This window comes from Acinetobacter sp. LUNF3, assembly GCF_022699605.1.
Classification (GTDB): domain Bacteria; phylum Pseudomonadota; class Gammaproteobacteria; order Pseudomonadales; family Moraxellaceae; genus Acinetobacter; species Acinetobacter johnsonii.
Map to the genome: position 1 here is coordinate 3,169,702 of NZ_CP093968.1, position 57,671 is coordinate 3,227,372.

The 57,671-nt window shown below is 42.9% G+C and carries 59 protein-coding genes and 2 pseudogenes (2 of these 61 only partly in view); 30 read left to right on the forward strand and 31 right to left on the reverse strand.

What is annotated here, in order from left to right:
- Window positions 1–143, forward strand: partial view of a methylated-DNA--[protein]-cysteine S-methyltransferase gene (locus tag MN200_RS15480; protein WP_159152745.1) — the final stretch only. The gene continues 706 nt to the left of window position 1, outside the view; 143 of the gene's 849 nt are visible here — the last part of the coding sequence; its start codon lies off the left edge, out of view; its stop codon occupies window positions 141–143.
- 49 nt (window positions 144–192) lie between these two features.
- Here the strand turns inward: MN200_RS15480 and pyrE are convergent, their stop codons facing one another.
- Window positions 193–843 carry an orotate phosphoribosyltransferase gene (gene pyrE, locus MN200_RS15485; RefSeq protein WP_004691742.1) on the reverse strand — a complete coding sequence of 217 codons (651 nt, stop codon included), beginning with the start codon at window positions 841–843 and terminating at the stop codon, window positions 193–195.
- Window positions 844–882: 39 nt separating this feature from the next.
- Between pyrE and MN200_RS15490 the strand changes: the two genes are divergently transcribed.
- Both MN200_RS15490 and MN200_RS15495 read left to right on the forward strand, forming a co-directional pair.
- Window positions 883–1,701, forward strand: coding sequence for an exodeoxyribonuclease III (locus MN200_RS15490; protein WP_062031929.1), 819 nt, complete (start codon window positions 883–885; stop codon window positions 1,699–1,701).
- Window positions 1,702–2,152: 451 nt separating this feature from the next.
- On the forward strand, window positions 2,153–2,503 hold the full coding sequence (locus tag MN200_RS15495) for a Spx/MgsR family RNA polymerase-binding regulatory protein (RefSeq protein ID WP_058870519.1): 351 nt from the start codon (window positions 2,153–2,155) through the stop codon (window positions 2,501–2,503).
- Between the two features lie 49 nt (window positions 2,504–2,552).
- Here MN200_RS15495 and MN200_RS15500 read toward each other — a convergent pair whose 3' ends face one another.
- Complete coding sequence (locus tag MN200_RS15500; protein ID WP_005401494.1) at window positions 2,553–2,990, reverse strand: DUF2147 domain-containing protein; 438 nt, start codon at window positions 2,988–2,990, stop codon at window positions 2,553–2,555.
- Between the two features lie 155 nt (window positions 2,991–3,145).
- Between MN200_RS15500 and MN200_RS15505 the strand changes: the two genes are divergently transcribed.
- Window positions 3,146–4,057, forward strand: a complete 912-nt coding sequence (locus MN200_RS15505) for an alpha/beta hydrolase (protein ID WP_058870520.1) — start codon at window positions 3,146–3,148, stop codon at window positions 4,055–4,057.
- A gap of 72 nt (window positions 4,058–4,129) precedes the next feature.
- Here MN200_RS15505 and MN200_RS15510 read toward each other — a convergent pair whose 3' ends face one another.
- Window positions 4,130–4,696 (reverse strand): NAD(P)H-dependent oxidoreductase, encoded by a 567-nt coding sequence (locus MN200_RS15510; protein WP_058870521.1) that lies wholly within the window; start codon window positions 4,694–4,696, stop codon window positions 4,130–4,132.
- A 246-nt stretch (window positions 4,697–4,942) separates the two neighbouring features.
- On the opposite strand from MN200_RS15510, the pseudogene MN200_RS15515 reads away from it, so the two are divergent.
- Window positions 4,943–6,175, forward strand: a pseudogene (locus MN200_RS15515) (GGDEF domain-containing protein).
- Here the strand turns inward: MN200_RS15515 and MN200_RS15520 are convergent.
- From MN200_RS15520 to MN200_RS15540, 5 genes are all read right to left on the reverse strand, one after another.
- On the reverse strand, window positions 6,172–6,810 hold the full coding sequence (locus MN200_RS15520) for a glutathione S-transferase family protein (RefSeq protein WP_058870522.1): 639 nt from the start codon (window positions 6,808–6,810) through the stop codon (window positions 6,172–6,174). The pseudogene MN200_RS15515 and the gene MN200_RS15520 overlap by 4 nt on opposite strands.
- 17 nt (window positions 6,811–6,827) lie before the next feature.
- Window positions 6,828–8,654 carry a protein-disulfide reductase DsbD gene (gene dsbD / locus MN200_RS15525; protein WP_058870523.1) on the reverse strand — a complete coding sequence of 609 codons (1,827 nt, stop codon included), beginning with the start codon at window positions 8,652–8,654 and terminating at the stop codon, window positions 6,828–6,830.
- Window positions 8,655–8,673: 19 nt separating this feature from the next.
- Window positions 8,674–9,444 (reverse strand): transporter, encoded by a 771-nt coding sequence (locus MN200_RS15530; RefSeq protein WP_058870524.1) that lies wholly within the window; start codon window positions 9,442–9,444, stop codon window positions 8,674–8,676.
- A gap of 14 nt (window positions 9,445–9,458) precedes the next feature.
- Window positions 9,459–10,001 (reverse strand): hypothetical protein, encoded by a 543-nt coding sequence (locus MN200_RS15535; protein WP_004978318.1) that lies wholly within the window; start codon window positions 9,999–10,001, stop codon window positions 9,459–9,461.
- 139 nt (window positions 10,002–10,140) lie between these two features.
- Window positions 10,141–10,515, reverse strand: coding sequence for an HPF/RaiA family ribosome-associated protein (locus tag MN200_RS15540; protein WP_004691760.1), 375 nt, complete (start codon window positions 10,513–10,515; stop codon window positions 10,141–10,143).
- A 329-nt stretch (window positions 10,516–10,844) separates the two neighbouring features.
- On the opposite strand from MN200_RS15540, the pseudogene MN200_RS15545 reads away from it, so the two are divergent.
- The 3 genes and pseudogenes from MN200_RS15545 to MN200_RS15555 all read left to right on the forward strand — a co-directional run.
- A pseudogene (locus MN200_RS15545) lies at window positions 10,845–11,051 on the forward strand (purine permease); the annotation flags it as partial.
- Window positions 11,052–11,204: 153 nt separating this feature from the next.
- Window positions 11,205–11,954 carry an outer membrane protein OmpK gene (locus tag MN200_RS15550; protein ID WP_058870525.1) on the forward strand — a complete coding sequence of 250 codons (750 nt, stop codon included), beginning with the start codon at window positions 11,205–11,207 and terminating at the stop codon, window positions 11,952–11,954.
- 49 nt (window positions 11,955–12,003) lie between these two features.
- Entirely contained in the window at window positions 12,004–12,558 is a 555-nt protein-coding gene (locus MN200_RS15555; RefSeq protein ID WP_058870526.1) for a GNAT family N-acetyltransferase, read from the forward strand.
- On the opposite strand, the gene MN200_RS15560 is transcribed toward MN200_RS15555, so the two are convergent.
- Window positions 12,547–13,053, reverse strand: a complete 507-nt coding sequence (locus MN200_RS15560; protein ID WP_058870527.1) for a DUF1877 family protein — start codon at window positions 13,051–13,053, stop codon at window positions 12,547–12,549. The two genes, MN200_RS15555 and MN200_RS15560, sit on opposite strands and share 12 nt — an antisense overlap.
- A gap of 354 nt (window positions 13,054–13,407) precedes the next feature.
- Here MN200_RS15560 and MN200_RS15565 point away from each other — a divergent pair, with 354 nt between their 5' ends.
- Window positions 13,408–14,115 carry a phospholipase D family protein gene (locus MN200_RS15565; RefSeq protein ID WP_058870529.1) on the forward strand — a complete coding sequence of 236 codons (708 nt, stop codon included), beginning with the start codon at window positions 13,408–13,410 and terminating at the stop codon, window positions 14,113–14,115.
- 81 nt (window positions 14,116–14,196) lie between these two features.
- Here the strand turns inward: MN200_RS15565 and urtE are convergent, their stop codons facing one another.
- The 8 genes from urtE to MN200_RS15605 form a co-directional block, all read right to left on the reverse strand.
- Window positions 14,197–14,895 (reverse strand): urea ABC transporter ATP-binding subunit UrtE, encoded by a 699-nt coding sequence (urtE, locus tag MN200_RS15570; RefSeq protein WP_058870530.1) that lies wholly within the window; start codon window positions 14,893–14,895, stop codon window positions 14,197–14,199.
- A 10-nt stretch (window positions 14,896–14,905) separates the two neighbouring features.
- Complete coding sequence (gene urtD, locus MN200_RS15575) at window positions 14,906–15,724, reverse strand: urea ABC transporter ATP-binding protein UrtD (RefSeq protein WP_058870531.1); 819 nt, start codon at window positions 15,722–15,724, stop codon at window positions 14,906–14,908.
- Window positions 15,721–16,794, reverse strand: coding sequence for an urea ABC transporter permease subunit UrtC (urtC, locus tag MN200_RS15580; protein WP_005401483.1), 1,074 nt, complete (start codon window positions 16,792–16,794; stop codon window positions 15,721–15,723). Before urtC ends, urtD begins: the two co-directional genes overlap by 4 nt.
- A gap of 4 nt (window positions 16,795–16,798) precedes the next feature.
- Window positions 16,799–18,430 (reverse strand): urea ABC transporter permease subunit UrtB, encoded by a 1,632-nt coding sequence (urtB, locus tag MN200_RS15585; protein WP_058870532.1) that lies wholly within the window; start codon window positions 18,428–18,430, stop codon window positions 16,799–16,801.
- A gap of 97 nt (window positions 18,431–18,527) precedes the next feature.
- Entirely contained in the window at window positions 18,528–19,811 is a 1,284-nt protein-coding gene (urtA, locus tag MN200_RS15590; RefSeq protein WP_058870533.1) for an urea ABC transporter substrate-binding protein, read from the reverse strand.
- Window positions 19,812–20,209: 398 nt separating this feature from the next.
- Complete coding sequence (locus MN200_RS15595) at window positions 20,210–20,611, reverse strand: hypothetical protein (RefSeq protein ID WP_058870534.1); 402 nt, start codon at window positions 20,609–20,611, stop codon at window positions 20,210–20,212.
- A gap of 76 nt (window positions 20,612–20,687) precedes the next feature.
- Window positions 20,688–22,568: a DNA topoisomerase IV subunit B gene (gene parE, locus MN200_RS15600; protein WP_058870535.1), complete on the reverse strand. Its 1,881-nt coding sequence runs from the start codon at window positions 22,566–22,568 to the stop codon at window positions 20,688–20,690.
- Between the two features lie 14 nt (window positions 22,569–22,582).
- Window positions 22,583–23,158: a YqiA/YcfP family alpha/beta fold hydrolase gene (locus MN200_RS15605; protein ID WP_058870594.1), complete on the reverse strand. Its 576-nt coding sequence runs from the start codon at window positions 23,156–23,158 to the stop codon at window positions 22,583–22,585.
- Between the two features lie 240 nt (window positions 23,159–23,398).
- Between MN200_RS15605 and MN200_RS15610 the strand changes: the two genes are divergently transcribed.
- Window positions 23,399–24,730, forward strand: coding sequence for a hypothetical protein (locus MN200_RS15610; protein WP_058870536.1), 1,332 nt, complete (start codon window positions 23,399–23,401; stop codon window positions 24,728–24,730).
- 55 nt (window positions 24,731–24,785) lie between these two features.
- On the opposite strand, the gene MN200_RS15615 is transcribed toward MN200_RS15610, so the two are convergent.
- Complete coding sequence (locus MN200_RS15615; protein WP_058870537.1) at window positions 24,786–25,301, reverse strand: disulfide bond formation protein B; 516 nt, start codon at window positions 25,299–25,301, stop codon at window positions 24,786–24,788.
- Window positions 25,302–25,320: 19 nt separating this feature from the next.
- Window positions 25,321–26,898 (reverse strand): glutamate--cysteine ligase, encoded by a 1,578-nt coding sequence (gene gshA / locus MN200_RS15620; RefSeq protein ID WP_058870538.1) that lies wholly within the window; start codon window positions 26,896–26,898, stop codon window positions 25,321–25,323.
- 225 nt (window positions 26,899–27,123) lie between these two features.
- Between gshA and MN200_RS15625 the strand changes: the two genes are divergently transcribed.
- From MN200_RS15625 to MN200_RS15645, 5 genes are all read left to right on the forward strand, one after another.
- On the forward strand, window positions 27,124–27,663 hold the full coding sequence (locus MN200_RS15625; RefSeq protein ID WP_058870539.1) for a DUF924 family protein: 540 nt from the start codon (window positions 27,124–27,126) through the stop codon (window positions 27,661–27,663).
- 38 nt (window positions 27,664–27,701) lie between these two features.
- Window positions 27,702–28,271 (forward strand): hypothetical protein, encoded by a 570-nt coding sequence (locus MN200_RS15630; protein WP_058870540.1) that lies wholly within the window; start codon window positions 27,702–27,704, stop codon window positions 28,269–28,271.
- Window positions 28,272–28,287: 16 nt separating this feature from the next.
- Complete coding sequence (locus MN200_RS15635; protein ID WP_058870541.1) at window positions 28,288–29,595, forward strand: DUF445 domain-containing protein; 1,308 nt, start codon at window positions 28,288–28,290, stop codon at window positions 29,593–29,595.
- A 112-nt stretch (window positions 29,596–29,707) separates the two neighbouring features.
- Complete coding sequence (locus tag MN200_RS15640; protein WP_058870542.1) at window positions 29,708–30,865, forward strand: methionine aminotransferase; 1,158 nt, start codon at window positions 29,708–29,710, stop codon at window positions 30,863–30,865.
- Between the two features lie 124 nt (window positions 30,866–30,989).
- A complete protein-coding gene (locus MN200_RS15645; RefSeq protein ID WP_058870543.1) occupies window positions 30,990–32,357 on the forward strand; it encodes an MATE family efflux transporter in 1,368 nt (455 codons plus the stop codon).
- 98 nt (window positions 32,358–32,455) lie between these two features.
- Here MN200_RS15645 and MN200_RS15650 read toward each other — a convergent pair whose 3' ends face one another.
- Window positions 32,456–33,295 carry an SDR family NAD(P)-dependent oxidoreductase gene (locus MN200_RS15650; RefSeq protein ID WP_058870544.1) on the reverse strand — a complete coding sequence of 280 codons (840 nt, stop codon included), beginning with the start codon at window positions 33,293–33,295 and terminating at the stop codon, window positions 32,456–32,458.
- 203 nt (window positions 33,296–33,498) lie between these two features.
- On the opposite strand from MN200_RS15650, the gene MN200_RS15655 reads away from it, so the two are divergent.
- From MN200_RS15655 to phoR, 3 genes are all read left to right on the forward strand, one after another.
- On the forward strand, window positions 33,499–34,197 hold the full coding sequence (locus MN200_RS15655) for a TetR family transcriptional regulator (protein WP_114392638.1): 699 nt from the start codon (window positions 33,499–33,501) through the stop codon (window positions 34,195–34,197).
- Between the two features lie 214 nt (window positions 34,198–34,411).
- Entirely contained in the window at window positions 34,412–35,122 is a 711-nt protein-coding gene (gene phoB, locus MN200_RS15660; protein ID WP_004691794.1) for a phosphate regulon transcriptional regulator PhoB, read from the forward strand.
- Between the two features lie 9 nt (window positions 35,123–35,131).
- On the forward strand, window positions 35,132–36,490 hold the full coding sequence (phoR, locus tag MN200_RS15665; RefSeq protein WP_004691795.1) for a phosphate regulon sensor histidine kinase PhoR: 1,359 nt from the start codon (window positions 35,132–35,134) through the stop codon (window positions 36,488–36,490).
- A gap of 98 nt (window positions 36,491–36,588) precedes the next feature.
- Here the strand turns inward: phoR and asd are convergent, their stop codons facing one another.
- The 3 genes from asd to pncB all read right to left on the reverse strand — a co-directional run bounded on the left by asd (window position 36,589) and on the right by pncB (window position 39,660).
- The gene (gene asd / locus MN200_RS15670; protein ID WP_058870546.1) at window positions 36,589–37,440 is read right to left on the reverse strand and encodes an archaetidylserine decarboxylase; all 852 of its coding nucleotides are present in this window, start codon (window positions 37,438–37,440) and stop codon (window positions 36,589–36,591) included.
- A complete protein-coding gene (locus MN200_RS15675; RefSeq protein WP_004691799.1) occupies window positions 37,437–38,285 on the reverse strand; it encodes a sulfurtransferase in 849 nt (282 codons plus the stop codon). The genes asd and MN200_RS15675 overlap by 4 nt, the downstream gene beginning before the upstream one ends.
- A 163-nt stretch (window positions 38,286–38,448) precedes the next feature.
- The gene (gene pncB / locus MN200_RS15680; RefSeq protein WP_058870547.1) at window positions 38,449–39,660 is read right to left on the reverse strand and encodes a nicotinate phosphoribosyltransferase; all 1,212 of its coding nucleotides are present in this window, start codon (window positions 39,658–39,660) and stop codon (window positions 38,449–38,451) included.
- Between the two features lie 301 nt (window positions 39,661–39,961).
- On the opposite strand from pncB, the gene dtd reads away from it, so the two are divergent.
- The gene (gene dtd / locus MN200_RS15685; RefSeq protein ID WP_058870548.1) at window positions 39,962–40,402 is read left to right on the forward strand and encodes a D-aminoacyl-tRNA deacylase; all 441 of its coding nucleotides are present in this window, start codon (window positions 39,962–39,964) and stop codon (window positions 40,400–40,402) included.
- A gap of 105 nt (window positions 40,403–40,507) precedes the next feature.
- Here dtd and MN200_RS15690 read toward each other — a convergent pair whose 3' ends face one another.
- From MN200_RS15690 to serB, 3 genes are all read right to left on the reverse strand, one after another.
- Window positions 40,508–40,987 carry an SCP2 sterol-binding domain-containing protein gene (locus MN200_RS15690; protein ID WP_058870549.1) on the reverse strand — a complete coding sequence of 160 codons (480 nt, stop codon included), beginning with the start codon at window positions 40,985–40,987 and terminating at the stop codon, window positions 40,508–40,510.
- 150 nt (window positions 40,988–41,137) lie between these two features.
- Entirely contained in the window at window positions 41,138–41,473 is a 336-nt protein-coding gene (aciT, locus tag MN200_RS15695) for a ciprofloxacin tolerance protein AciT (RefSeq protein ID WP_004691806.1), read from the reverse strand.
- Window positions 41,474–41,883: 410 nt separating this feature from the next.
- Window positions 41,884–43,104 (reverse strand): phosphoserine phosphatase SerB, encoded by a 1,221-nt coding sequence (gene serB, locus MN200_RS15700; protein WP_058870550.1) that lies wholly within the window; start codon window positions 43,102–43,104, stop codon window positions 41,884–41,886.
- 77 nt (window positions 43,105–43,181) lie between these two features.
- On the opposite strand from serB, the gene MN200_RS15705 reads away from it, so the two are divergent.
- The gene (locus tag MN200_RS15705; RefSeq protein WP_058870551.1) at window positions 43,182–44,435 is read left to right on the forward strand and encodes a hypothetical protein; all 1,254 of its coding nucleotides are present in this window, start codon (window positions 43,182–43,184) and stop codon (window positions 44,433–44,435) included.
- Window positions 44,436–44,489: 54 nt separating this feature from the next.
- On the opposite strand, the gene ppk1 is transcribed toward MN200_RS15705, so the two are convergent.
- The 3 genes from ppk1 to pncA all read right to left on the reverse strand — a co-directional run bounded on the left by ppk1 (window position 44,490) and on the right by pncA (window position 48,383).
- Entirely contained in the window at window positions 44,490–46,553 is a 2,064-nt protein-coding gene (ppk1, locus tag MN200_RS15710; RefSeq protein ID WP_242759821.1) for a polyphosphate kinase 1, read from the reverse strand.
- A gap of 145 nt (window positions 46,554–46,698) precedes the next feature.
- On the reverse strand, window positions 46,699–47,673 hold the full coding sequence (locus tag MN200_RS15715; protein WP_242759822.1) for a bile acid:sodium symporter family protein: 975 nt from the start codon (window positions 47,671–47,673) through the stop codon (window positions 46,699–46,701).
- Window positions 47,674–47,735: 62 nt separating this feature from the next.
- Complete coding sequence (gene pncA / locus MN200_RS15720; protein WP_242759823.1) at window positions 47,736–48,383, reverse strand: bifunctional nicotinamidase/pyrazinamidase; 648 nt, start codon at window positions 48,381–48,383, stop codon at window positions 47,736–47,738.
- Between the two features lie 599 nt (window positions 48,384–48,982).
- Between pncA and dapA the strand changes: the two genes are divergently transcribed.
- The 7 genes from dapA to MN200_RS15755 all read left to right on the forward strand — a co-directional run bounded on the left by dapA (window position 48,983) and on the right by MN200_RS15755 (window position 54,748).
- Window positions 48,983–49,882: a 4-hydroxy-tetrahydrodipicolinate synthase gene (gene dapA / locus MN200_RS15725; protein WP_242759824.1), complete on the forward strand. Its 900-nt coding sequence runs from the start codon at window positions 48,983–48,985 to the stop codon at window positions 49,880–49,882.
- 13 nt (window positions 49,883–49,895) lie between these two features.
- A complete protein-coding gene (locus MN200_RS15730; protein WP_005401459.1) occupies window positions 49,896–50,504 on the forward strand; it encodes a hypothetical protein in 609 nt (202 codons plus the stop codon).
- Between the two features lie 36 nt (window positions 50,505–50,540).
- The gene (purC, locus tag MN200_RS15735) at window positions 50,541–51,260 is read left to right on the forward strand and encodes a phosphoribosylaminoimidazolesuccinocarboxamide synthase (protein WP_004691818.1); all 720 of its coding nucleotides are present in this window, start codon (window positions 50,541–50,543) and stop codon (window positions 51,258–51,260) included.
- Window positions 51,261–51,693: 433 nt separating this feature from the next.
- The gene (locus tag MN200_RS15740) at window positions 51,694–52,479 is read left to right on the forward strand and encodes an ABC transporter substrate-binding protein (RefSeq protein ID WP_242759825.1); all 786 of its coding nucleotides are present in this window, start codon (window positions 51,694–51,696) and stop codon (window positions 52,477–52,479) included.
- A gap of 84 nt (window positions 52,480–52,563) precedes the next feature.
- Window positions 52,564–53,253, forward strand: a complete 690-nt coding sequence (hisQ, locus tag MN200_RS15745; protein WP_242759827.1) for a histidine ABC transporter permease HisQ — start codon at window positions 52,564–52,566, stop codon at window positions 53,251–53,253.
- On the forward strand, window positions 53,250–53,963 hold the full coding sequence (locus MN200_RS15750) for an ABC transporter permease (RefSeq protein WP_159151826.1): 714 nt from the start codon (window positions 53,250–53,252) through the stop codon (window positions 53,961–53,963). The genes hisQ and MN200_RS15750 overlap by 4 nt, the downstream gene beginning before the upstream one ends.
- 8 nt (window positions 53,964–53,971) lie before the next feature.
- Complete coding sequence (locus MN200_RS15755; protein WP_063454366.1) at window positions 53,972–54,748, forward strand: ATP-binding cassette domain-containing protein; 777 nt, start codon at window positions 53,972–53,974, stop codon at window positions 54,746–54,748.
- Between the two features lie 159 nt (window positions 54,749–54,907).
- Here MN200_RS15755 and MN200_RS15760 read toward each other — a convergent pair whose 3' ends face one another.
- Window positions 54,908–55,375 carry an Lrp/AsnC family transcriptional regulator gene (locus tag MN200_RS15760; protein WP_228254617.1) on the reverse strand — a complete coding sequence of 156 codons (468 nt, stop codon included), beginning with the start codon at window positions 55,373–55,375 and terminating at the stop codon, window positions 54,908–54,910.
- A gap of 86 nt (window positions 55,376–55,461) precedes the next feature.
- Between MN200_RS15760 and MN200_RS15765 the strand changes: the two genes are divergently transcribed.
- Genes MN200_RS15765 through MN200_RS15775 form a run of 3 tightly spaced genes read left to right on the forward strand, consistent with a single transcriptional unit; the run spans window position 55,462 to window position 56,990 of the window.
- Window positions 55,462–56,082, forward strand: coding sequence for a LysE family translocator (locus MN200_RS15765; protein ID WP_242759829.1), 621 nt, complete (start codon window positions 55,462–55,464; stop codon window positions 56,080–56,082).
- 60 nt (window positions 56,083–56,142) lie between these two features.
- Complete coding sequence (locus tag MN200_RS15770; RefSeq protein WP_000122230.1) at window positions 56,143–56,448, forward strand: IS630 transposase-related protein; 306 nt, start codon at window positions 56,143–56,145, stop codon at window positions 56,446–56,448.
- A gap of 47 nt (window positions 56,449–56,495) precedes the next feature.
- A complete protein-coding gene (locus MN200_RS15775; protein WP_005402037.1) occupies window positions 56,496–56,990 on the forward strand; it encodes an IS630 family transposase in 495 nt (164 codons plus the stop codon).
- A gap of 77 nt (window positions 56,991–57,067) precedes the next feature.
- Here the strand turns inward: MN200_RS15775 and MN200_RS15780 are convergent, their stop codons facing one another.
- On the reverse strand, window positions 57,068–57,671 hold the 3' end of the coding sequence (locus MN200_RS15780; protein ID WP_242760556.1) for a replication-associated recombination protein A. It continues 674 nt past the right edge of the window; 604 of the gene's 1,278 nt are visible here — the last part of the coding sequence; its start codon lies beyond the right edge, outside the window; the stop codon is at window positions 57,068–57,070.

The following is a 57,671-nucleotide window of genomic DNA, read 5'->3' on the forward strand; positions in this document are numbered from 1 at the left end:
GCAGCAATCCCGTTGCCTTTTTAATTCCCTGCCATCGGGTCATTCAGTCTTCAGGGCAACGTGGCGGCTATATGTGGGGGCCGACACGTAAAACTGCGATGATTGGCTGGGAAGGGGCGCATAGCCAAACGCCAACCGAGTGAGAGAGCGAATAAAAAAGGAAGCCAAAGCTTCCTTTTTTTGTTTCAATGTTTAGACGCCATATTTCACGCGATAGGCTTCCATTTTTGCTAAAGCTTCTGTTTCACCTTTAGCCTCTAAATAATTCATCAAATCTTTCATGGTCACCAGTGCATGCACAGGAATTTCCAATTCTTTTTGGACTTCTTGAATCGCAGACAGTTCACCTTGACCTTTTTCTTGACGGTCTAATGCAACCAACACACCTGCAATCTGCGCACCTGCATTTTTCAAAATGGTGACCACTTCACGGATCGCTGTACCCGCAGTAATCACGTCATCAATAATCCAGACTTTTTTGCCTGCAACGGACGCACCAACCAAGACCCCGCCTTCACCATGATCTTTGGCTTCTTTACGGTTGAAACCCCAAGGCACACTCACCCCATGATTTTGTGACAAGGCCACCGCTGTTGCAGCAACAAAAGGAATCCCTTTGTACGCAGGACCAAAGACCACCTCAACATTGTTGCATTCTGTCAGTTTGGCTGCATAGCCAGATGCCAGTAATGACAAGGCTTCACCGTCATTGAGTAGACCTGCATTAAAAAAATAAGGACTCACACGACCCGATTTTAAAGTAAACTCACCAAATTTAAGCACGCCACGTGATAATGCGAGTTCGATAAAAGCTTGAGGGTTAAATGTCGCTTGCGTTGTCATGCGGTGCTCCGTATTTTCAAATTGAGGTAAGACTTGCGCATGATACCAAAGAGTAGCTATCCAAGTGATCAAAAAATTTTACGTGTGGTTTCAATTAACGTAAATGGTCTACGTTCTGCAGAAAAAAAAGGGATTTTTGATTGGATTGCCACATCAGATGCTGATGTGATTTGCATGCAAGAATCTCGCATCACCCACGAACAATGGACCGATAAATTTAAACCTGAAGGCTGGCATACTCACCTGTTCCCTGCTGAACGTCCAGGGTATGCTGGCACTGCTATTTATAGCCGTTTACCATTTGTTTCAGTTACTGATGGACTTGGTTTTGAATTAGCCGATTCTCAAGGCCGCTTTATTTCGGCTGAGTTTGACTTAGGCTTAGACCAAAACGTGCATATTTGTTCACTCTATTTACCATCGGGTTCTTCTGGTGAAGAGGCACAAGTACGTAAAGACCACTTCTTAGAAGAATACAAACAAATTTTGAAACAATGGCGCGATGAAAATAAATCCGTGATTGTCTGTGGTGACTACAACATCGTGCATAAACGCATCGACATTAAAAACTGGTCAGGCAATCAAAAAGCCTCAGGCTGCTTACCGCACGAACGCGCTTGGCTCGATCATATTTATGATGAACTTGGCTATGTCGATACTTTCCGTGAAGTACGTCCAGAAGCTGAGCTTTATTCGTGGTGGTCAAACCGTGGACAAGCCCGTGCGAAGAACGTGGGCTGGCGCATTGACTATCAAGCGTGCTCACCTGACTGGAAAGCCCGTACAGTCAATGCTTGGGTCTATAAAGAAACATGGTTTAGCGACCATGCACCTGTCATTATTGACTACAAAATCTAGATAAATGTAAATATTTAGCTCATATCCAGTGAACAACTGTTTACTGGATATGAGTTTTTAACCTACATTATCTGCCGTTTTTTGAGTCTTTTTCTGATCAATCAATCAGTGCATTATGTTTCCACGGCAAAGGGACGATGTCAGGATGACAGCACAAGGACAGGACGCCGTAGGATGAAATTAAAACGAACTATGGATATAGTTGGTTTTCAAGGATGTGACAATGGACGTTGTAATGAGACCCGCATGATCAGGATGATTAAATGCGGGTTTTCTCTTTTTTAGTCTCTACTTTTTAATATTTTTTATTTTTTTATTCTATTTTTCTTTGATTTAATTCTAAAACGCTTTTATGACAAGACGATGACGCTATTGGCTTAAATCGCGACACTAGAGCTGCTCTGCTTTTTCCGTTACTCTAAACCCAGCTTAAAATTCAGAAGGGTTTTCCATGTTAAACGTGTATGGCATTAAAAATTGTAATTCAATGAAAAAAGCATTCGACCTACTGAATGAGTTAGGTTTAGCGTACGAGTTTCATGATTATAAAAAACAAGGCATTGATGCTACGACTGTCAAAACATGGCTCGATCAGATTGGGGCAGATGTGGTCCTGAATAAGAAAGGTACCACTTGGCGTAAGCTGACTGAAGCAGAACAAGACACTGCTTTAGCTTCAGAGCAAGGACTGATTGATGCCCTCACAACCCATCACAGCCTCATCAAGCGCCCCGTGATTGCAACCCCGAAGGGTTTTATTGTGGGTTTCAATGAAGATGCAATTCGTGCCCTAAAGGCATAACAAAACAAAAAAAGCCGAGCAATTGCTCGGCTTTTTTTGTTGGATGGGATTAGTTCGCGCGAATCCAAGTTTGGTTACGGCCAAGTGCAGCCACGCCAATATAACCACGAAGCTCTAGTTTTTTACCACCAGCAGCAATGTTGCCTTTTAATTTATAGGTTTTACCGGTTTGTGGATCTAAAATTGATCCACCGTCATAGCTTGTACCACCCACATTTTTCAGACCATGTACAATCGTTAAACCTTTCAACGATTTGTTTTTGTATGGGCCTTCACACTTGGTACAGGCATTTTCTTCACCTGGTGTCAAAATACCTTGAATACTCGCAGTTAAAGTTCCATTTTTTTGCTCAGTAAATTTAACCAATGCTTTCGCTTGTTTAGTTTTGTCATCAATCGTTTTCCAAACAGTGCCATTCAGCGGATCTGCTGCATGAGCTAGAGCGGTTAATCCTAGTACGCTTAACGCAAGTGCAATTTTTTTCATTTTTGTCATTTCCCTAGTCTAGTATAGACGACTATCATTATTAAAAAGTCACAACAATTTTTCAATTTTTCAATGTGACCAATTAGTGTAACCTTGTAAATTATGTTGGTAAATACACAAACTCAAGGTAAAACAAATAACAAAATGGAATAACTATGAAGATTGCCGATCCATGGAAACAAATCATTACAGAGCAGTTTTTAAAAACCACGATTCGAACCCCAAGTCGCTTTAGTCTCCCACCCAGTAGTCAGCGTTTTCTTCTTGAACAAATGTGTCGTGCCTTTCCGCTCAATAAGTCGATCCAGATTCGTCCTCTACGTCTTGCAGGCCTGCGTGCGGAAGAGTTAAAACCTGAAACTGAAGCCACTCAGCTCATTTTGCATATTCATGGTGGAGCTTTCTTTTTAGGTTCAATGAATACCCACCGTGCGTTTGTCTCAGACCTTGCAGCCAGTACACAAATGCAAGTCATTCACCTTGACTATCCTTTGTCACCCGAACACCCCTATCCTGAAGCCATTGATGCGCTGTTTGATGTTTATCTGCTGTTATTGGAGCAAGGGATACAAGCCAAAGATATTATTTTATCAGGGGATTCATGTGGTGCAAATTTAGCGCTAGCCTTGGCGCTGCGCATTCGTGATGAGCAACGCCCTCAAGTCAGTGGGCTGATTCTGCTTTCGCCATTTTTGGATTTAAGCTTAACCAGTGAATCTATTCGCTATAACAGCAAGCTCGATGCACTTTTATCCATCGAAGCCCTTGAAACAGGCATCGACTATTATGTTCCAGAGCAAATCGACCCCGCCGACCCACTCGTTTCACCCTTATTTGATGATTTAGCAGACCTCCCGCCTACCCTTGTACAAGTCGGTTCGAAAGAAATTCTCTTGGACGATGCCCAGCGGTTTAGAGATAAAGCGACCAAGGCAGGTGTAGATGTGACATTTAAACTATACACAGGCATGTGGCATAACTTTCAAATGTTTAATGCATGGTTTCCAGAAGCTAAAATGGCGTTGCATGACATAGCAACGTTTGCTCAAGCGCTCGACCAAGACTAGACACATTCCACATAAAAAAAGGTCAGCTGAACGCTGACCAAATGAGGAATCATGGAACTACAGTTATTGTTATTAGATTGCTTGTACCTGCGCTAAAGCTGCTTCAATGGCTTTGTCTTTCAGCTCTGGACCCATATTCACGCCTTCAGCACGAATGATTTCAACATCGGTCACACCAGTAAAATTAAAGACAGTTTTTAAGAAGCTTTCTTGGAAGTCAACAGGACTATTTTCACCATAGACACCACCGCGACTACTGGCAATATAGGCTTTCTTGTCACCAGCCAAACCGACAGGGCCATTTTCAGTATATTTGAAAGTACGACCTGCAACACTAATGCGGTCAATCCATGCTTTTAAAGTCGACGTAATCCCGAAGTTATACATCGCTGCACCAATCACAACAACGTCCGCATCTAAGTACTGTTGAATAATACGTTCGCCCAGAGCCGATTGTTCTGCATTTTGACCCATTAAAATTTCTGCGTCTAAATGTGGAATCGGTTGCGTTGCCAAATCCAAATATTCAACCTCAACTTGCGCATGCTTTTCGCTAAGTTGCGAAACAATGGCTTGGCTCAACTGACGAGACACAGAAGCATCCGCCATAATACTTGAATCAATATGTAAAACTTTCATGGGATGTTCCAACATAATCTTTATTGAATAGTTGCATTTTAAAATAAGATTATCCTTAGAATAATAGGCCTATTCAAAACACTATGTTCTAAAAATAGAATGGTCTTTCCCTTCTGAGCTACATACTCAGTTCGTCACCTTTGATACCGTCTTTTTATAAGATTGTGATATGTTAAAAGTAATGTATAAGAAATCAATCACATTATTTAAAAAATAAAGCGGATATATCAAGGATGAAACGATTGAATGAGTTCATGGTTCTCAATATCTAAACAGCTAAGCAACAGCAAACTTTCTCATTATCTACTTGAAGAGGAAGTCATCATGAATTGGAGTACCTTGAAAAAGTGCATTCTGATGTTGGTTTTGGCTTGCATTATTCATGTTGCTTGGCTCGGTTGGGATAGCTTTATCCTACTGAACCCGCAATATTGGCAGGTGGTCAATCTCGATATTGTACGCATCCAATTTGTACTGAACTCTATCTTTTTACTGACCTTGTCAGGACTGATTTATCCCTGCTATGCCCTACATGATCGCGTCTGGGTGCAGCGTTTTTTACCCTATGTCGCAATCGGCATTTTTGTCATTTCTCTTTGCCAAGACAGTTATTTCGTTGGCGTATTAAGCCCAATGACTATGATTGCCTACATTTGTTTGCTGACCGTGGGCTTAGTCCTGTTTAAACGCAAAATCATTTATATCATGCTGATTCCAGCAACCAGCTTTTTGGTCTTCTCAGGCTATCTCAGTTTTATAGATGTCATGCCCTACTCTCCACTTTTCACCATTAACGGCAAGCTGTTTTATAATGGGTTTTGGTTATTTTCAATGCTGTATTTCATTACCCCTATTCTTGTCACTTGTCTGATTTTATTTGAAATCTTACTCAGCCAATGGCGGCATCGTGAGCGACTGATTCAACATTTAAGTTAGACCGACCAACTCACCAACGCCTTGAACCGCCGCAGTATTAACCAAAGCTTAAATGAGTTGCATCATGATAAAGATTGCCCCTATGCCATCGTGCTTTTAGACCTCGACCACTTTAAAAATATCAATGATCAATTTGGACATCATATGGGAGATACGGTTCTGATTGCCGTAAGTCAAAAATTGGGCCTTCATTTGCGTGAAAGTGATGTAGTCGGCCGTTTTGGGGGTGAAGAATTTATACTCATTTTAAAGCAGTCTTCTGCCCTTAAAGCTCGTCAAATTGCGGAACGTTGCCGTGCAGCCATTGAAGATTTAGTGATTCAAAATGAAGATGGACGTGCAATTCGCATTACTGCCAGTTTCGGCATTGCCCTAGCGACGGATAAATTGAAACCGCAACAGCTTTTGGATCAAGCAGACAAAGCACTCTATGCCGCTAAAGCCAGTGGACGCAATCAAATCAAATGCTATCTGGAAATCAATTCCTGTGAGCTCAAATATAGCGCCGCATGTGCAGACACACAGCACATCTCATCCAACTAAACTGCTTCTGCCCGTGCCGCGTCAACCCATTTTATGACCGCAGGATGCTGCATAATGTGTTGCATATACTGCTGGCTACGTTCAGATACAGGCAGTGCATAACTCTTAAAGCGCATCACTACAGGGGCATAGAAGGCATCGGCTATAGAAAAATCACCAAATAGAAAGGGATGTTCATCTGCACGATGTGCCCAAATTTGTTCAATTCGTTCGACATCTGCTCTTAATTCAGCATGCTGCGCCCACAGAGCTTGCCCCTCAGCTATGCTGTACTGCGCTTGAATATTCATCGGGCACAATTGGCGTAGTGCCATAAAACTACTGTGCATTTCACAACTGATACTACGTGCTTGTGCTCTCAAATGAGCCAGTTTAGGCCACAGCGCTAAATCTGGATTTTGCTCGGCCAAATATTCACAGATGGCTAAAGAGTCCCAAATTTTAAATTCACCCACGTCCAATACGGGCACTTTAGGATTGGCATGAATGTGGGACAGTTGCTCTTTAAAACTGGGGTTTGTCGCATCAAAGCGAACCAGTGCCTCTTCAAAATCGATGTTAAATGCGGTCAAGACCAACCACGCTCGCATTGACCAACTGGAGTAATTTTTATTGGCAATATATAAACGTTGCATCACCCTTCTCCCTCAGGTTAAAAACGTTGTAATTGAGCTAAAAGTTCAGCCTCAGTAAATGCACCGGTTAAACGTAAACCACGAATTTCTTGTTGTGAGGCATCTAAGAATAAATAGGTCGGTGGTCCTAAAATATCCCACTGGTTTAAAAGCACTTGATGGGTTGCATCGTAATGACTCAAATCCAATTTAATCAAATAATATGGCGCAAGCGCTTGCTGTACCGTTGCAGACTTTAATATACGGTGTTCAATCGGCTGACAAGCAACACACCAATCCGCATAGACATCGATAATGATCTTTTGACCTTTTGGTGCTTGTGCCAAGAGCTGCTTAAACTCCGCTGCCGTCGCTGCCACATGCCAACGCGCAGATGAAGCCACTGGTGCTTCAAAGAAACGCTGACTCTGCTGATATTGGCTATAAGCAATGTACGTCCCGCCAATAACTAAAGCCACGATATACAGCATACGCAACTGAGTTTTATACCACATCAAACGATACAACACATAGATGATAAAGCTTAACCCTAGCAGCAGACTCAGGGCTTGCATCCATGTTTCAGAAAGCAAAGGACGTACAAAATACAACGCCAAAGCCAACATGATGAAAGCAAAGAATACCCGAACCTGATTCATCCACAGCCCAGCACGAGGCAATACCTTAGCGCCCAGTACGCTTGCCAGTAACAGCGGTGTACCCATACCAAAGCCTAAGGTGAACAGCAAAATGGCCCCTTGCCACTGGCTTTGTGTCTGTGAAATAAACAGTAAAGCGCCTGCCAAAGGCGCAGTCATACACGGTCCAACCAACAGCGCAGAGATCATGCCCATAATCGCAGCACTGATCAGGCTTCCACCCTTTTGCATAGACTGGATATGATCAAGTTTATTCACTACGGCTTGCGGCAGTTTAAGTTCAAACAAACCAAATAGATTGAGCGCGAATAAAACAAAAAGAATGCTAAAAGCAATCAGGGTGGATGGCTGTTGTAACCAACGCTGGAAGTTCAAACCTGCTGATGAGGCCACCAAGCCCAAAATGGCATAGACCATGGCCATACTGCACACAAAGACCAAGGCAATCATCCATGCTTTCAGGCCTTTGCTATCGCGAATAATTAAAGAGGTTAAAATCGGCAACATCGGTAAAGAACACGGCGTAAACGCGAGTAATATCCCAAGGCCAAAGAACAGTAATAAACCATAAGCCAATGAGCTTTTGGCTAACTCTTCAGACCAAATTTGGTCTTGCGCAGCAATCGCATCGGAAGCTGTTGCGGCGGGTTCAGCAGTGACTGTGGGGTTGATCGGCTCAAATTGCGGATTCGATTGCGCGGCTAAATCTAACAGTCGTTTTGATCCACCTGCTTGGTCTTGTAGGCTGACTAAGCCATTAACATCCGTTTTAAACTCAATGCTTTGCGGCGGATAGCAAATGCGATCTTTGGCACAGCCTTGCCAAGTCACCTTATAGGTTTGTGAAGCCTGCGTGTCTAAGTCAAATTGCACTTGTTGATAATAAACTTGGGTGTGTCCATAGTTTTCATCATACAGATCATGCGCAGGAGGTAGCTCAAGCTTGAGCGGCTGACCTGCCTGTTGTACTTCAAATTTGTGCTGATACAGATAATACTGTTCAGGAATATTCCAGTGCAGTTGAGCCGTATGTTCAGTCGTAGATTCCACTGTAAATGGAAAAGCATCTTCAGCTGAAAGAAGTGGAGTTTCCGCATGAACGTTTAGGATACTGGCCCAGATACACAGATTGATGATCAATACTGACAGTGCCAGATACCACGTTTTGCCGCTCATCCCCTTTTTCAGATGAAGATGCTTTTTCATAATATGTTCTTTTTTCTAATTAAAATAAGTATGAAACGCCAAGTCCTGAATAATAACTTTTATCTGAACCATTTAAGTCAACACCAATACTTGCGTCTAACTGCATCCGATTATTCACCGCATACATGACACCTGTACCGAGCGCATATTCATTGTCTTGACTTTCTGCTTTACGATAAACCAATTCAGAAAAACCGCTGAGTTTATCGGTAAATTGATATTCTAAAGTCGGAATTGCAGAAATGGCCCAATCACTATTTTGCACTTCATAACGCATAGTGATGGATGTCGACACGAGGTCGCTATAATCGTATGCCACCACAGATGACAGACTATAAATATCATCTTCATTGGTGAAACCATCATTACCTGTGGCAATAATCGCTTCAGCCAGTACCGCCATAGTCAAGCGTTCATCATCCAAAGGAATCGCCGCTTTCACACCCACACTGACATCACCCAAACCATCTGTTTCAGACTTATTGCCTGCCACTTTCATTTGTTGCCAAGAGGGCCCAGCCCAACCCAATTGCAATTCGATGTTTTCAGCTAAACCTGTGCGCAATAACATATCTGCATTTAAGCTGGTGGTTTTGACTTTTTCACCATCAGCCGTGGTCGATTCAGCATAGTGCGCATTGGCCAAGCCCTGCTCCCAAGCCAACCGCCCCACAGGCGTAATCCCTGTCCCTATGCCCGAACCTGGGCGGTCAAAGGAAAAATCTGCAGCCATCACATTCATACTGAACCCAGCGGCTACACATAAACCTAAATGTTTTAATTGCATCATGATGATCTCGCTGTTTAAGCTAATTCTTTTGTCATTTTTGCACCATGCTGACGAAGCAACTCTAAAGTTTGCTTTTCTTCAGCCAATGCTTCGGCCCAATTAATTTCGTCAAACTCACAATCAAAGAATAAATCGCTAATTGAAGATAAAATAGTTAAGCCATCTTCATCTTTGGTGTTTGGATCAACTTTTTCATCCAATAAACGTTTGACCGCGGGCGCACATGCAGCACTTGCAGCATCCCAAAGTGGGCCATAAATTTCTTCTGTATCCCACAAATGCAAGTTTGCTTTGCCATGAATCAGTTGTTCTAAAATGTCTAAATGTACCGCTAGAGTCTGTTGTTTTTCTTGTTCTGACAGTGGTGCACCTGCTTCATACGCTTCGCAAATCGCTTCCCACCATTTGAATAAGCCATCTGACCAAACAGAAATCACAGGTCCTTTTTCAGGGTCGATAAAATTGAGACTTAACCCATCGGTCAATAGACGTTGAACTTGTTGAAGATCTAATTCTTCAAGTGCTTGCACGAAAGCTTGTTGTTGCGCGGTTAACATGGAGATGACGCTCTTCAATTCAGTTTATTCTATTATGCCGAATAAACGGGACATTTGTTATCCGTAATGTTGGATAAAAGTGAGTGCCCAGCATTAAAAAAGCCCCTGATTGAGGGGCTTTTTTTAAATTCGGTGAGGTTTAATCTTCCTCATCATCAACTAGGCCATCATCCTGATCTGCATATACAGGTTGGCCAGCACGTGGTTTATCATTTTTTTCAAAGGTATGTTCTAAACTACGTTTAAGGCGATCGATCGCACCATGAATCGCAGTATCGACATTATGACCTTTATGATTTACAACCACGGGTTTTAAACCTGCTGGACGCGCTTCAATCATACATTGAATGTCGTCATCTCCGCCTTTATGGCTATTGGCATCACTTAGATGCACTGAAAAGTGGGTAATGCGCTCACTGTGACGTTGAAATTCTTGATTCAGCTCTTCGCGTATATAACTAATTAAACGGTCACTATTTTGAATGTTTTTATCTGTACGGATTTCTATGTTCATAAAATAACATCCTCTCTCTTTCTTTATTCGACTCTTTTTTGTACGAAGATTTTTATCTCTTGGCACACTTGTAACTTACTGTTTTAACAGTATTCGACCATCTTCAATTGCTTTGGAATGTAACCTCCATCGATTGAATGATGAACACTTTTGAGTCTGCAGATCTGTGTCCTTCTCCTTTGAATATCGGGCCTAACTGAAAATTATGCAAGTGATATTTTTAAAAAAATATGAAAAGGATACTTATTGTGACAAGCCCTTACTTGCATGGCTAAAAACAGATGGATTCGATTCCATCTTCTCGCTATTCACATAACTTCATTGGCTAGAATGAACAAAAAAACCTGATGATTATGACAACTTCAATTACGGCAGGAATGACCGCAAACATCGATCATTCATTCTTTGCAAACATCCCCAAATAAGTGCAAACCCTGTTCCATTCTAGGATTTTCCCGAGCTGTATCATGTCGATATTGCTAAATTTATTATTCAATCACCTAACATTTTTTCCAAGAAGGTCCATATCAAATTAAGTGTCATGCCTGAAAGGCAACATTAAACCATTTGGTAAAAAAAGTATAAAAAATGGCTCATTTTGATATCTATTTTCCATGACGTTCGTCAAATTTGGCTTTATTTTTGCTTAATAATCGGTATCCTGTATCCGATTTTTTGGGGAAATATTCATGAAACTGACTCAAATTGCTGCTTTCGTAGCATTATCTTCTGCTGCGGCAATTTCTCAAGCTGCGCCGATTTGGCAAGACTTTAGCATCACTGGTTTATATGGTGAAAACTATGCTCATCCTGTAAATATGGATGACAACAACCAGCAAACGACTGCAACTGTAGAATATACTGCTAAGTTAAAATATGGTGATTTTTTCGGCTTTGCTGACCGTGCTCACAATGACTTTGAAAACAGCACATATTTCGAGCTTTCTCCTCGTTTAAGCTTAAGCGAAGTGACAGGGACTAAATTAGAAGCTGGTCCGATCAAAGATATTTTAATTGCAGGAACATGGGAAGCGAACAGCTCTAACTACCCAGGTGCAGACTTCAATAACTACCTCTATGGTATTGGTTTTGATCTTGCTATTCCTTATTTCCAATATGCTCAGCTTAACTTCTACAAAGCAGACAATGAAAAAGGGACTACTGATGACTACCAAATGACTGCTGCCTACGGTATCCCAGTTAAACTTGGCTCAGAAGATTTTCTTATTGACGGCTTCCTTGACTGGTCAACAGGTGAAAATGCAACTCATGCAAGTGAGTTAAACTGGACAACTCAATGGAAATGGAATGTAGGTAAACACATTTCTCCAGATACACGTCTTTATGTGGGTGTTGAGCACTCAGTTTGGAACAACAAATACGCCATCAAAGGTTTAGACCAAAATGACGTAAGTGCATTAATCAAATACCACTTCTAATTCACTTTTGTGAATATCCAAAAGCAAGACTTCTGTCTTGCTTTTTTTTATGCAAAAGCAGCATGATAACCCTCCCAACGCATACAACCTTGCCTTCATGTCTTTTCTCATTCGTTCAGCCACTGAACATGATCTACCCGAGATCCAAAATATTTATAATGCAGAAGTTTTACATGGCATGGCCACTTGGAATGAACATGCCTATGATTTAGCGCATTTCCAAAAACAACTACTACACTTTCAACAAAACCAATTTCCATTTTGCGTGGTGGAAGACCAAGAAACGCAGGCCATTGCAGGCTTTGCAGACTATGCCACCTTCCGTAATTTTTCAGGCTATCGTTATACCGTTGAGCACTCGATTTATATTTCACCCAACTATGCACGTCAGGGCTTAGGTCAACAGCTTTTAGCCTATTTGATTGAACAAGCAAAAATGCAGCACATGCATGTCATGGTTGCAGGAATTGACCACGCCAATCTGGCTTCAATTGCTTTACATGAAAAGTTTGGCTTTGTACAAACTGGCTATATGCCCCAAGTCGGACAGAAGTTTGGGCAATGGCGTGATCTGGTGTTGATGCAACTACTGTTAAATCAGTGAGGCCGGGACTAAATTGTCACTGGTTACGCTAATTACGGCATAGGTATGCTTGGCCGCATGTTCATAAAAGTTTCTCAGCTGAGCAAAGACTAAACTCAACTCGGCAAATTGCAATTCAATCGATTCAGTCTGGATGCCATGTTCCTGTTCTAAGCGTTTCAAACACGTGGTTTGCATATGTTTTTTAAAGTCATCGATATCCAGTTTTTCTAAAGCCTCTTGAACTTCAACCACACGCACCGCGGTGTTATAACGTACCTCTGTAAGTTGTTTTTGGCGCTCTGCCAAGTGATGCTCGGCTTGTACACTCAAAGCTAGTAATGAAGTGCCAGACTTAAAACTGCCTTGCAATAAGGTCTGTAAGATTTTCCAGTTTTTACCTAAAAGCAGATGTGACTCGATGTGCTCCGAATTCAGCACATCGTCGACAGAAATAGATTCTAAAATCAACGTTTCCAAAGCATTGGGCGGAATACTTAATAATAATGTGTCCATATGGCTGCTCTTATTGTTGTTGCTTTGCATTAGCTTAACGCGTCTAAAAGCACACTGCTCAAACAATTTGTATGAGTAATTTTTCATACAAAGTTAAAGACGACCAACCTTTACTTCCAACCCAAAGGCCGGCCAACACAGACTATAATTTACCCCTCCTAGCAAATGTATATATTGAGACTCAAACAATCGAATCCCTCAAGGGAGTTTTCGGTTTTGATTGGAGAGGACAGAACATCATTGTGATATTTTTCAGCTTGATGAAAAAATTCAAATTACACGTCTAGATCATCCCTAACCAAGTATTTATGCGTTAATATCTCATTTAATTATTCAAAATAATCAGAGGGATAAATGGCAAAATTTTTAAATACAAGTGGTACTAATTTTTTTCTTGAAGAACTCATCAAAAATGCAAAAGAACGCCTTATTTTAATTAGTCCTTATCTCCGTTTAAATGACCGAATTAAGGAATTACTCGAAGATAAAGATCGTCTCAAAATTGACATTCGTATTGTCTATGGAAAAAGTGATTTACACCCAGACGAAATTAAATGGATGCAAAAATTGGATTATGTTCGCGTTAGCTTTTGCAAAAACTTACATGCAAAATGCTATATCAATGAAAGTGAATGTATTATTTCAAGTCTAAACCTTTATGAGTTCAGCCAAGTCAATAACAATGAAATGGGGATCTTAGTCCGTAAGTATGAAGATAATGAAGTCTTCAAAGATGCTTATGAGGAAGCTCAAAGGATTATCCGTATTAGTGATGAAGTACGTATTACTCTAGATGAAGTAAAAGCTGAAGCTTCTCCAGTTTCAGAGATGAAAGAAAGCGAAGAAGAAATAATTTTTACCAAACTAACGACTGCAAAACTCGCAGCAAAAGTTGGAATTAAAACCCCAGACTTATTAGAAAAATTAGTCAATAAAGGCTATTTAAACCTTACAGAAAATGGAAAACATTTTCTTACCGATTCAGGAAAAGCTATTGGTGGTGAGTTCCGAACTGGTCAGTATGGTATTTATTTTTTATGGGATGAAAATACTGAGATTTAAAAACAATAAATCCCTCCAAACCTCCCTTTTAAAAGGGAGGCTTCCCCCTCTCCCTTTGGAAGAGGGGGAGAATAAAAAAGCTTAAATCGCTACCAATTCTCGAATACCTTTTGCAGGCATTTCACAGCCTGCCCCTTGCGCAATCACTTGTCCACGGGCCATGACGGTATATGCATCGGCCAGCTCCTCGGCAAAATCATAAAACTGCTCGACCAAAACCACCGCCATGTCGCCGCCATCCGCCAGTTTACGAATCACTCGACCAATGTCTTTGATAATAGAAGGTTGAATGCCTTCTGTAGGCTCATCCAAAATCAATACCCGAGGCTCTGATGCTAAAGCACGCGCAATCGCCAGTTGCTGCTGCTGCCCACCCGATAAATCCCCACCTCGGCGGTGCTTCATTTCATCTAAAATTGGGAAAATTTCATACAAATGCTCAGGTACTTTTCGGGTTTTCGCCCCCTTAAACTTGGCCATGCCAATCAGGATATTTTCTTCGACAGTTAAGGTTGAAAAAATATCACGCCCTTGCGGCACATAAGCCAAACCTACATGCACGCGTTGCTCGGGACTCATTTTCGAAATGTCCTTGCCATCAAGTAAAATCTGTCCGGACTTGATCGGTAAAATCCCCATTAAACATTTCAGTAAAGTGGTTTTCCCTACGCCATTCCGCCCCAGCACCACGGAGCACTCTCCCACAGGGGCCTGAAATGAAACATCTCTTAAAATATGACTGCCACCGTAAAATTGATTGACGTCTTTGACTTCTAACATGGTCGGCTCCTTAACGTCCTAAATATTTCTCAATCACATCCTCATTGGCCTGTACCTCAGCCAATGTACCTTCGGCTAAGATCGCCCCTTGAGCCAGTACCGTCACTTTTTCACTGATGGTGTCGATAAAGCTCATATCATGTTCAACCACCACCAAGGTGTGATTTTTCTTTAACTCTAAACATAGCTCAGCTGTTCGTTCCGTTTCGGCATCGGTCATACCGGCCACGGGTTCATCGAGTAGGATCAGCTTAGGACGTTGCATAAGCAACATGCCGATTTCCAACCATTGTTTTTGTCCATGTGACAACAGTCCCGCTGGTTTATGTACCCATTCTTCTAGGCGAATTTGCGCTAAGGACTCGTCCAAAGCCAACTGCGCATCTGGATCAAGTTTGCTAAAAAAGCTTTTCTTCACCCGCTTATCTTTGGGTGCAGCTAGTAGTAGGTTTTCCATCACTGTAAAGTTTTCAAATACCGTTGGTTTTTGAAATTTACGGCCAATGCCTGCTTCCGCAATTTGCTCGGTACTCATCTTGGCCAAATCATAGTTTTGCCCAAAAAAAGCAGAGCCTTCTGTCGGTCGGGTTTTTCCCGTAATCACATCCATTAGTGTGGTTTTACCTGCCCCATTGGGCCCAATGATGCAGCGTAGCTCCCCTTCTTGGATGTATAGCGATAAATCATTTAAGGCACGAAAAGCATCAAACCAAACACTAACTTTTTCCAAGTACAGTGCAATCCCATGACTGAAGTCAGCGCCTTGTTCTTTGGGACGTCCATAGCCGTCTGAAGCATGGCCACCATGAGGTTGGATCATTTCACTCATTCGCTACGCTCCTTTTTAAAACGGTCAAATAGACCAATGACACCTTTGGGTAAGAAAATGGTGACCACAATAAATAAAGCACCCAAGATCAATAACCATGCTTCTGGATAAGCCACGGTGAAATAGGTTTTTACGCCATTAATTAACCCTGCACCCAAAATTGGGCCAATCAAAGTCCCACGCCCACCCGCAGCCACCCATACCGCCATTTCAATCGAATTGACGGGGTTCATTTCACTCGGGTTAATAATGCCAGCCTGAGGCACATACAAGGCTCCTGCAATCCCTGCAATCACTGCGGACAGCACCCATGCAGAAAGCTTGTACCACAACGTGCGGTAACCCAAGTACTGCAAGCGGTTTTCACTATCCCGAATTGCCCCCAGCACACGACCGTAGGGTTTATTCATTAAATGACGCAGACCCACAAAGCACAGCATCAACACCAAAGCCGTTAAGGAACATAAGGTGGCACGCATGGGTGCAGAAGTGATGTCCATGCCTAAAATGGTCTTAAAGCCAGTAAACCCATTGTTTCCGCCAAAGCCTGTTTCATTGCGGAAAAACAATAGTGCCGCAGCAAATGTCATGGCCTGCGTAATAATCGAAAAATACACGCCTTTAATTTTGGAGCGAAAGGCAAAGAAACCAAAGATGAAGGCCACCACACCGGGCACCAACACCACCAAGGCCAAAGCCCATAAGAAATGATTGCTACCCACCCAATACCACGGCAGTTCAGTCCAGCTTAAAAACCGCATAAAGTCAGGCAGGCTGTCACCCGCTGTCTGACGCATCAGATACATACCAAACGCGTAGCCACCAAGGGCAAAGTACAAGCCATGGCCTAGGCTTAAAATGCCTGCATAACCCCAAACCAAGTCCAACGCCAAAGCCACCAAAGCCAAGCACATGATTTTGCCAATCAAGGTGACCCAATACGCAGAGAGATGAAAGGCTGAATCGACTGGTAGTAAATGTAACCAAGGCAGGATCAACATCACCGCAAAGCAGACCGCAATAGCGAGCGCACTATAAGGTTTATCGGAAAATAAAGAAGTGATTTTCATGCGCTTACTCCACAAAACGGCCTTTGATGGCAAACAAACCTTGTGGACGTTTTTGAATAAACAAAATCACAAGAACCAGTAGAATAATTTTTGCAAGAACAGCCCCCATCCCAATTTCAAGGACCGTACCGCTGATCCCTAAACCAAGTGCCGCCAGCACAGCTCCCCAAACTTGTCCAACACCACCCACAACAACAACCAAGAAAGCATCGATAATGTAGTTCTGACCCAAATCAGGCCCAACATTGCCCACCTGTGCTAAGGCACAGCCTGCTAGACCAGCCAGCCCAGAACCCAGCCCAAAGGCCAACATATCGATACGGCTAGAGCGAATACCGACAGCACGTGCCATTTGACGGTTTTGTGTTACGGCACGTACAAACAGACCAAAGCGGGTTTTATTGAGTAGGTAAACCAACAGCAGTAGCACCGCAACCGTAAACACAATAATGGCAATCCGGTTATACGGCAGCATCAAACTTGGACTCAGCGCTATCCCCCCCGATAACCAAGAAATATTCGAGACTTCAACATTTTGTGCGCCAAAAATCATCCGCACCAATTGCATCAAAATCAGACTGACCCCAAAAGTGGCCAACAAGGTTTCAAGCTGACGACCGTACAGTGGACGAATCACCGTCCGTTCAATCAACATGCCAATTAAGGCGCTCACCAAAAAGGCTGCAGGAATAGCTGCAATTAAATACCAATCGACATAACTACCTAAATAAGTCTTAAACAGGCTTTGCACCACATAGGTGGTATAGGCCCCAATCATAATCAACTCACCATGCGCCATATTAATCACACCAAGCAGGCCATAAGTGATGGCTAAACCGAGCGCTGCTAGCAGTAAAATACTGGCTGTACTGAAACCAGAAAATACATGCCCTGCCCATTCACTGACCTGAATCCGTGTTTTAATCTGACTTTTGGCATCCACCAACACGGCTTTAAGTTCTGGGTTCAAATTTGATTGAGTTAAAGCTTGCTCAACCAGTGCCAGCACCTCGGGACGATTGGAATCGGTAAGGACTTTAGCAGCCTGAATTTGGACTAAAACATCTGGACTTTCAAAGTCGAGGCGTGCTTTAAGCTGTGCCAAGCGCTGTTTAACTTTATTATTTTGTTCATGCAGATAGAGCTGATTAATCTGCGCAACATTCAGTTCAGACAGATTATTTTCTAAAATATCAATGGCTGCTAAACGTTGGGCAGATTCTTCAGATTTTAATTTGGCCTGTGCCTGCCCAAAGTTTAAGGCTTTACGTAAAGTGTTGACCAAAGTGACCTGAGACAAATCCCCCGGCCAAGTTTCAATCACTTGCTCATCGGGATAACGCAATAATTTTTCATTATTTTTTAAGATATACGTCGTGCCTGCACTATCCCGATACAGCTCATCACTGTCGATCAGTGCCACCAATCGATCAAATTCTTCAATCGTCCCCGGCCATTGGTTGAGCATGGCACGGCGCTCAGCAAACTCAGCTTTGACAAAACGTTGAATCGTATCATTTGATGCTGATACGCTTTGGGTCTGAGCAGAAAGTTGCGCCTCTTCAGCCCAAATACTGCTACTCACGAGCTGTGCCATTGCGCACAGCAGTGCAGCACAAAAAAATTTAAGATTCATAATATGACTTCCTTAAGCTTGCTTAAAACATCCCCCCATCGGGATGTGCTTACTGAAAAGCCCACAGCAATCGCAGCAGGCTCAACGCTTAAGACAATTATTTAGGAATGTACGGACTCCAAGGTTCCGCCTTAATCACATTTGGTGTTTTATAGACCACGTCAAACTGACCATCACCTCGAATTTCACCAATCATCACTGGTTTTTGTAGATGATGATTTTCAGCATCCATTTTTAAGGTATAGCCTGATGGTGCTTTGAACTCTTGACCAGCCATCGCAACGCGAACTTTATCAACATCAGTACTGCCTGCCTTTTCAACCGCTTGCTTCCACATATTAATGCCCACATAGGTGGCTTCCATCGGGTCATTGGTCACGATTTTGTCAGCATTCGGCAGTTTATATTCCACTGCATACTGCTTCATTTTATTGACAAATTCAGTATTGGTCGGGTTTTTCACCGACATGAAATAGTTCCAAGCAGCCAAATGTCCAACCAATGGTTTGGTATCAATACCACGGAGTTCTTCTTCACCCACAGAGAAAGCCATGACTGGAATATCCGAAGCTTTAATGCCTTGGTTGCCTAGCTCACGATAGAACGGTACGTTAGAATCACCATTGATGGTTGAAATGACCGCGGTTTTCTTACCTGCAGCAAATTTCTTCACATTACCAACAATGGTTTGATAGTTACTATGACCAAAGGGCGTGTACTCTTCCATGATGTCAGCATCGGCCACACCTTTGGACTTCAAAAACGCACGTAAGATTTTATTGGTGGTACGTGGGTAGACATAATCCGTACCGAGTAGAACAAAGCGCTCTGCTTTACCGCCCTCTTCGCTCATCAAATATTCCACCGCAGGAATCGCCTGTTGGTTCGGTGCGGCGCCTGTATAGAAAATATTTTTCGACTGCTCCTGCCCTTCATACTGCACGGGATAGAACAATAAACCATTCAACTCTTCTACCACAGGTAACACTGACTTACGCGATACCGATGTCCATGCGCCAAAAATTACTGCCACTTTATCTTGGGTAATGAGTTGTCGTGCTTTTTCAGCAAATAAAGGCCAATCAGATGCTGGGTCCACTACTACAGGTTCTAATTTTTTACCCAGCACCCCACCATTGGCATTAATTTCATTGATGGTCATCAAGGCCGTATCTTTGAGTGAGGTTTCAGAAATTGCCATGGTGCCTGAGAGCGAGTGCAAAATTCCGACTTTGATAGTGTCACCACTGCTCACTGCCGCTGCTGGCTCAGACGTTGCTGTTTCCGCTTTCTCCGCAGGTTTTGAACAACCTGTCAAAGTAATAGTCCCCATCATTGCAGTTGCAAGGAATGTTTTCGTGAGTAATTTTTGTTGGAACATCTTGATTTTCTCCAAACTTGAAACTTAGGGTGCATTTTGCAATGCATGATTGTTATTCGCGCTATGAGTGCCAATTCAATTTCTATGCCAAGCAGGGTTTTATGATGTAAAAATCATTGTAAAAATTTTAATTATTTTAATATTTATCAATTACTTATTAATTTTTAAATGCACTGCATTTTAGGTGGATTTGCGCCCAAATGGCTACTTTTCTGCATACAAACTTGTATACATCATGTGTTCCAAATCAATTCATTTCGCCTAATTCAATCGATTGATCTGAAAAATTGTGCACAGATTAAGCGCAATTTTATTGCCCATCTGCGCAGCAAAAAGCCCGCAATGTACGGGCTTTTTATTTTTAGATTAAAAGTGTTCAAATAACACAATTTATTCATTTAATGCAGAATCATATGCCTAGGTTGATTTAGTGATGTGTAATCTTCAAACCAATAATGTGGATCATTACCTTTCGTATATTTAACATTTTGTTCTTTATAATTTCCTTTAAACTTTTCAGCAAGGGTAACGTGTATTGAGCCTTGTTCAGGATAATCACAATGTGCATCACTGATTCGATTACCTAGTGCTAACTCATTGTCTAAAATTTTTTTCATCTGAGAATTTAATAAATTGGCATAATACAAAATTCTTTTTTTCCATTCGACACGCCCTGCTAAGCTTAAGGCATGTAGTGTTTCATCATCCACATCAGCTTCACGCATTTCCTGTAATTCTTCTTCATTCATGCCCATATCATTTCGTATATTTTCCGCTAAATGTTTTTCTTGATATTCCATTTTTATTCTCTTAAAGCCAATTTAGTTTTTAGTCATCATAATAGATAAGCCCACTTTACGCAGGCTTATCAATATATTAAACCACCAACTCGGCCAAGTTACCTTTCTGCTCTAACCATTCTTTACGGTCACTCGAACGTTTTTTTGCCAGCAATTTATCCAATAAACCTGCAGTAAAATGACTGTCATCCAAATCTAACTGCACCAAACGGCGTGTGTTTGGATCCAGCGTGGTTTCACGCAGTTGGCTGGCATTCATTTCACCCAAACCTTTAAATCGAGTAATTTGCGGGTTCTTGGTTTTGCATTTTTTCAACATGCTTTCAAGCTCGTCATCGTCCAAGGCATAGTGCACATCTTTTGCATCATCAATTCGATACAGCGGTGGCATCGCCACATACAGATGTCCTTCTTCAACCAAAATCGGAAAATGTTTCACAAACAAAGCACACAGCAACGTCGCAATGTGTAGACCATCTGAGTCAGCATCAGCCAAAATACAGATCTTGCCATAACGTAATTCGGATAAGTCATCCGACCCCGGATCGACCCCGATCGCAATGGCAATGTTATGCACTTCTTGCGAAGCCAAGACTTCATCAGAAGAGACTTCCCACGTATTTAAGATTTTTCCACGAATAGGCATGATCGCTTGGAAGTTTTTATCCCGCGCCTGCTTGGCTGAACCACCCGCAGAATCACCTTCCACAATGAACAGTTCAGACTCTTCTAGGGTATGTCCAACACAGTCTGACAATTTTCCGGGTAAAGTCGGCCCTGCCACAATTTTCTTACGTTCAACTTTTTTCGCAGCTTTCAGACGACGACCTGCTTTCGAGATCGCCATTTCCGCCAACTGCATGGCAATATCGGAGTTTTGGTTCAACCACAGCGCAAAAGCATCTTTGGCAATGTTTTGGACAATACTCGATGCTTCACGACTGGATAAACGCTCTTTGGTTTGGCCTGAAAACTGTGGCTCTTGGAACTTCAACGATAAAATATAGTTCACACCATCCCAAACGTCTTCAGCCGACAGCTTCATATTGCGTGGCAGCAAGTTACGCAGTTCACAAAACTCACGCATCGCATCGGTTACACCTGAGCGTAGGCCATTCACATGAGTCCCGCCCTGCGCCGTTGGAATCAAGTTCACATAGCTTTCTTGGACCAACTCTCCGCCATCGACATTCCAACAAATGGCAAATTCGGCACTGGCACGCTCGGCATCTCCTGTTGCCACAAAGGCTGGATGAGGCAGAATCTCACGATCCTCAATTTCATCCATCAAATAATCGACGAGGCCATTTTCAAATTGCCAAACGATTTTTTCGTCATTGATTTGGTCAACATAATTGATTTGCAAACCTGCCGCCAAAACGGCTTTGGCTTTTAAGTTGTGCTTCAGCGCTTTCAAGGCAAATTTCGGTGAATCAAAATATTTAGCTTCAGGCCAAAAGTGAACGGTGGTTCCTGTCGCACGCTTCGGAGCTTTGCCTTCTAACACCGTCAAGGGCGCAGTCGGTTCGCCCTGCTCAAAGGCCATTTGATAGAGGTTGCCTTGACGTTGAACCTCTACTTCGACTCGGCTAGATAAGGCATTTACCACGGAAATGCCTACGCCATGCAAACCACCTGAGAACTGGTAGTTGTCGGTACTGAATTTACCACCTGCATGCAGTTTGGTCAGGATGATCTCGATCCCGCTTTGACCATATTCAGGATGAATATCGACAGGCATACCACGACCATTGTCTTCGACTGAAAGCGAACCATCTTTATAAACGGTGACGGTAATTTTGTTGGCATGACCAGCCAGTGCCTCATCGACTGCATTATCAATAACCTCTTGCGCCAAATGGTTTGGGCGTGTGGTATCGGTATACATGCCGGGACGACGACGTACCGGATCTAAACCAGATAATACTTCAAGCGATTGAGCCGTATATTGAGACACGTTGTACTGTTTCCTTATTTTAAGCAGTCCGATAAAAACTGTAATGCCATCGGTATTTTGTCTGCGAAATCTTCCATCGCATGATTGCCTTGCGTTTCCGAGATCACGAGCGCTGCGCCATTATAATAGCGCTGTGCTTCACGATAATCCAAAACTTCATCGCCTTGTTGCAATAACACTAAAATTTTGTCTGCATCTTGCACAAATGGCAGTTCAATCTGTTCTAAATAGTCCAATTGCGCATCATCGAGCGTCCAATGTTCATTGACTCTATAGGGCAGTTGCGTCGCACCAAATATATCTCGGAACAAATGCCATGGTTGCATAGCTGGATTGATCAGCACAGCCGGTACTGCCAGCTTCGCGACCAGTTGTGTCGCATAAAACCCACCTAAGCTACTGCCTACCAGCACCACCTGATCCAACTCCTGAATCAAGGCGGCCAATTTTTCTAAGGCCAAATATGGCGGCATGTTCAAATCTGGCAAATGCACGTTCCACTGTGGACGAGATTCGCAATAGCGTTTCAGCAATTGACCTTTAATCGATAAAGAACTGCTTTGAAAGCCATGTAAATAAATAATATTCATGCTGTACATTTACTCTTCTACATCATTTTTATTGAACTCAAAAGAGATGGCATCAGCTGACTGTATTATTTTGTATGGATATAAAAATTGTCAGACAAAAAAATAAGGTCATCTGTGTATTCATCGCTATTGTAAAAGTTGTTCGAGATGAATTAGATAAGCTAGAGTGCTAAGAATTTATACCGTGATCGTTGAAAAAAATAAAGTCCCTGCCGACACAGCAACTCAAGGGTAGAAAAAATGCCAAGTTTAACGCCTCTGCACGAAACCTATTGTAAATGGGACCGTACTCCTCCCAGCCAAGCCGACCTGCTTGAAGGGATTGCTCAGTTGGTGACAAACCGCTTAGGCGATGTCGTCCATGATTTAATTCAGGCCATTCAACGTGAAATTTTAATCAGTTTATTTGGAATGAATGAAACCAGTTCCAAGAAGTTTCTGTCGACACGGTCAATTGAAAAAATTTACCAATTTTCCTTCAATACCCTGCAAAACTACGGTAGCTATTTATTGGCGCCAAGTTTGCGTCATATCATTGAAAAATTTCCAAATTTGCATCGCAAACCCTTAACACCAACCATGCATTATTTAGTCGGTGCAATCAACGGCGTTTTGGGCGACTATTTACTGAAATATCACAACCCTGTGGCGCTACCGATGGTATTTTATGATCATTACGGTGCTATCCAGCAAGGCGAGTTGTCTGGGCGCGTGGTGATTATGGTCCACGGTCTATGCATGAACCATTTGTACTGGAGCACGGCGCGTTATGGCGGTATAGGGGAAAAACTGCTGGCGCAACGTGCACAAAATACCATGCTATATCTCAACTACAACACGGGTCGTCGTATTTCAGCCAATGGGCGTAGCTTTGCCAACTCACTACAAGATTTACTCAACCGTAACCCACGGATTAGCTCAATCGATCTAATTGGACACAGTATGGGTGGACTGGTTTCACGCAGTGCGCTGTTCTACGGCAAACAAAATATGCAAAGCTGGATTCATGTGGTGGAAAACATAGTCTGTATTGGTTCTCCCCATCATGGTGCGGCTTTAGAACGTTTTGGCTTTCATTTGCAGGACAAACTGGGACGTTTCCCTTTTGTCAAAATTATTGGGCATATCGTCAACATTCGCAGTAATGGCATTTTAGACTTACGTCATGGCAGTGTGCGAGACGATGACTGGGAACATAATGAAGCGCGTATTGGTCATGTTGATGACAACCGTAAGCCAGCCCCTTTGCCCTCCCATATCAATACCTTCTTAGTGGCAGGTACGATTGAGTTTGAACATCGCAAATATCGTGCGCTCAATGTGATTGGGGATTACTTGGTCAGTGTGAAAAGTGCCTTAGGCGAGCATATGAATCCACGCTTTCAACTGAAAGTCCCCGATTCACATAAAGCCATTTTCTACGGCTTAAACCATTTTGAGCTACACACCCATGCCAGTGTTGCCGAACAAATCGTCAATTGGTTCTATCCAAATCCAACCGAAACGGAATATGGTCAAGTGCATGAATACATGATCGGGCTGGATGACTTAGAAGGCATTGCACTCACCTAAACCACTGATACATCCAATAAAAAAGCCAACATGACGTTGGCTTTTTTTATCTTTATTATTTTTTCTTCGCGTGGCTTGGATATTTACGCAACAGTTGCCACAGACTAATCAACGCCAGTGCCACAAAAAACACCAAAGACCACACAGGTAAAGACTGACCCAAGAAAGTCCAGTCTACCAGCGCACATTCACCTGAACCTGTTAAGACTTGTTCAAACACAGCACGCAGCGGCAACGTATCTAACCAATAATCCAAGCCTGGGCCACAGCTCGGCACTTGATCAGGCGGTAAGCTCTGTAACCAAACGTGACGTGCTGCCACACCGGCCGACCATAAGATCGAGAGGCTGCCTAAAAATGCATAAAAGCGTTTAAAACCATTCGATGCTGGGTTATGCAAAAAGGCAATCAGCGAAATAATCCCCAGTCCAATCAGCCCCACACGTTGGAACACACAGAGTGGACATGGGTTTAATTGTAGCGGGCCATGCTCTAAATACAAGGCAAAGGCCATCCCAATGATACTGGCTAAAACCAAAACACCACTCACGAAGCGATAACTCCATTGCATGGTCAATCCTCTTAATTTTTTATCTAAATTGCGCGAGATACTGTTCAAAACTCAGTTGACTGTCTTGCTCTAATTGCTGTTGTTGTTGCAGTGATTGCGTAGCTAAATCGTCAAAATAAGCCCATGTCTCTGCACTCAACTGATGACGCTCATAACTCGATGCATGTTGTGCAGCCATTTGGCTACCAAAGCCCCATGTCCCACCCGCTTCCAGAGTATCTTCGATCATCTGCGCCGACAAAGTATCATCAACTTCAGCGACTCTCTGTTGCATGACTGTCATCGCTTTACTATACAGTGTGGTGTCATAGCACTGATCTAACAGCACAACCAGTTCTTGCATCGCCTCTAAATGAGACTGACTCCATGCTTCAATCGGGAACGATTGCTCACCCACAACAATTGCAGCATTCGGTGCACGACCACGATTGACCACTTCCGCTTGGTTTTTCTCGATTTGATCTTGCTCTGCAGGTAATAAATCTGGGCTATCCAGCAGTAAGCAATACAGCGCCAATACTTCTAAGAAACCTGCGGTATCTTCATTGATCCCAATTGGGCTATACGGGTTCACATCCACCGCACGCAGTTCCACATAACCGACACCACGATTGCTCAGCGCTTGTGATGGCGTTTCACCTGCTAGCGGCACTTGCTTTGGACGCACCAAACTGTAGTACTCATTTTCAATTTGCAATACATGATCATTAATTTGAATCGGTTCGCCCTGCGCATCATTGAGGCCTAAGCGACTAAACGGTGCATAAGCGGTTTTGACTGCCTTTTGTAGGCCTTCGAGATAACCGTCGATATTGTTGTAATGAATTCCGAGCTGCTTTTGTGCTGAGTTTTGATAACCAAAACGTCCCATGCGCAAAGCAGTCGCATACGGTAAATACAAGGTCCCGCGTAGCAATGGCAACAGATGATGTTCACGCCCTGTCATAAAACACTGGCAGACCGATGGGCTTGCTCCGACCAAAAACATCACCAACGGTGTGAGACGAATAAAATTGCGGATCAAACCAAAATAGCGGTGACTACGATAGTCTTGTGCAGATAAGGCTTTTAGTGCTTCATCTGTTTCATGTTGTTGTAATTGTTCAAACAGTTGATCTGGAAAAGACAAGTTATAGTGTAAACCTGAAATGGTTTGCATACGACGACCATAACGTACCCCTAAACCATGACGGTATAAGGTCTTGAACTTCCCGATATTTGAGCTGCCATATTGGGCTAAGCGAATTTTATCGTCATTGTCATCCAACATACATGGCATCGACAGCGGCCAGAGCTTTTCACCATTTTCCAGATGACGATGCGCCACGCTATGAATGTCTTTTAAATAATGCAACGCCTCGCTAATGCTGGGCTGGGGTGGCGTAATAAACTCTAATAAAGCTTCTGAATAATCCGTCGTGATATGTGGATGAGTCAGCGCAGAACCCAAAGCTTGAGGGTGATCGGCTTGTGATAAAAAACCATCACTTTGCATGCGCAGACTTTCACGCTCAATCCCGCGTAACATCCCTTGCAAAAGTGATGAATTGACCCAAGTCGGTAACACAGCTGTAGATTTAGATGCGGGTTGACCCATTACAATCTCACTTTTTGGAAGAAACAATTACAACGACGAATAAAATAAAATCATCAGTTTATATCAGTATAACGTGATTTTAATTCGGCACATTACACCCAGTCCTATTTTCAAGTAAACCATCTGTTCTATTTTTTCGGAAAATATTTATCACAAAGTTACGCTATTAGACATGTCAAAAGTGTGATTGTATTGAAGAATAAATGCTAAAGAATTGTAAACTTTATGAATTATCACGAAATTTTAGATTTTTGGTTCGATCCCAAAAACCAAAACTGGTGGTTTAGCCAAAATGATGCATTCGATAAACTCATCGAAGAAAAATTTAAGACAATTCATCAACAAGCGGCGTATGCTGAGCTATGGTCTTGGCGCAGTAGTGCTGAAGGGCGTTTGGCTGAAATTATTGTGCTCGACCAACTGTCGAGAAACCTGTATCGGAACAGTCCTTTGGCCTTTGCTCAAGATGCCTTGGCCTTAGCTTTGTCGCAAGAAGCCATCACGCTACAACTGGATGCAGCGCTGCCACCCATACAACGTAGTTTTTTATATATGCCCTTTATGCATAGTGAATCAAAACTTATTCATCAATATGCTTTAAAATTATTCGAAGACTTAGGCAATCCGATTAACCTCGATTTTGAACAGCGTCACAAAGTGATTATCGAGCGTTTTGGACGCTATCCGCATCGGAACCAAGTCCTTGGCCGCAATTCAAGCCAAGAAGAACTGGATTTTTTGACTCGGCCCAACAGCCATTTTTAACTGTTCGGCTTCTCCCTCTGTGCTAAGGAGTCTATCTCATGAAGAAAATTTTAATCGCCTGTGCACTGGCGACGGGTCTGAGTTTAGTAGGTTGTGCCTCTACCCCCTCAAAGCCCTTAACCTTCGACCAGTTAGGTCGGTTTACTAATACGCCTTTAAACACCTCGACTTATCGCATCAGCTTCCAAGCTCGCCCAAATATGAGCTATGGCACGGCTGAAGAAATTACGCTGGTCAAAGCTGCGCAAACCACAGTGCAAAATGGTTATCGCTTCTTTAAAGTACTGAATGACCCGAGCAACCAAAACCAACCACCAAGGCAGGCCGTGGTGTATTCAAACCCAATGCCTTATTACCCATATGGTTATTATTCTCGCCATCCTGCCTTTTGGCCTGATCCGTTCTATGATGTCCCACGTGTAGTCGACATTGACCCCGTGCAAGTGTCATACAGCATTCAATGCTTTAAAGACCAAAAATCGGCACCAAGCGATGCCTTTGATGCCACGCTGATTTTAAAATCGCTGGGTGGAAAATACGGTTTGAGTCCAACCGGTGAAGTGCTCCCACCGCCTGAACCGAGCAGTCCAGCGTCGACCAGTAAATAAAGCATAGAGCCTGCCTATGAATGAACCTCAAGCCGTCCCATCGAGTCTGAAACGCAGCAAACGTTTTGCCACCATTGCCCTAATCACGGCAGTCGTGACATGGCTGCTGCTGATGGTCGTTGCCAAGTTTGTCCCCACAGACAAGGTTTGGATCATTCATATTTTAATGTTATCCGCCGAAGCAGGTGTAGTCGGCGGCTTGGCTGACTGGTATGCCATTACTGTGCTGTTCCGTAATCCCTTTGGGAAAATGCCAATTCCAAAGTTTTTACGCGATCACACCGAAATTATTCCCCGTAACAAAGACCGTATTGCAGAGTCTATGGGCCGCTTTGTACAAGAGAATTTTCTTTCTCCACAAGTGGTGGAAAAAAGCCTGCAAAGTACCGACCTGTCTTTGGCGGTTGGCCAATGGCTTGCCAACCCACAAAACAATCTGCAAGTCACCCAAGTCATTCAACAAACGGTGCCTAAAGTCTTTGAATTTGTGGGCCAAGAACAAATCGGACGCTTTATTCAAAGTAACAGCGTGCAGTGGGTGCGCAACACTCAAGTCAATCATTTGGCCAGTGAAATGCTGCGTGCAGTACTAGAAAATGATTTCCATCAAGATGTATTACAACGCGGACTCGACTTGGCGCATGATTGGATGACCCAACATCCTGAACAAAGTCGTGAGTTGACCCGAACCTTGTTCAAAGAACTCGGGGTTTGGAAACTGGCCAAAGGGGCCAGTTGGATTGGCATCGATGTGCAGCAAAGAACCATCGACTCACTCATTCAACGGGTCGAATCGATGTTGGCCGATCCTGAGCATCCGTGGCGTCAAAAGATTGAAGCGATAGGGCACGCGCTCATGCTCGAACTGGCAGACACAGACAGTAAAGCCAGCCAGCGTTTAAACCAAACCAAAGATGCCCTGCTAGATAGCCCACAAGTGCTGAATTTTATTAGCGGTGCAGTGGTCATTTTATGTGATGCCATTAAACAAGACCTACAAAAACCAGACTCTGGCATTGCTCACAACATCCGTGTATCCATTCAACAAATCGGGGAAAACATCATCTCGAATCAAGCCGTCAGAGACTTGCTTAATCAACGCCTCAGCGGCATTGCGGTCAATCTCAGTGACCAATACAGTGAAAAAGTCATTCGTTTTATCAGCGAACGTATTCACGAATGGGACTCCAGTGTGATGATTGACAAGATCGAAAATGAAGTCGGTGGCGACTTGCATATGATTCGGGTCAATGGTGTGGTGGTCGGTGCATTTATTGGCTTAGCACTGGGGATTATTCGCGCGGCAGTTGAACAACTCTTATAAAAGCAATCCACAAAAATGCATGCTTCACCCCTGCCCTACATGCAAAATTTGCATAAGTAAAAGGGGATGAATATGCTATTTTGGGCTGATATTTAGACACTTTTAAGCATTCATGATTCAGTTGCCTTCATCTAAACTGCCTGCACAAGGCGTCACTATTTTCAGTACCATGACTGCCATGGCACAGCGCTTAAATGCCCTAAATCTATCCCAAGGTTTTCCAGACTTCGAAGCTCCTGCTGAACTGCTGGAAGCTTTAGCACAGGCAACTCAAAGTGGTTTCAATCAGTATGCTCCGGGCGATGGGGTCTGGTTGTTACGCGAGCAACTGGCGCAGCAATTTGCACAACGCGATCAGATTCAGCTTGACCCGATGACTGAAATTACCATCACCCCAGGTGCAACGATTGGCCTTTTTGCCACCATTCAAGCCGTAGTCCATGCGGATGATGAAGTCATCATTTTCGACCCCAGTTATGACAGCTATGCGCCAAGTGTGGCTTTGGTTGGGGGCAAAGCCATTCATATTGCGCTCCAAGCACCGCATTTTTCGGTCGATTGGGAGCAGGTCAAATCAGCCATCACGGCCAAAACCAAACTGATCATTATCAACACGCCACATAACCCGAGTGGTGCCATTTGGAGCAAGCAAGATTGGCTCACCCTGATTGAACTGATTCGCGACAGCAATATTTTAGTCCTGTCTGATGAAGTCTATGAACATCTGGTATTTGATGGCCAACGTCACTATTCCGCGCTGTCTTTTCCTGAACTGCGTGAACGCAGTGTGGTGGTGGGTTCCTTTGGCAAAACTTTTCATGTGACGGGCTGGAAAACGGGCTACTGCGTTGCTACACCTGCGCTGATGCAACTGTTCCGTCAGGTCTATCAGTTTGCCAACTTCTGCGGAGTGACCCCTGTACAACTGGCGTTAGCCAATTATATGCAGCAACATCCTGAGCATATTCAAAACTTAGCGGGCTTTTATCAAGCAAAACGCGATCGTTTTATTGAGGGTTTAACTGGTTCACGCTTTCAATGGTTGCCTTCGCAAGGCACTTACTTTCAAAATGTCGACTACAGCCACATTCGTCCCGATTTAAACGATGTTGAATTTTGCCGCTTTCTGGCAGAGCAGCATGGCATTGTTGGCATTCCTGTTTCGGTGTTTTATCAGCAGGTGCCAGAAGCACTACGCATGATTCGTTTTTGCTTTGCCAAGACCGATCAAACCTTGGCTCAGGCAGCTGAAATTTTGCAAAGCGTATAAATTTTTTTCAGCTTTGCTTTTGCACAAGAACAGGCTTCGCTTACTGAAATACATCGGCTTTTCAACACTGAACTATGCTAGGGTAAGCCTTAGAAATGTAATAAAAATAACCTCAGGATGACTTATGTCAGCACATGCCCCATTGGTGCAACAACAAAAGCTATGGAAAGCCTTTTTTATTTTCCTGATGCCTTTGATTGCCACCAATATTCTGCAAAATCTGTCGGGTACAATTAATACCATCTTTGTCGGACAGATGATGGGTGTGCAGGCGATTGCAGCGGTTGCAGTGTTCTTCCCCATCCTATTTTGCTTAATGGCCTTCGTAATTGGGCTATCTGCGGGTTCTACCGTCTTGGTTGGTCAAGCATGGGGCGCACAAAATATTGAAAAAGTCCGTGCGGTAGTCGGCTCCACTATTTTTATGACCCTCATTGGTGGCAGCTTTATTGCATTTTTAGGGGTGATTTTTGCGCGACCAATTTTATCGGCTTTAGGTATCGATGAAGACGTCATGCATCTCTCGTTACCTTATGTGCAATGGATGTTGGCAGGTAGCCCTTTACTGTTTGTATATATTATTTATACCTCAATTTTACGCGGTGTCGGAGACAGCACGACACCACTGATTGCCTCTGGCATGACCATCTTAATTGGATTCTGTGTCACGCCAGTTCTGATTGCTGGTTATTTCGGCTTTCCAAAACTGGGGATTGTTGCGCCTGCTATTGCGACCATTTTAGGCTTTGTTTCCGTGCTGACCTTTTTGTATTTCTATTTGAACTATAAACAGCACCCACTCAGACTCGATGCACAACTGCTACGTCATATTCGCTTTGACCGCCAGCTGAGTAAAATCATTCTGCGCTTAGGGGTTCCAACAGGCATTCAAATGATCACCACCTCGGTTGCGGGTCTTGTGATTGTGGGCCTAGTCAACCGCCATGGGGCCGATGCGACCGCAGCCTATGGTGCGGTCAATCAGGTTCTGAATTATATTCAATTCCCCGCCCTGTCGATTGCCATTGCTGCATCGATTTTTGGTGCACAAGCCATTGGCGCAGGCAAGTCCGAGTTATTGGCCAAAGTCACACGTACCGCGCTCGGCATGAACATTATCATTACGGGCTCTTTGGTGGTTTTGGCCTACCTCTTCTCCAAATACCTCATGGCACTTTTTATCACGGACCATGCAGTCGTTGAGCTGGGGCAGCAGCTGTTATTTATTGTGCTGTGGTCCATTTTATTCTTTGGTGCCAGTGCCATTTTTGCCTCCATTATGCGGGCCAGTGGTACAGTCACCATGCCCATGATCATCAATATCATTGCGATTATTGCGATTGAAGTGCCCTGTGCCTACTTATTTAGTGAATGGTGGGGACTGCAAGGGATTTGGTATGCTTATGCTCTGGCCTTTGTCAGCTTATGCATCATGCAAGGACTTTATTATCAATTTGTTTGGAAGAAAAAGACCATTGAAACGCTCATTTAAAGCTAAATAGATATTTGATAGAAGACGTTTTTGATCACAACACTCTTTAAAATTAAGCATAAAAAAACCCGCCAAGGCGGTTTTTTTACATCACGACATTAAGACTTTCTTTGGCTTAATTTGGTCGCAAAAGCCGTCACTTTTTGGTAGCCCGTTGGTAAGATGCGCTGAATCAAATCTAGCGTTTTAGCATCATTGCCAATCAATAAACGACGCTTGTCTTTTTGTACCGCCTCTAAAATTTGACGCGCTGCTTCTTCAGGTGGACAGCGTAATAATTTATCAAAGGTTTGCGCAGACTTCTCAGGGTTCATCCCGATGCTACGCAAGCTGTCATTCACTTTGGCAGCATTGGCAATATTGGTTCGAATCCCACCCGGATGCACGCACAATGCGCTCACGCCAGAGTTTTCCATATCTAACTCTTGGCGTAATGACTCGGTAAAGCCACGCACCGCAAACTTAGTGGCATTGTAAGCAGATTGAGTCGGTTGAGCGGTCAGACCAAATAGACTGGAAATATTGATGATATGTCCATCGCCTGTCTTTTTAATATAAGGCAAAAACTCTTTGGTGCCATAGACCACACCCCAGAAATTAATCCCCACGATCCATTCCAGCTCTTCATAGGATGCACCTTCTACGGTTGAACCCAAAGCAACGCCAGCATTATTAAAAATCATATTCACAGAACCATGATTTTGTACGGTTTCTTCAGCCCATGTTTGCATTGCTAAACGGTCTGAGACGTCTAATTTTTTCGTGGTGACACGTACATTGGTGCCTTGTAGCAGTTCAACTGTTTTCGCCAACCCTTGTTCATTGACATCACTCAATGACACATGACAGCCCGCCTTGACCAATAAAAGTGCCAATTGTTGGCCAATACCCGATCCTGCACCTGTAATTGCCGCAACTTTATTTTTAAAATTCTTCATGAGATTGTGGTTGTCCTTTATCTTTGTACATCGACTGTAGATGCTTTTTTTATAATTGACAATATCAATTGTCATAAATTTAATAGCCAAAAGTGTAAAGTCTATGAAAACCAGCTAGAGATTAAAGCCTACGCATAGGTAGAGTCGTGGTTTATTGCTAAACTATGCAAAACCTTGGCTTTCAAATAAGGCGATGAAATCTAATGACGGCATCTGAAGCAGTACAACAAAACAGCGATAACAATAAAACCAAAGAAAGACAATTCAAGGGCTTATCGCTTTCTGAGCGTAAACAGCTGCGTCGTGAAAAACTGATTGAAGCAGGAATTGAAGCCTACGGCACTCACGGCTTTTTTGCCGTGACGGTGAAAGATATTTGTAATGAAGCCAAACTTACTGAACGTTATTTTTATGAGTCGTTTAAAAAAAGTGAGCAACTGTTTCAAACCATTTTTTTAAAGCTGATCGATGAGTTACAGCACAATGTCATGCAAGCCATCATGCAAGCCTCATCTGATCCACATAAAATGATTGATGCTGGACTACGTGCTTTACTCACCACACTAAAAGACAATCCCCGCATGGCGCGTATTATTTATATCGATGCGATGTTGGTCCAAGAATTACATAACCAAGCCACTATTCATGAAACCATGACCCGTTTTGACCGGATGATTCAAGCCTTTGTGATGCTAATGATGCCGCAAATTAACCGCTCCGAACGAGAAATTTCGCTGGTCGCCACAGGCCTCAATGGCTATGTTACGCAAATTGCGATCCGTTGGGTGGTCAGTGGGTTTAAACAATCCTTTGAAGAAGTGTTAACCTCCAGCCGTATTGTGTTTATTTCACTCCTAGAAACCTTTTCAGACCCGAATACACGGTTAAAATTGGATGTCTAAGGCTTTTCAGTTGGATGCAATCGGCATTTCCGAATGCAATTTAGATTAAACTTCCATTAATTTTGAATCCTAATATGACGATTTTTTGTCACATTTTTTTGCAAATTTCATCAATCGTCTGTTTTTTGCAATGATACTGTCATAATTAATCTTTGTAATAAGCCTGTCATAAAATTAAAACGGCCTGCCGTTACCTACAATAGGATATTGCGTTGTGAAAGATGACTACATTTTAATCGTCGATGATGAACTTCCCATTCGAGAAATGATTCACACCTCGTTGGATATGGCAGGCTTTCAATGCTTACAAGCAGAAGATGCAAAACAAGCCCACCAAATGATTGTGGATCAGCGTCCTGCTTTGATCTTGCTCGACTGGATGATGCCCGGTGGTGTGAGTGGTGTAGACTTATGTCGCCGTCTCAAGCGCGATGAAAATCTCTCTGAAATTCCAGTGATTATGCTCACGGCACGTGGTGAAGAAGACCATAAAGTACAAGGTCTGGACGCTGGTGCAGATGACTACATGACCAAACCGTTTTCGACCCGTGAATTGGTTTCACGCATTAAAGCCGTTTTACGCCGCGCTAACGCACTCAGTGGTGAAAAATCAATTGATGCCAATGGCTTAATCTTAGACCCTGTCAGCCAACGGGTAAGCTTTGGCAATAATTTCCTCGACATGGGGCCAACTGAGTATCGTTTACTGGCCTTCTTCATGACTCATCCTGAACGTGCCTACACCCGTGCACAACTTCTTGACCAAGTCTGGGGCGGAAACGTGTATATTGAAGACCGTACCATCGACGTGCATATTCGCCGTTTACGTAAAGTGCTTGAGCCTTATGCTGCGGATCGCTTTGTGCAAACAGTTCGGGGTACAGGCTATCGATTCTCTACACGTGCGGATATCGCCCTAGGTTAATTTTGTTTTATGTATGAACCCTACCCGGTCCCTGAACTTGCGCGCGAGCATAAAAAAACGCGATACAGCAGTTTATGGGGCTTTGCCAAACAGGACTTACGTCTCCTTGCCTTTTTCTTGCTGATTGCAAGCTTGATTGGCTTTGGCGTCGGTTATTTTTGGACGTGTATCTCCTTTGCTTTTGCCGTTTTTTTCATTCTGCAAATGCGCTCTTTGTATTTGGTCAATGACTGGATTTCCAATCGTCCCTACGAAGTTCCACCCAACCTTGGGGGCATTTGGGGAGCATTATTGTTCAATGTCTATCGGGCACAGCGCCAAGAACGGATTGTACAAGCGGAAATGGTCGGGTTGATTGATCGGGCGCAGTCATCATTGGTCGCTTTGCAAGAAGCCGTGGTGCTGATCGATGACATGCAACAAATTGAATGGTGGAACCCTGCCGCAGAACGGTTATTAGGCATCGAACAAAATGACCGTGGCCGTAATATTTTGACTTTATTACGCCAACCGAGTTTTGTGGATTATTACAATAATATTGATGCGGCACCAGATGGCTTAAAAATGAAGTCATCCAGTTTTGATGAACATTATGTTCAAGTCAAAATGACCCGATTTGGTGGAGAAAGTCGCTTACTGGTCGCCTATGACGTGACCCGTATGCATAATCTCGAACAAATGCGTAAAGACTTTGTTGATAATATTTCACATGAACTACGTACACCACTGACGGTACTCAGTGGTTATATTGAAACCTTTACAGACCAAGAAGACCTCAACCCACGTTGGAAGCGGGCCTTTGACCAAATGCAAGCACAGGCCAAACGCATGAATGCCTTGGTGAATGATTTGCTCTTACTGTCACGCCTAGAAAATGACAAGCAAATTGCTAAAAATCAAATCATTGACATGCCTAGCTTAATGAACCAACTTTATGACGATGCACATGCCTATAATATTGATTATGGGCATACGCTCAATCTCGACATTGACAGTCACTGCGACTTAATCGGTTCAGATATGGAATTAGCCAGTGCTTTTAGTAACCTGATTACCAATGCCATCAAATACACGCCGAAAGGCGGAACGGTGACCATGGGTTGGCATGACAATGGTGAACAGGCTTATTTTACCGTGGAAGATACTGGTATCGGTATTGATCCTAAGCACTTGCCCCGTTTAACCGAACGCTTCTACCGTGTTGACAGCGCGCGCAGTCGACAAACGGGTGGCACAGGCTTAGGGTTAGCAATTGTGAAACATGTGTTAATGCAACACCAAGCTCATTTAGAAATTGAATCCAAAGAAAATCAAGGCTCTATTTTTAAAGTGATTTTCCCCAAAGAACGCACCTATAATCCTGAATAAGCCTCTTTCTTCAAAAGCATGAAAAAAGCACCGATATCGGTGCTTTTTTTGTCTCTCACCGTCCGTTTAACAAGGACGGTGACCTAGAGCTGACACGATTAAACTGTATGTCCCATCGCTTCACCCATCACCACAGTCGAGTTGGCTTTAAAGGCTGCATCCCACGTCATTTTGTCTTTTTCAAACAGTACCACAGCGGTTGAGCCTAGGTAGAAACGACCGAGTTCAGCACCTTTGTCCAAGAACAAGTCATGCTGATTTAGCTCTAAACGGCCAGTAGGCTTCACTTTTCCTGTCGCAACAGTTTCAATCCCCGCCACAATCATGGCGCCAACGAGAACCACGGCCATACGGCCGATTTCCGTATCAAATAAACAAACCATACGTTCATTGCGGGCAAACAGGCCTGGAATGTTTTCAGCAGTGGTTTGATTGACCGAGAACAATTCACCCGGCACATATAAGGTTTCCGTCAATGTGCCTGCAAATGGCATATGCACACGGTGATAATCTTTAGGCGATAAATACACCGTTGCAAACTGACCATTTTTAAACGGTTCAGCCAACTGCGGATCTGCAATTAAATTATCAACGGTGAATTTTTGCCCTTTGGCTTGGAAAATATCCCCTTCCACAATGGGACCCAACTGTGAAATCGCACCGTCCGCAGGCGATACAATACTGGTCGCATCGGTATCAATATCACGCACACCCTCTTTTAATGCACGGGTAAAGAATTCATTAAAGGACTTGAATTTCAGTGCATTACTCTGCTCAGCAATCGACATATCAATGCCGTACTGCGCTTTAAACGCAGTGATGACCGCATTTTTCACAATCGGATTTTCGCTGGCTGCGACTCTGCCCACGACACGTGATAACTGATGTTGGGGTACAACACGTTGAGCTTGAATGAAAATTTGTTTTTTTAAGCGTGATGTGAGGCTCAAGACGGCATCTCTCCGGTAATGATAGGACTGTCGAGGCGGTTGCCCCATTCACTCCACGCACCGTCATACGCCTGAATATTCCAACCCAATAAACGACCTAAAATATAAGCCAGTCCTGAACGGTGATGTGACTGACAGTACACCACCACAGGTTCATTTAAGTTAAAACCCAATTGTTCTAAGCGTTGCTGCGTGCGTTCTAAAGGGTGCAATCTTAAATGATTTTCACGGTTAAGGGCAGTACTCCATTCAAAATGTAGTGCATTTGGAATGTGACCGCCGCGTCGCGCTGCAAGACGCAGGCCGGTATATTCGTCTTCTGTGCGGCAGTCCCAGAGTTGGACTTGGCTGCTTTGAACTTTCTCTAATAACTCAGCATATTCAATTCGATACTGCTGTATTTTGGCTTGGTCGACCTGTACCAAGGCGCTGACAGGTTCAAACTGTTCCACTTCAGAAGTGGTTGGAAGTCCTGCTGCAAGCCATGCATGAATTCCACCATTCAGCAGACTGGTATTTTCAAAACCTAAGCAGTGTAAATTCCAAATCAAACGCCCCGCCCAAGCGCCACCTTCATCATCATAGACCACGACATGATGCTCGGGTGAAATATTCAAATAACGAATCAGCTCTTGTAAACCTTCTACATCAGGAAGTAGGCCGGTGGCTTGTTCATCTTGGCGCACCAAAAATTTTGGCTTTAAATGTAAAGCATGTGGAATATGCAATTGGTCATAGACTGAAGCTCGACTTAAATCGACGATGCGTAATTTGTCATTACCTAAATGCGGAACCAACTGCTCTGCGTCTATCAACAAACCAAAATCAAAGGCAGAATGTGTCATATTATTTCGTATATTTTCAGATTATGCTTTGATCTTAGCACAACTCATTTTTACAATTATTCTGATTTTTTGCATTCTTTTAGCAGAATTATAGATATCACTATTCATCAATTTTTTAATACAACCATGCCAGAACGGATTCTGGCATGGTATATATTTTGGATTAATTGGCTTCTGCTTCAGCAATCTCAAAAACCTGACGTAAATACGCTAAAAAGGTGTCGTTATCCGTCATCGTTTTACCCGGACTGTCCGAGATTTTCGCAACCGACTGGCCATTACACTCGACCAGTTTAAGCACAATATTTAATGGCGTTTGCCCCATATCATTGGTCAAATTGGTACCAATTCCGAAACTGACTTGGAAACGGTCTTTGAAATAGTTGTGCAGATCCCACGCTTTCTCTAAATTCAGTCCATCACTAAACGTGAGCATTTTGGTTTTACTGTCAATTTTCAACTTTTTATAGTGAGCATAGGCCTTATCGCCCCATTCATACGGGTCACCACTGTCATGGCGCAAGCCATCGAACAATTTGGCAAAGTACAAGTCAAAATCACGCAGGAATGCATCCATCCCCACCACATCCGTCAAAGCAATACCTAAATCACCACGGTACTCTTGTACCCAAGTTTCCAGTGCTGATTTTTGGAAATTACGTAAACGTACATCCAACGCTTGGAATGCTTGTAGGAATTCATGCGCCATGGTCCCAATCGGGGTTAGACCCAATTGCTTCGCAATTAAAACATTACTGGTACCACGGAAAATATGCGGTGCAGCTTGATTAAACACCTCAATCACATGTTTTTGCCACGCCAAACTATAGCGGCGGCGCGTACCAAAATCAGAAACTAAAAATGGGGGATCATTTGGCGTTTGCGATGTTTCATAGTGTTTTAATAAGGCCACTTTGGCCTGTAGTCGACGTTCACCTTCAGCCATCACCTCATCAGTTCGAATACGACGGAAATACAACTCATTGACGATGGCAAGCACAAAGATCTCAAACATCATGGCTTGAACCATCGGCCCTTCAATTCGAATGTCTAAACGGCCTTGGTGATCGATACTGGCCACAATAAAACGGCGTTTGAGCTGAAATAACTCTAAATAATCGACAAAATCACTTTTGATAAAGCGCAAACCACGCAGGTATTGCAGCTCATCGTCTTGAAAACGTAATTGGCAGAGCAAATCTAATTGGTGATTTAAATCATCGAGAATGTCGACCAAAGGATAGACCGTGTCATCCAAATTGCGACAACGGAACTGGTACACACTATGCGCTTGGGGAAACTTATGCAGGACCACCTGTAGCATCGTAAATTTGTACAGATCAGTATCTAATAAGGATTGGATGATGGCAGACATATCATTTTCGGTTTTTAGCAGCTTATTGCATTAAAGCACATTTTTTTAAACTGCATAGCCATGTTTTGGTAATTCGGTCTTGCTATTCGACCAATTACTCAGTACATCTCTTGTTTCTCTATATTCAGAATTCAAGTGTTGATGTCTTTGTTGCTATCGCGCTTGGCTTATGCTCTTTTCCTCAAACATTGCTGTAAATATCAACGCAACGACCTTGTTTTTTCAATCGATATCTCTCCTGTGCTGCACTTGGTTTGCTACAATTTCAGTCTGCACAATCAAATGGTAGATAAAATCAGTCATGCGGGCCTTATTACAACGCGTTCTCGAAGCCAAAGTGGTGGTCGATGGTGAAACCACAGGCGAAATTCAACACGGTATCTTGGTTTTCTTAGGTCTTGGGAAAGAAGACACTTTAGACAAAGGCAAAAAACTGATCGATAAAATTTTAAAGTATCGTTTTTTTGACGACGAACAAGGCAAAATGGGCTGGAATGTCAGTCAAGCTGGTGGGAGTATTCTTCTGGTTTCTCAGTTCACCTTAATGGCGCAAACCCAAAAAGGCTTACGCCCTGACTTTGGACCGGCCATGCCACCGGATGATGCCGAGGCCTTATACGAACAACTGGTTGAGTATGCCCAGACCCAGTTTGAGCATGTGCAAACCGGTATTTTTGCTGCCGATATGAAAGTACATTTGGTCAATGATGGACCCGTGACTTTCAATTTAGAAGTCGAATAAAAACACCATGCATAAAAAAGCCCTCGATAGAGGGCTTTTTCGATTTCATCGCGCTCAATCTTCCTTTTATAAAGGAGACGGAATCGAGAAGTTTAAAAAATCTTTTTACTTACCGGTTTTTTCTTTCAAAAATGCATGAGCGGCTTTAATTTTTGCTTTCACAGGCTTTGGTAACTTTGGTGGAACCAATTTTGCAACTTGGTTAAACCAAACCAAGAGACCAAAATCTCCTTCCATTTTAATGCTGCCGCTTTGCATGCCCGTCATAAATGCGGTTGGGTCACCTTTAATTAAAGTTTTCACGCCCTGCTCACTGTCCGCAAACTGTAAAATAAAATCGGCTTTTTCAGCATCACCTGAAACGGTATCAATCTGACCATTATTCACAATAATTTGGCGTGCCATACCCAGATCCGTACCAATTTGAATACGGAACTGACGTTCATGAACTAATTCAATAAATTTTGGACTGGTACGCGCCAGCTGTTTCATACGAAGTGCCAAACCAGTAACCATTAAATCCAGCGGATCCGTGCTGACATCAACCAATGGAAGTTTAACCACAGGAATTGAAGATAGTTTCATGACATGAAAGCCTATTGTAATTGTTGATAAATTGACTGTTTTCAATGCTACCACAAGTTGCCATTTTTACCGCTAGGCTTTGTATAACAATCATGTAAGAACGTAAAAAAGATGCTCTAGGCATCTTCTTTTACGGTATGAGGTTATGACTTAGCGGCTAGAACACTGCTGTTGGTCATCTTCATATACAGGTGTATGTTCAATACAACGGCGCTGCGCCAGTGCACGTTCTGCGCGACGGTCTTCACGTAGAAGCAACATCGTCACAATAAGCATCGCTGAAGTTAAAGCAGTTAAGTAGCTATAAGTGATCGGCATTTCAAACACTGCTTGCACACCTAGGCGAATGACTTCCAAGATTCCCCAAAACACCATACCCGCCACCATAAAACTCAACCAGCGACGATAAGGCGAAAAGAAAACAGCAATTAACGCAGCGGCGACTAAACTTAAGCCAACGATGGTTGCTAAATTCGCTGTTACCATAAAAACCTCCGTCTAAGATAAATTCAGGCAACTGGTACACTGTACTGAACTCATCCCCGATACCGTTTAAAATTAATGGATTGTGTAGCTTTCAAACTCTATGCATGCATTATGAGCAGTTTTGAAAAGAAAAAAAGGCTTGTATTTTTAGAATGCGACATACCTTGTCGCCATATTATATTGTCATTACATTTTTTTAGATTTGAACTTTTCCAAAACAAAGACGCGCTCAGTCTTGGCGTGTCATTACAAAATAAAACCCGTATTTTCAGCGCTTAAAAATATTTTTTCCAATTCTGTTGATCGTTGTTTTTATCGACATTTTTCACTGACCGCTCATCGTTTTTCGCTTAAATTTGCAACAAAAAAACGCAGCTCAAAGGCTGCGTTTTTGATAACACCGAGATGCTTTAAGCACGATTTAAATCTTTATCGTGCACACCCAATAAATACAACACCCCATCTAAGCCGACACTTGAAATGGCTTGATTGGCGTTTTGTCTCACCAGCGGTTTCGCACGGAAAGCTACACCTAAGCCAGCAATCGACAGCATCGGTAAATCGTTCGCACCATCGCCCACCGCAATCGCTTGCTCAAGAGAAATGCCCATCTTATCGGCTAACTCACGTAATAATAATGCCTTACGTGCACCATCGACGATGTGACCTTTAACTTCGCCCGTCACCACGCCATTTTCAACGTCTAAGACATTGGCATGAACTTCATCGATGCCAAGTTTGGCTTGTAGATACTCTGCAAAGTACTGGAAACCACCCGACAAAATAGCCGTGCGGTAGCCCAACGCTTTTAAAGTCGAAATTAAGCGTTCAGCACCTTCTGTAACGGTCAGACGTTCTGCAATTTTAGGTAGGACAGAGGCGTCCATCCCTTTGAGTAGTGCGACACGTGCACGGAAGCTTTGTTGAAAATCTAGCTCACCCTGCATTGCACGTTCCGTAATTTCAGCGACTTGTGCGCCGACACCCGCTTCAATCGCCAACTCATCAATCACTTCTTGCTCGATTAAGGTCGAGTCCATATCAAAACAGACCAAACGTCGGTTACGGCGGTAGGCATTGTCTTCTTGAACCGCGACATCGACATTCAACTCATGTGATAAGCGTAAGCAAGCCGCACGCATCGCTGCAGCATCCAGCATTTGTCCGCTTAAACCAAATTGGACACAAGCGCGCTTTGGCCCATCCAATTCGCCATTTAAGACTGGACGACCAGACAGACGGGTCACGGTTTCGATGTTGAAACCTTGGTTGGATACAATATTTGTAACTGCTTGTAAGTGAGACGCCTCAAGCTCTGGTGCCAAAGCCGTGACGATATAACGCGTCCGCCCACCTTCACTCACCCACTGGTCATATTCAGTTGTAGTGATTGGTTTAAAACGTACAGTTAAACCAATATCATGTGCTAAAATTAGAATTTCCTTCATCGCCAAAGCTGTTGCGGTTTGGTCGTCTGAAGAAATAACAATACCTAAGGTCAATTGGTTATGAATAACTGCTTGTCCGACATCTAAAATTTGTAATGAATGAGTGGACAATACCTGCATTAATCGAGTGAACTGATTCGGCTGGTCTGGTCCTAAAAATGAAATAAGAATGATTTCTCGCATGAATTGACTCGGGTCTGAGCTACGACTATTGTTAGAATCATAATCGAAATTGAATATATTTTCTTTGGAAGTTTACGTTGAATGCGCCTAGACAAGGGCTATTTGCTAGCCTATTAATTGTAAGTTTTGCTTTACATACCTTTTTATTGGTATTGGCAACGACTCATCAACTGAATGAAAACCGTGCCAACCAAGGCCAACTGATGACCTCTCAATTGGTTACAGACAGTCTTGCAGAGCTGGAACCTGCCAACACGGTTTCACTTGCGCTTTTGGTCGATCGCTATGCGACCAATCCAAGCGTAGCTTCCATTCGGATTTTGGATGCCAATAATCAAGTACTAGCGACAGGTGGCCAAGTTCGAACTCGTGATGGCGAAGTGTTTGTCCGTGATGCGCTGCAAAATGAAAAGAAAGTGGGTAGCATTGAAATCACGCTCATTAAACCAAGTATGGGTGAGATTTTACGTACTCAGTGGTTAGCGATTTTATTGTCCTTAGCGATTCATGGTTTATTGTGGCTGGCTTATCGCGCCATTGCGCGCCCAAGCCGTACCGAATATTTGGCACGGATCAATAATGAATCCCGCTTAAAACACGAAATTCAAGTTTTAACCCAAACCCTTGAACAGGAAAAACACCATACAGCGGTCGCGATTGCCCAAGCACAACAACAAATCAAAACCAGTGCGAAGCCTAAAGAGCAGAAACCCGTAATCGTGGATAATCATTCGGTTGCGCTCAATATTCAATTTTATGACCCGAAACAGTTGATGGACTCAGTGAATAAAACCGTGTCGATTCCATACTTTAATTTGTGTCAAATTTTCCTCAATAAAAGCACAGAACTTTGTCTAAAACACTACAAACTCAACAGCACGGACATCAGTACAGTTCAATCCTTTAATGAACATGGTGCCACCCTCAGCATGTCGACAGACACACCGAATGCAGTGCCATGTTTAATGATGATCAGTAGTGTGTTTCAACTGCTATCTGAGGTTTTGTATAAACGTTACCGCGAAGAAAAGCGCTTTGTTTTACAAACGCGTTGTGGCATTTCAACCGCAGTCGATGCAATGCAACTGTCTGCAAATCAAGCTGCTGAGCGTTTGGTCCAACAGTTGTCTGCCAAAGAAAGTGCCATACATTTAAGCAACGAATTATTGAAAGACATTTCTGAAAGTTACCAACTGGTGAATTTACCTAATCCAACCAATGTCTTGACCCGCCATGCCTTTATGGTCAATGGCATGGGTGCGGAGTCTGCAGAGTTGGCACAAAGCTTAAGAACGGAAATTTTAAAAGCAAAACAATCTAAAGCCTCTTAACTAAGTCCAACCATAAAAAAGCCTGACATATGTCAGGCTTTTTTATGGCAATTGTTAAATTTTAAGTTGCTTCTGCGCAATCAAATGTTGCTGTGCACTATACCTTTGCTCTGGATCGGTACAGGCCACTTTAAGCCAATGACCATCGGCTTGTAGCTCCCAAGCATTCAAACAATCATTTAAGTAACTGATTAATCCGTCTTTATAAATCTGCTTTTTCAAAACGCGATCTAATATTGGAAAGCAAGTTTCCACACGCGAAAATAAATTACGCCCCATCCAGTCTGCGCTGGCACAGTACAACTTTTTCTCACCGCCATGCTCAAAACAATACACGCGGGTATGTTCCAGAAAACGGCCCACAATCGAACGCACACGAATATTCTCAGACATGCCTTGGACCTGTGGAATCAAACAACAGATCGAACGGATAATCAGATCGACCTGTACCCCCGCTTGTGACGCACGATACAGTGCGGCAATTAACTGAGGTTCCGTTAAAGCATTGACTTTAATGATGATACGCGCCTTTTGACCGGCTTGCGCAAACTGAATTTCTTGCTCAATCAGTTTTAACAGTTCACTGTGTAACGTAAAAGGCGCATGTAACAACGCCTTCAACTTGGCCATTTTGCCCATTCCCGTCAGTTCTTGGAACATACGGTGTACATCTTCACAAATATCAGGCTGTGTGGTCATCAACCCATAATCAGTATACATACGGGCATTGCCCGCATGATAATTGCCTGTGCCCAGATGGGCATAACGGATCAACTGGGCATTTTCACGGCGTACGATCAAAATCATTTTGGCATGGGTTTTATAACCGACAATGCCATACACCACCACCGCGCCCGCTTCTTGCAAAATATTGGCCACGGTAATATTCGACTCTTCATCAAAACGCGCCCGCAACTCAATCACGGCTGTGACTTCCTTGCCATTTCGTGCTGCTTCTGCCAAGACCTGTACAATTTCAGAGTCAGGTCCACTGCGGTAAAGGGTTTGTTTAATCGCCAGCACATTTGGGTCTTTCGCTGCTTCTTTTAATAAACCAATCACAGGCTGAAAAGAATCAAAAGGATGATGCAACAACACATCCTGTGCTTTTAAGGTATCAAAGGTACTTTTTTGTTTACGCAAAACTTTAGGAATGACTGGAATAAAAACTGGATGCTTTAATTCAGGTCGGTCACAACTGGTACTGAGACGTGAAAGATTGATTGGCCCATCAATGCGATAAAGCTCCTGCTCAGTTAAATCAAATTCCTTGAGCAAATAATCAATCACCGCTTCGGGGCAGTCATCTTCGATTTCTAAACGCACCGCACGACCAAAACGGCGTGAAGACAACTCATCTTTGAGTGCAACCGCCAAATCATCAACATCTTCCGACAAAATCAGATCGGCATTACGCGTCACACGAAAAGCATAACAACCCGTGGCTTTCATCCCTGGAAACAGATCGCTGATGTGCTGCTGAATCATTGCGGTTAAAAAAATCTGCGTGTCGATATTGCCTGCCACGTTTTTCGGCATCTGAATTAAACGCGGTAATGAGCGCGGCGCTGGGACAATCGCCATTTCAATGCTTCGTCCAAAAGCATCTTTACCTTGTAAACTCACAATGAAATTCAGGCTTTTATTCACGAGGCGAGGAAAAGGGTGTGACGGATCTAAGCTGATTGGGGTCAAAACCGGTTGAATTTCTCTGGCGAAATATTCTGCAATCCACGCTTTATGTTTTTCTAAAATATCTTGGAACTGGATGAACTGAATGCCTTGTGCTTGTAACTCAGGCAAAATCGAATGATTTAAAATTTCAAATTGTTTTTTGACGGCACGATGAATGGATTGGGACAGGCCTTCTAATATCACTTCAGTGGGAACAGCATCAGGGGTTCGTGCTATCACATTCATATCACGTTGTTTCATCAAGCCTGCAATACGAATTTCAAAAAACTCATCTAAATTACGTGAAAAAATAATTAAAAAAGTTAAGCGCTCCAGCACAGGCAAACTCGGGTCTAATGCTTGTGCTAAAACCCGCTGATGAAACTCAAATAACGATAACTCTCGGTTAAAATACGTCGCCGATGAATGCTGAAAATTATCCATACCCTCTCAATGCTGTTTGCAACAGTCTGTTATGAAGTGTTTGACAGGGATGTTAGGTAGTCTTTATGACAGTTTAGTTACAACCTCATACCAAATAGAAAATTCATCCTGACTTTATGCTTAAAGCTGCAACAGCGTACAGTATTCAAACCGACATATGTTCCTTTTCACTTTTTTCCTTGGCTGTAGCGTCTGCTTTCGCGGCCCAATAGCTGGCTAAAATTGGCCCTGAAATGTTATGCCACAAACTAAAGATCGCACTGGGTACCGCCGTAATTGGCGAAGCAGCAAAATGCACAGCAGCCAAAGCCACGCCTAGTCCTGAGTTTTGCATACCGACCTCAATCGAAACCGCTTTACAGTCAGCATGTGGCAAGTGAAACATCCGTGCTGCTGCAAAGCCAAGTAAATAACCAATCGCGTTATGTAATGCCACCACAGCTAAAATCAATAAGCCTGATTCTAAAATTTGTGCTTTTGAGCCGCCAATAATCGCCGCCACAATCAGCACAATCGCCACTACAGAAATTAAGGGCATCACCGAAATATAGCTTTCGACTTTATGTTTTAGCACGGCGCGTACCACCAGCCCTAAAATAATCGGGAACAGGACCACTTGCAAAATTGAACTCAGCATCGACCATGCATTAATTTCAATCCATTGGCTGGCCAACAGATAGAAAATCGCGGGAGTCAACACTGGTGCCAATAAGGTCGATACCGTAGTACATGCGACAGACAAAGCCGTATTGCCTTTCGCCATATAAGTAATCACATTGGATGCAGTGCCGCCCGGACAGCAACCCACCAAAATCACCCCGATCGCAATTTCAGTCGGCAAGCGAAATAATAAACACAGCAGATAAGCCACGCTTGGCATCACCACAAACTGAGCCGCCACCCCAATTGCAACCGCTTTAGGACTTTGCATCACACCTTTAAAATCTTCCAGTGTCATGGTCATGCCCATACCAAACATGATCAGCCCTAACATCCACGTGATATAAGCTTTCAACCAAACAAAAGTTTCAGGGCTCAGGAGCGCAATGCCTGCAAATAACACCACCCACAGAGCAAAGGTTTTTTGAATCCAAGCGGTAAATTTAAAAAAAGTGCCCATGACCTTTCCCTACTGCATGTTTTTATAATGTCGATATTGGTAATTGAAGTGAGCCGATTGGTTCAGCTCATCAGTTCACGGCATATTGTTGGCACAATATCTTTGCAATAAAGACGTTTCACTCCATGGGCCAGCATCTCTTGCCATGCATGTTGTAAAGAACCATGTAGATCAATACCTTTGGTGGCATCGGCAATCACATAGGTTTGAAAACCGAGTTTACAGGCATCTATTGCCGTCCATGCCACACAAAAGTCAGTTGCAATCCCAACAACAAACACGGTATCAATCCCACGCTCTCTTAAATAACCTGCGAGTCCCGTCTGGGTTTTATGATCCGCTTCTAAAAAAGCAGAATAACTATCAATGTGCGCATGACATCCTTTACGAATGATCAACTGCGCTTTGGCAAGATCGAGATCGGGATGCAATTCCGCATCCTGTGTGCCTTGTACACAGTGACGTGGCCAGAGCACTTGTGTGCCATAGTCCAATTCAATTGTTTGAAAAGCTTGTTGATCGGGATGGTTGTCTGCAAAAGAAACGTGATTTTCAGGATGCCAATCTTGGGTGAGTACAATATTGTCAAAATAATCGCCAAGCTGATTAATTTTAGGAATAATTTGATCTGATCCTGCTACCGCCAAATTTCCACCAGGCGTAAAACCATTTTGTACATCCACCACAATCAATGCCATATTCTTCTGCATTCTTCTCTGTCCTTTTTGTTCTGCGCTCGAAGGCCAAGCTTAGCTTAATTTATAAAATAGTATTCATCCTTGCGGGTCAAAATTAAATGACCGCAGCCATGAGTGCAATGGGTATTGTGGCAAATTGAAGCAAAAATAAAATATAGAACAAAATGTTGGACATTGATCTATGACGTTAAAAAGACGATGCCACACATACTTAGAGAACTCACATAATCATGCAAAATCCTGACGTTTATAAAAGTTTATAACCCAATATTCAGTTTGATCGACTTCTAATGCTCGATTGAGATGAAGAGATCCTTTCTTTAAATACCTCAATCCGCGGCCATAGGTTATGCAAAACGCCCTTTTCAGATACAAAATGAAAAGCATTTCTTTGTACACCATTTAAACAAGCTGTATTTTTGTAGTGAAAGATAAAGTTTTTATACACTTTGACTAAAGCATATTGTTCTTCATGTTGTGTTCGTTCATAATTTGCATAAGCATTATTCAATGCATCAGCGCTTTGAAAATGCTATAAATTAAAATACGCACCCATCCAATCTTATGTTTTTCTGGCCTAACTGGATGGACAAATAGGATATTTTTTTAAAATGACTCAGCAAGCACAGACCATCCAAGGCTCAATTGTCGCAATCGTCACCCCTATGTTTGAAGATGGCAGCGTAGATTGGAAGGGTCTAGAGAAGCTCGTTGAGTGGCACATCGCACAAGGCACAAATAGCATTGTTGCTGTCGGTACAACGGGTGAAGCGTCTACTCTAAGCATGAAAGAGCATACACAAGTGATTAAAGAAATCATTCGTGTCGCAAACAAACGCATCCCTATTATTGCGGGTACTGGCGCGAATTCAACGCGTGAAGCCATCGAGTTGACTAAAGAAGCCAAAGAACTCGGTGCAGATGCTGCTCTTCTGGTTACCCCTTATTATAATAAACCGACCCAAGAAGGCCTATATCAACACTATAAAGCTATTGCTGAAGCTGTTGATCTTCCTCAAATTCTGTATAACGTACCTGGTCGTACAGGTGTCGATATGGCGAATGAAACGGTCATTCGTTTGGCTGATATTCCACAAATTGTGGGCATCAAAGATGCCACAGGTGATGTCCCGCGTGGTCAAGCACTGCTCGAAGGTCTTGCTGGCAAAGCGATGATCGTCTATTCCGGTGATGATGCAACGGCTTATCAACTGATTCTGTCAGGTGCAAAAGGTAATATTTCTGTGACTGCAAACGTTGCACCAAAAGAAATGAGCGATGTTTGCGCGGCAGCACTGGCAGGCGAAGCTGAAAAAGCAGAAAACCTAAATACCCAAGTTGCAAATTTACACGAAATTCTATTTTGCGAATCAAACCCAATTCCTGTGAAATGGGCACTTCATGAAATGGAGTTAATCGAAACGGGTATTCGTTTACCATTAACACCACTTGCAGAACAATATCGCACACCGCTCCGTGAAGCACTCACAACGGCGGGTGTCATTAAATAAAGAGCACATCAATATGCAATTACGTTTAGGTCTTACTCTCGCACTTTCAGTTGTCAGTTTAGCGGGTTGTAGTTCCCTTGCAGTCAATAACGGTAGTTTGGACTATAAAGAAACCGCAACCTTAGAACCTCTTAAGTACCCTGAAGGCTCTATGGTTCGACCTGCAACGCCGTTGTATCCAGCTCCAACGGTTGAAGCGCTCGCTCTTGAACATGCACCTGTACTTGAAAACAAACGCGGAAACCGTTTTGCAATGCCGCGCCCTCAAGCTGCTCAAGTCATGTCGAATGCAGAATCAACGGAAACAGTTGATACAGCTGTGAGTCGCCCTCAATTGATTATTGACGGAAATAAGAATCCACTGCTCAAAATTGAGGGAAATTCTGCTACAATTTGGCAATATACGCTTGCCACCCTCAGCAGCCTCAACCATCAAATCGTTGGTCAAAGCAAAAATGGTTATGAAGCAACCATTAAAATCGATCAACAGGTCTATGTGTTAAGACTGACCGCGGTCGGCAGCAGCAACAACCTCGCTGTGTTCAATGCCGATAACAGTTTTGCAGCGCCTGAAAAAGCCACAGAATTGTTAACCCAGATTTACCAAAATTGGCCAGCCTAGTCGTACTAGGCATTTTTTTTTGAAAAAGGTTCCCTCATGTTAAAACAAACCTTGCTCTATACTGGTAAAGCGAAATCTGTCTATGAAACAGACAGTGCAGACCACCTGATTTTAGTCTTTCGTGATGATGCTTCGGCATTCAATGGTGAAAAGATCGAACAACTAGATCGTAAAGGTAAGGTGAACAACCGTTTTAACGCCTTTATCATGGATAAATTGGCTGCGGCTGGCATTGAGACTCACTTTGAAAAACTTCTTTCTCCAACAGAAGTTCTAGTGAAAAAACTCAGCATGATCCCTGTTGAATGTGTAATTCGTAATTATGCAGCAGGTTCTTTATGCCGTCGCTTAGGTGTAGAAGAAGGCAAAGAATTAACCCCGCCGACTTTCGAATTATTCTTCAAAGATGATGCGCTTGGCGACCCAATGGTCAATGAGTCTCAAGCGATTGCTTTAGGTTGGGCAACTGCTGAGCAACTTGAGCAAATGAAAGTCCTCACTTACCAAGTGAACGAAGTGCTTAAAAACTTATTTGACCAAGGTGGCATGCTACTTGTGGACTTCAAACTTGAGTTTGGCGTATTCCACGATCGTATTGTTCTTGGTGATGAGTTCTCTCCAGACGGTTGTCGTCTATGGGACAAAGAAACCAAGAAAAAACTCGACAAAGACCGTTTCCGTCAAGGTTTAGGCGGTGTGGTTGAAGCTTATGAAGAAGTTGCTGCACGTTTAGGTATCGACCTTTCTGATATCTAATCAGTTACAGATTCAAGAAAACCGAGCTTAAACGCTCGGTTTTTTTGTTTTTCAGCTCCATAGCTATTACAGTACTTCAGTTTATTTATGAGCTATTCAACACTGAAAAATAGTCTTGTAAAACACTGAGCCACTGTTAAAAAATCAACAATCCTGTACGTCATAGCGCACAAGACTTCAGGTATATTTCAGCTATGTCTCAACTTCATTTTTTAATATGATAAAAACATATGAACAGGATGTTCTCAGATAAAAATTATTCTAACCGAAAAAATACCCTCATTTCCTCATCTCTCATGGCGACAAGATCCATCGATCCCCTAAGAGCAGAAAGCTGGTATAGATGTTGCTTTTATTCAAAAGTACTCAGTAGGGTAAGTTCTATCTTCGTCTTATTTCTTAGATTTGATTTTTACGGATGGCTATATTTAAAATGAAAAACTGGCAAAAAAAATTACTACTTTCCACTACATTCGCAGCCGTAGCACTAAGCAGTACTGTGCAAGCAAAAGAATGGAAAACCATTCGTTTTGGCACAGAATCTGCGTATGCGCCTTTTGAATATAAAACACCAGACAATAAGTTGGTCGGTTTTGACATCGACTTAGGTAATGCCATTTGTGCCAAATTAAAAGCCAAATGCGTGTGGGTAGAAAACTCCTTTGATGGAATGATTCCTGCGCTCAAAGCGAAGAAATTCGACGGCATTCTGTCTTCAATGACAGTTACTACAGATCGCGCAAAACAAATCGCATTTAGCAATAAAATTTACAACACGCCTACCCGCATGGTTGCAAAGAAAAGCTCTCCTTTACTCCCTACGCCTGCATCCCTAAAAGGCAAACGTGTGGGTGTACAACAAGGTACGATTCAAGAAGGCTATGCAAAAGCCTATTGGGCGCCTAAAGGTGTGAATGTAGTTCCTTATCCAAACCAAGACGTACTTTACCAAGACATGGTTTCGGGACGTCTAGATGCAACATTACAAGATGCGATTATGGTCGATGCAGGTTTCCTAAAATCGGCGAAAGGTAAAGGCTTTGCTTTTGCAGGCAATAATGTGGTCGATGCCAAAACACTCGGTGTAGGCGCTGCAATCGGCTTACGTAAAGAAGATGTCGATCTGAAAAAGAATATTGATAAAGCGTTAGCTGAAATTATTGCCGACGGCACCTATAAGAAACTCGAGAAAAAATACTTCTCCTTCAGCATTTATTAATTTATAGAGTGTCGGTTCAACACCGACACTTTTTATATACTGCTGATTTATAAAATATTATATTTTTACTCGGAGAAACTGAGTATGTTTCTGTCTGGCTATGGTCCCGTATTACTCAGTGGCACTTGGATGACCATTCAGCTTGCTTTGTTATCACTGCTACTTTCGATCATTATTGGATTGTTTGGGGCAAGTGCCAAACTCTCTCGTATTAAAATCTTACGTCATGTTGCAACCTTCTATACCACGCTCATTCGTAGTGTTCCTGATCTGGTGATCATGTTGTTGCTGTTCTATAGCCTGCAACTTGGATTGAACTCGATTACCGAATCGATCCATATGGAGCAAATTGACATCAATCCCTTTGTGGCAGGGGTGATTACTTTAGCCTTTATTTATGGGGCCTATTTTACGGAAACCTTCCGTGGCGCATTTCAAGCCGTCCCCAAAGGTCAACTTGAAGCTGCATATGCCTATGGCATGACCCCATTTCAAGTCTTCAGACGTGTCCTCTTTCCACAAATGATGCGTTTTGCCTTACCGGGGATTGGCAATAACTGGCAAGTCCTCATCAAAGCCACTGCCTTGGTGTCCTTAATTGGTTTGACCGACATCGTCAAAATTACCCAAGATGCAGGTCGAAGCAGCATGCAAGTGTTCTATTTCAGTATTGTTGCAGCCGTCATTTATCTGGCCATCACCACCCTTTCGAATTTGATTCTCATGTGGCTGGAACGTCGTTATTCTGCTGGTGTGAAAAAGGGACAACTATGATTGAAATTATTCAACAATACTGGCAGTCCTATCTGTGGACCGATGGTTTTCAAATGACTGGGGTCGCCATGACCGCGTGGCTACTGGTCTTATCGATTGCGATTGGTTTTGTTCTGGCTGTGCCTTTGTCAATTGCTCGAGTTTCTGAGCATACTTTTGTACGTGGACCTGTTTGGTTTTTTACTTATATTTTCCGTGGTACCCCCTTATATGTGCAGCTACTGATTATCTATACTGGAATTTATAGCCTTGAATTTGTGCATGCCCATGAACGGCTCGATGAGTTTTTTAGAGAAGGGCTTAATTGCACCATTTTAGCGTTTGCACTCAATACAGCAGCTTATACCACTGAAATTTTTGCAGGGGCGATACGTTCGATTCCCTACGGCGAAATTGAGGCAGCAAAAGCCTTTGGAATGTCGCCTTGGAAACGCTATACCCGCATTATTATTCCGTCGATGCTACGCCGAGCATTGCCGTTTTATGGCAATGAAGTCATTTTGATGCTGCACGCAACCACCATTGCCTTCACTGCAACCGTGCCTGATATTCTCAAAATTGCACGGGATGTCAATGCTGCCACTTATGCCACGTTTGATGCCTTTGGCATTGCCGCTGTGCTGTATGCCTGTCTGGCATTTATCCTCATTTGGATCTTTCGTAAATTGGAACAACGCTGGCTTGCGTTTTTAAAACCATCGAATCATTAGGAGAAACAATGGAAAATTCAGCAAAACTGGTGATTCGAGACCTTTGTAAAAGTTTTGGCGATCATGAAGTCTTAAAAGGGGTTTCCCTTGAGGCACATGCAGGTGATGTGATTAGTATTATTGGTTCCTCAGGTTCAGGTAAAAGTACCTTTCTTCGTTGCATCAATTTTCTAGAGCAACCGAGCCAAGGTAGCATTCAACTCAATGGTGAGCAGTTAGAGACTAGCTTGGATAAAAATGGCAATCTCAAAGCAAAAAATCCCAAACAACTACAAAAAATGCGCACCCAACTGATGATGGTGTTTCAACATTTCAATTTGTGGTCGCATATGACGGTATTAGAAAATATTATTGAAGGACCCATTCATGTCTTGGGACTAAAGCGAAGTGAGGCGGAAGAGCGTGCACGAAAATATTTAAGAAAAGTTGGGCTCGCAGAAAGTGTCGAAAAGAAATATCCGTCTTTTTTGTCAGGAGGACAGCAACAGCGTGTCGCAATTGCCCGTGCCTTAGCAATGGAGCCGGAAGTGATGTTGTTTGATGAGCCAACCAGTGCTCTAGATCCTGAACTGGTGGGTGAGGTGTTGAAAGTGATGCAAAGTTTGGCTGAAGAAGGCCGAACCATGATTGTGGTCACCCATGAAATGGGCTTCGCACGCCATGTGTCCAATCATGTCATTTTCTTAGATCAAGGCAAAATTGAAGAACAAGGTGATCCAAAAGAAGTTTTGATTCACCCCAAAAGTGAACGCCTGCAACAGTTTTTAGAGGGTAACTTTAAATAATTGAATAGCTTTCAAGAGCTTGTCTCAGCAATGATTCAACATTCAATGCTCTGTTGAAAAGATAAAGCGCCTCGTTTGATCTGATCCCGCGAAACTATATGCATTCAGATAAAAAACCGAGCAGTTTCGCTCGGTTTTTTTATCTTTCCACCTAAGTTTTTATAGATTGGTGTATCGATTTTTAGTGGTATCCATCACCAAAAAACTGGTGATCGAGCTAATGGATGGAATCGTTCCTAAAACATCAGTATGAAACTTTTTATAAGACTTGATGTCTGCCACTTCAACCCTGAGCAAATACTCGACCGAGCCTGTAATGGTATGACACTCAGTAACTTCATCCGTTGCAGTGATCACATCCTCAAACTGACTCAAGCTTTCTTTTGAGTGACAAGACAGCCCAATAGTCACATAAACCGTTAAACCAACACCCAAAAGCGAACGGTCAATCACCGCTTTATAGCCTCGGATCACACCAATTCTTTCTAACTCTTGCACGCGTCGTAAACAGGCCGAGGGTGACAAACCCACGCGTTCTGCCAGTTTAATATTGGTTAAATGTGCATCGCGTTCAAGCTCACACAATATTTTTCGGTCTAATCGATCTAATTCAATCATTTGTTGCATAAAACTCAGTATTAACGATCAATATACAACCAAATTGTGCTAGATCAACAATAAAATGATATTTATTTGATTACGCCATCCCCTTTATGAATGCGTCACTGTTTGTCTCTTATCTGCTGTTCTGTGTCGTGATGACCTGCACACCTGGACCCAATAATGCACTGGTCATGCTGTCTGGTGCACGATTTGGCATCAGTAAAACCCTACCTCTGGTTTTAGGCATTGCCTTTGGTGTGGCCGTGCAACTCTTCGCCATTGGCATCGGCTTAAATCAGGTGTTTCTGGCCCTGCCCCAGCTCCAATTTATTTTAGGTTTGATCGGCACTGCTTATATTCTGTGGCTCGCATGGAAAATCGCGTCCAGTGGGCCACTCAACATCGAATTAGAACAAAAACCATCGATGGGTTTTCTACAAGGGGCTCTTTTTCAGTGGGTCAATCCCAAAGCGTGGATCATCTCCATCAGCACCATTGCCACTTATTTTGCTTTAAACCATCATGTCAGCGATATTCTTTATGCAGCCCTAATTTTAATGGTGGTTTCCATTCCATGTGTCGGGGTTTGGGCTGTCGGTGGTCTTTTCTTACGCCAATATCTGATGAAACCACGCTTTGCCTTGAGCTTTAACATCACGATGGCAATCGCCTTATTGGTCGCTGTGTTACCTGCGGCATTAAAATTGACGAATACGCACATCGGAACATAAAACGCTACAGCGCTTAAAGAAAATATAGTCAAATCATTATAAAACCAATACAATGGTGCAATGAGTTATTCAGAACATTTTAGACGTAAAATTTTAGCTAAGCTTGAGGAAGGTTATTCTATTCGAGCGGTAGCTGCACAATTTGAAATTAATAAAAATACCATTGTTGAATGGAAGAAACGTATAGAGATTAAAAAAACTCGTGTACGTAAACCTTCTAAAATTAACGATGATGCTTTACGTGAAGATGTTGAAAAGTATCCTGATGCTTATCAATATGAACGTGCTGCACGTTTTAATTGTGGTGTTTCATCTATTGGTGCTGCATTAAAGCGCTTAAATATTACAGTTAAAAAAAGACGTTAAGCCATCCTAAAGCAGATACAAAGCTTAGGGATAAATTTATTCTGCAAGTGAATGAATTAGAAAAAAACCATCCGATTATTTATCTGGATGAAAGTGGTTTTAAGTCACATGATTATAGACCTCATGGCTACTCACGAAAAGGAGTACCCTGTTTATGGCAATATAATTGGCAATTAAAGAATCAGACCAATGCCATTGGAGCAATCCATGAGGGTAAGTTATTTTCAGTCGGTTTATTTGACTGCAAAATCAATTCAGATGTTTTTCATTTTTGGATTGAGCAATTCCTCATACCAGCATTACCAGAAAATAGTGTAGTGGTTATGGATAATGCAGCATTTCATAAAAGAGCAGATATTCAGGAGTTATTGGAACAACAAGGGCATAAAATTCTTTGGCTTCCTGCATACAGCCCTGATTTAAATCCTATAGAACACATGTGGGCATGGGTTAAACGTAAGCGTAAAGAATGGTTGATCGACTCAGTCGATGAGTTATTTCGAGTTTTTTTCGAATCTTGTATGAATAATAAAGTAGTTTGACTATAGCAGTCAAGCGATATGACTAAATCCTAAGCCCCAAAAACAAAAAAGCCTGATTAACAAATCAGGCTTTTTTATTACTGCTGCTGTTGCTGTTCTTGTTGCCAACGTCGCTGTTGTAAGCGTTCTCCTTCAACCTCACGCTTATTGCGTGCCGACTCATATAGTTTGGTTCCTTTGAGCTCAGGGGGTAAATATTCTTGCATCACAAAATGCTCTGGATAGTTGTGCGGATACAAGTAGTCGACGCCATAGCCCTGTTCTTTCATCAACTTGGTCGGAGCATTTCTTAAATGCAGCGGCACAGGTAAATTCGCTGTTTTTTCAGCCAAATCCAACGCTTTGTTGATCGCAAGATAAGTACTGTTACTTTTGGCACTGGTCGCCAAATACACTGCACACTGTCCAAGAATAATTCGACACTCTGGCATGCCCACCACTTGAACAGAACGGAAGCATTCTCCAGCAAGCAGCAGTGCATTGGGGTTTGAATTGCCAATGTCCTCAGAGGCTGCAATCAACATCCGACGGGCAATAAAAACAGGATCTTCACCACCTTTGAGCATACGTGCCATCCAATACAAAGTAGCATCAGGATCACTCCCCCGAATCGACTTAATAAAGGCCGACACCAAATCATAATGCTGTTCACCCGATTTGTCATAACGGGCAATATTTTGC

Bases quoted from the DNA above. Each gene is read 5' to 3' on its own strand.
- pyrE (WP_004691742.1), bottom strand. From the start codon at position 843: ATGACAACGCAAGCGACATTTAACCCTCAAGCTTTTATCGAACTCGCA.
- MN200_RS15490 (WP_062031929.1), top strand. From the start codon at position 883: ATGATACCAAAGAGTAGCTATCCAAGTGATCAAAAAATTTTACGTGTG.
- MN200_RS15495 (WP_058870519.1), top strand. From the start codon at position 2,153: ATGTTAAACGTGTATGGCATTAAAAATTGTAATTCAATGAAAAAAGCA.
- MN200_RS15500 (WP_005401494.1), bottom strand. From the start codon at position 2,990: ATGAAAAAAATTGCACTTGCGTTAAGCGTACTAGGATTAACCGCTCTA.
- MN200_RS15505 (WP_058870520.1), top strand. From the start codon at position 3,146: ATGAAGATTGCCGATCCATGGAAACAAATCATTACAGAGCAGTTTTTA.
- MN200_RS15510 (WP_058870521.1), bottom strand. From the start codon at position 4,696: ATGAAAGTTTTACATATTGATTCAAGTATTATGGCGGATGCTTCTGTG.
- MN200_RS15520 (WP_058870522.1), bottom strand. From the start codon at position 6,810: ATGCAACGTTTATATATTGCCAATAAAAATTACTCCAGTTGGTCAATG.
- dsbD (WP_058870523.1), bottom strand. From the start codon at position 8,654: ATGAAAAAGCATCTTCATCTGAAAAAGGGGATGAGCGGCAAAACGTGG.
- MN200_RS15530 (WP_058870524.1), bottom strand. From the start codon at position 9,444: ATGATGCAATTAAAACATTTAGGTTTATGTGTAGCCGCTGGGTTCAGT.
- MN200_RS15535 (WP_004978318.1), bottom strand. From the start codon at position 10,001: ATGTTAACCGCGCAACAACAAGCTTTCGTGCAAGCACTTGAAGAATTA.
- MN200_RS15540 (WP_004691760.1), bottom strand. From the start codon at position 10,515: ATGAACATAGAAATCCGTACAGATAAAAACATTCAAAATAGTGACCGT.
- MN200_RS15550 (WP_058870525.1), top strand. From the start codon at position 11,205: ATGAAACTGACTCAAATTGCTGCTTTCGTAGCATTATCTTCTGCTGCG.
- MN200_RS15555 (WP_058870526.1), top strand. From the start codon at position 12,004: ATGCAAAAGCAGCATGATAACCCTCCCAACGCATACAACCTTGCCTTC.
- MN200_RS15560 (WP_058870527.1), bottom strand. From the start codon at position 13,053: ATGGACACATTATTATTAAGTATTCCGCCCAATGCTTTGGAAACGTTG.
- MN200_RS15565 (WP_058870529.1), top strand. From the start codon at position 13,408: ATGGCAAAATTTTTAAATACAAGTGGTACTAATTTTTTTCTTGAAGAA.
- urtE (WP_058870530.1), bottom strand. From the start codon at position 14,895: ATGTTAGAAGTCAAAGACGTCAATCAATTTTACGGTGGCAGTCATATT.
- urtD (WP_058870531.1), bottom strand. From the start codon at position 15,724: ATGAGTGAAATGATCCAACCTCATGGTGGCCATGCTTCAGACGGCTAT.
- urtC (WP_005401483.1), bottom strand. From the start codon at position 16,794: ATGAAAATCACTTCTTTATTTTCCGATAAACCTTATAGTGCGCTCGCT.
- urtB (WP_058870532.1), bottom strand. From the start codon at position 18,430: ATGAATCTTAAATTTTTTTGTGCTGCACTGCTGTGCGCAATGGCACAG.
- urtA (WP_058870533.1), bottom strand. From the start codon at position 19,811: ATGTTCCAACAAAAATTACTCACGAAAACATTCCTTGCAACTGCAATG.
- MN200_RS15595 (WP_058870534.1), bottom strand. From the start codon at position 20,611: ATGGAATATCAAGAAAAACATTTAGCGGAAAATATACGAAATGATATG.
- MN200_RS15605 (WP_058870594.1), bottom strand. From the start codon at position 23,158: ATGAATATTATTTATTTACATGGCTTTCAAAGCAGTTCTTTATCGATT.
- MN200_RS15610 (WP_058870536.1), top strand. From the start codon at position 23,399: ATGCCAAGTTTAACGCCTCTGCACGAAACCTATTGTAAATGGGACCGT.
- MN200_RS15615 (WP_058870537.1), bottom strand. From the start codon at position 25,301: ATGCAATGGAGTTATCGCTTCGTGAGTGGTGTTTTGGTTTTAGCCAGT.
- gshA (WP_058870538.1), bottom strand. From the start codon at position 26,898: ATGGGTCAACCCGCATCTAAATCTACAGCTGTGTTACCGACTTGGGTC.
- MN200_RS15625 (WP_058870539.1), top strand. From the start codon at position 27,124: ATGAATTATCACGAAATTTTAGATTTTTGGTTCGATCCCAAAAACCAA.
- MN200_RS15630 (WP_058870540.1), top strand. From the start codon at position 27,702: ATGAAGAAAATTTTAATCGCCTGTGCACTGGCGACGGGTCTGAGTTTA.
- MN200_RS15635 (WP_058870541.1), top strand. From the start codon at position 28,288: ATGAATGAACCTCAAGCCGTCCCATCGAGTCTGAAACGCAGCAAACGT.
- MN200_RS15640 (WP_058870542.1), top strand. From the start codon at position 29,708: ATGATTCAGTTGCCTTCATCTAAACTGCCTGCACAAGGCGTCACTATT.
- MN200_RS15645 (WP_058870543.1), top strand. From the start codon at position 30,990: ATGTCAGCACATGCCCCATTGGTGCAACAACAAAAGCTATGGAAAGCC.
- MN200_RS15650 (WP_058870544.1), bottom strand. From the start codon at position 33,295: ATGAAGAATTTTAAAAATAAAGTTGCGGCAATTACAGGTGCAGGATCG.
- MN200_RS15655 (WP_114392638.1), top strand. From the start codon at position 33,499: ATGACGGCATCTGAAGCAGTACAACAAAACAGCGATAACAATAAAACC.
- phoR (WP_004691795.1), top strand. From the start codon at position 35,132: ATGTATGAACCCTACCCGGTCCCTGAACTTGCGCGCGAGCATAAAAAA.
- MN200_RS15675 (WP_004691799.1), bottom strand. From the start codon at position 38,285: ATGACACATTCTGCCTTTGATTTTGGTTTGTTGATAGACGCAGAGCAG.
- pncB (WP_058870547.1), bottom strand. From the start codon at position 39,660: ATGTCTGCCATCATCCAATCCTTATTAGATACTGATCTGTACAAATTT.
- dtd (WP_058870548.1), top strand. From the start codon at position 39,962: ATGCGGGCCTTATTACAACGCGTTCTCGAAGCCAAAGTGGTGGTCGAT.
- MN200_RS15690 (WP_058870549.1), bottom strand. From the start codon at position 40,987: ATGAAACTATCTTCAATTCCTGTGGTTAAACTTCCATTGGTTGATGTC.
- aciT (WP_004691806.1), bottom strand. From the start codon at position 41,473: ATGGTAACAGCGAATTTAGCAACCATCGTTGGCTTAAGTTTAGTCGCC.
- serB (WP_058870550.1), bottom strand. From the start codon at position 43,104: ATGCGAGAAATCATTCTTATTTCATTTTTAGGACCAGACCAGCCGAAT.
- ppk1 (WP_242759821.1), bottom strand. From the start codon at position 46,553: ATGGATAATTTTCAGCATTCATCGGCGACGTATTTTAACCGAGAGTTA.
- MN200_RS15715 (WP_242759822.1), bottom strand. From the start codon at position 47,673: ATGGGCACTTTTTTTAAATTTACCGCTTGGATTCAAAAAACCTTTGCT.
- pncA (WP_242759823.1), bottom strand. From the start codon at position 48,383: ATGCAGAAGAATATGGCATTGATTGTGGTGGATGTACAAAATGGTTTT.
- dapA (WP_242759824.1), top strand. From the start codon at position 48,983: ATGACTCAGCAAGCACAGACCATCCAAGGCTCAATTGTCGCAATCGTC.
- MN200_RS15730 (WP_005401459.1), top strand. From the start codon at position 49,896: ATGCAATTACGTTTAGGTCTTACTCTCGCACTTTCAGTTGTCAGTTTA.
- purC (WP_004691818.1), top strand. From the start codon at position 50,541: ATGTTAAAACAAACCTTGCTCTATACTGGTAAAGCGAAATCTGTCTAT.
- MN200_RS15740 (WP_242759825.1), top strand. From the start codon at position 51,694: ATGAAAAACTGGCAAAAAAAATTACTACTTTCCACTACATTCGCAGCC.
- hisQ (WP_242759827.1), top strand. From the start codon at position 52,564: ATGTTTCTGTCTGGCTATGGTCCCGTATTACTCAGTGGCACTTGGATG.
- MN200_RS15750 (WP_159151826.1), top strand. From the start codon at position 53,250: ATGATTGAAATTATTCAACAATACTGGCAGTCCTATCTGTGGACCGAT.
- MN200_RS15755 (WP_063454366.1), top strand. From the start codon at position 53,972: ATGGAAAATTCAGCAAAACTGGTGATTCGAGACCTTTGTAAAAGTTTT.
- MN200_RS15760 (WP_228254617.1), bottom strand. From the start codon at position 55,375: ATGCAACAAATGATTGAATTAGATCGATTAGACCGAAAAATATTGTGT.
- MN200_RS15765 (WP_242759829.1), top strand. From the start codon at position 55,462: ATGAATGCGTCACTGTTTGTCTCTTATCTGCTGTTCTGTGTCGTGATG.
- MN200_RS15770 (WP_000122230.1), top strand. From the start codon at position 56,143: ATGAGTTATTCAGAACATTTTAGACGTAAAATTTTAGCTAAGCTTGAG.